The sequence below is a fragment of the Streptomyces sp. CG 926 genome (assembly GCF_003148825.1).
GTDB lineage: Bacteria > Actinomycetota > Actinomycetes > Streptomycetales > Streptomycetaceae > Streptomyces.
Genome location: NZ_QGGZ01000025.1, coordinates 1 through 55954, shown reverse-complemented (window position 1 = coordinate 55954; position 55954 = coordinate 1). Strand labels below are relative to the sequence as shown.

The window sequence follows — 55954 nt, the reverse complement described above, 5'->3', positions numbered from 1 at the left end:
GTCGGGTGAGCCCGGGTCGTCCGGTGCGGTGCATCGCAAGGCGGAGGGGCGCCCGTGTACTGGACGTACTCGGGTGCCCCGACAACGCGGCGAGGTGCCGTGCCGGGCGGGCCGGGCCCGACAAGATCCGGATGAGACGGCCTAGGCCTTGCCGGCGGCGGGTACGGGGGCGGCGCCCAGGTGGTCCAACCGGCGGAGGGCGGCCCGGCGTTGGACGAGGGACAGGCCCGCCACCCCGGCCCCGAGAGCCAGCCAGCCGACCGGGCCGGCCGCCATCACCGCGCCGGTCAGCAGCAGCGGGCCCGCGGACTTCTGGACGGACTGGGCCATCCCGGCCACCCCGAGGTAGGAGGCGCGCGCCTGCGGCGGGGCGAGGGAGACGGCGAGCTCCCAGGAGCTCACCGAGCGCATCAGTTCCGCCGCGGTGACCAGCACGGCCGCGGCGAGCAGGATCAGCGAGGCGGCCCAGGCCCCGCCCGCGGGGGCCGCGGCCAGGAAGACGCAGCAGGCGAGCGTCGTCAGGCCGTACAGGGCGACGGCGCCCGTGGCCTGGTGGGCGTCGCGCACCCGGGCCGACACCCGCAGTTGCAGGACGACGACGAGCACGGTGTTGATGACCAGGAAGGCCGGGATCAGGGCGTGCGGGGCCGCGGTGTGGCCGACCAGCCACAGCGGTATGCCGACACCGAGGATCGAGTCGTCCAGGCTCATCGGGATGTCCAGCAGGACGAACCGCAGGTAGCCGCGGTCCCGCCAGGGCCCGGTCCCGGCCGCCGGGACGCCTTCCTGCGCCCCGGGCCGTGCGACCACGAGCCCGGCGCCGCGCGGCTCCCTGGTGCGCCACACCAGGACCGCGGCCACCAGGAAGGACAGCGCGTTCGCCAGGATCAGCACCTGGTAGGCGCCACGGGTGCCGATCGCGAGGCCGATGGCGGAGAGGCCCGCGCCGAGGGCGTAGCCGGCGTTGGCCGAGCTGCGCGACAGCGCCTGGTAGGTGGAGCGCCGCTCGCCCGCGACCCGGGTGGCGAAGAGCATCTCCAGCGTCTTGGCCGCCCTGTCTCCCAGGTGGGTGACGGCGAACAGGAGCAGCAACAGGCCGAAGTCGGTGACCACCAGCAGCACGCAGAGCGCGCCGAGGCGGATCAGGTGGCAGCCGATCAGCAGGGTGCGGACCTGGAAGCGGTCGGCGAGGTGGCCGGCCAGCGGCGAGCCGGCGATGCCCGCCACCCCCGCCGCGCCCAGCAGCAGGCCCAGCCGCCCGGCGTCGAGGCCGACGACGAAGGTGAAGTAGAGGACGGAGGACGCGGCCCACACGCCGGTGCCCGCTCGGTCCAGCGCCTGGGTGAGCAGCATGATCCGCGCGTCACGGCCGCCGGGCGGCCGGCGCAGTTGCGCCAGCAGACCACCGTCCCCCTGCCGTGCCTTCCGGATCTCCCCGCCGCGCCGCATCCCAGTCCCCCGTATCGACCGCGCCCACCGTCCATGTATCTCGACATCGAGATACATGACGGAAGCCTGCACCACATCAATCTTGACGTCAAGAAACTTGATGACGACATATATGTACGTCTGCGGGCGCGTCCACCGCTTCCGGCTGCCGTTGTCAGACCCCTCCGGTAGGTTCCGAAGTAGCGGAACGACCAGGGGGACGGACGGACATGAGTGATCTCGCCACCACCGAGATGGACCTCGACACGGCCATGGAGCGGTACCGGGTCGAGCTCACCGGCTACTGCTACCGGATGCTCGGCTCGTCCTTCGACGCCGAGGACGCGGTGCAGGACACGTACGTCCGCGCCTGGCGCAGCTACGAGAAGTTCGAGGGCCGCTCCTCGCTTCGGTCGTGGCTGTACCGGATCGCGACCAACGTCTGCCTGGACCTGCTGAACGCGGGCAACAAGCGGGCCCGCCCGATGGACCTGAGCGCCCCGCAGCACCAGGCCTCCGCCGTGCTCAACGAGCGCCCCGAGGTGACCTGGCTGGAGCCCGTCCCGGACGGCCGGGTGCTGCCGCAGACCGCCGACCCGGCGGAGATGGCGCTGGCGAAGGAGTCCGTACGGCTGGCCTTCGTCGCGGCGCTCCAGCACCTGCCGGCGAAGCAGCGGGCGGTCCTCATCCTGCGCGAGGTGCTGGCCTGGAAGGCCGACGAGGTGGCCCAGCTCCTGGAGACCACGACGGCCTCGGTGAACAGCGCCCTGCAGCGGGCTCGGGCCACCCTCGCCGGGCAGTCGCTGCGCGACAGCGACCCGGCGGATCCGCTGGACGCCGACCAGGCGAAGCTGCTGGAGCAGTACCTCTCCGCCTTCGAGGCCTACGACATCTCGCGGCTCACCACCCTCCTCCACGAGGACGCGGTGCTCTCGATGCCGCCGTTCGACCTGTGGCTGCGCGGCCACGAGGACATCGCGGCCTGGCACCTGAACCAGGGCATCGGCTGCAAGGGCTCCCGGCTGATCCCGACGACGGCGAACGGCCTGCCCGCCTTCGGCCAGTACCGGCCGCGCGAGGACGGGAAGCCGGGACACACCCCGTGGGCCCTTCAGGTGCTGGAGATTTCAGACGGCAAGATCGTCGGGCTCAACGCCTTCCTGGACACCGCGCGATGGTTCCCGTTGTTCGGCCTCCCCGAGGAGCTCGACGAGTCCTACGAGGTCCAGCAGGGCGCGTAGGGCGGGCCCTGCGCCGGTCACCCGCAGCGGCCGCCCCCGGGCGGTCAGCCGCAGCCGGGCCAGCACCTGTACGTCGGCCAGCCCGGGCGCGGTGACCGCGGCGGCGTCGCAGACCACCGCGCCGGCCCCGCCGTCGTAGAGCCGGGCCAGCCGGGCGCACAGCAGCGCGGCGTCCTGCGGGGCGGCCGGTCCGGGCCCGGGCAGCACGAGTTCTCGGATCTCCACGAGAGGGTGACTCCCCCGCCCGCCGGAACTCATCGGCGCCGCGCACAATGGCGCGATGAAGCCTGCCTACTGGGACCCCGTGCCCTACGTCCGGCGGCTGGTCACGCCCTCGACCAGCCGTTTCCCGGTGTTCTCGGGGGTCTGGGCCGAGCGGAACCGGCGCAACGTCCCCGGCCCGTTCTACGGGGCGGACACCGACTGCATGGAGCTGGGCCGGGGGGAGGCTCCCCGTCACATCGCCTACGACGGCGACCACGAGTTCGTCTACCGGCAGCCGGTCAACGCCTCCGAGGCCGAAGCCCTGCTGAGCGCCGCCCAGGTGGAGCTGTACTCCGGCTACGGCTGGGACGGCGACGACCACTGGACCGTCGAGGCGGTTCGCGACTGGTGGCGAGGCCGCGGGAAGGTCCGTGAGTGGGCCGTGGCCGCCGCGGCCGAACGGGACACCGAGGATCCCCGGTTCCAGGTGCACCACCAGGACGCCGCCCGCGGCCTGCGCGACTTTGTCGCGTACATCGACGACGGCCTGGAGGCCTACCTGCGCGGCTACCTGTTCTGGCTGGAGCAGCGCCGCGAGCCGCGCCCGGGCGAGGCCCTGCCGCGGCTCTGAGGTCAGGGGCGGGGGAAGACGGAGGTGTCGAGGACGATGCCGAAGGGGGTAGGCAGGTGGAAAGTGTCGCCGAACCTGCCGGCACGCAGCACCCGGTACACGTCCTGATTCGGCTCCCCGTACAGCGTGACGGTGGGGCCGCCGGGGGCGTGGGCGTCGATGAGAAGATAGAGCGGGATGCCCGCCCGGGCATACGCGGCGGGCTTCTCGGTGCGGTCCTGGGCTGCCGTCGAACGGCACGTGATCTCGGCGACGAGGACGGCGCGCTCGGCCGGCACGTAGCACTGTGTGGCCGACTCGACGAGGACGGACGAATCCAGGACCAGGAGGTCCGGGGTGAGCATGGCCCCGCAGGACGGGACCGCCACGCTCTGCCTCTGGTAGACGCCCCACGTCTCGGGCAGTGCCGGGCAGAGCGCGCGTCGGACCACGGACGCGATGAGGGCATGGCGGTTGGCCACCCGGGGCGCGACCCTGACCGTCCCGCCGATGATCTCCACTTTGCAGCCCTCGGGCCGGTCCAGTTCCTCCCAGAGACGGACGAGGCCCTCCCAGCTGTCGTGATCGGGTACGTACGGGTCGGTGGGTGCGCTCATTTCCTGCTCCTCGTGAAGCGGTCGGCACCGATCCCAACATGCCGAACGGGACCGGTGGGGGTCCACCGGTCCCGTTCACACGAAAGGGAAGCCGCAGGTCAGGCGATGCGGTCCAGCACGATCGGCGTGGCGGAGAAGGCCGTGCCCGCCGGGGCGATGTCGTACGTGCCCGCCAGGGAGGCGAGGGCGTAGTCGAACTTCTCCGGGGTGTCCGTGTGCAGGGTCATCAGCGGCTGGCCGGCCGTGACGGTGTCGCCCGGCTTCGCGTGGAGCTCGACGCCCGCGCCCGCCTGCACCGGGTCCTCCTTGCGCGCGCGGCCGGCGCCCAGGCGCCAGGCGGCGACGCCGACCCCGTACGCGTCCAGGCGGGTCAGGACGCCCGACTCGGGGGCGGTGACCACGTGCTGCTCGCGGGCGACCGGGAGGGTCGCGTCCGGGTCGCCGCCCTGGGCCGCGATCATCCGGCGCCAGTGGTCCATCGCGGAGCCGTCGGCGAGGGCCTTCGCCGGGTCGGCGTCCTTGATGCCCGCCGCGTCCAGCATCTCCTTGGCCAGCGCGATGGTCAGCTCGACCACGTCGGCGGGGCCGCCACCGGCGAGGACCTCGACCGACTCGCGGACCTCCAGGGCGTTGCCGGCGGTCAGGCCGAGCGGCGTGGACATGTCGGTGAGGAGCGCGACGGTCTTGACGCCCGAGTCGGTGCCGAGGCCGACCATGGTGCGCGCCAGCTCGCGAGCGTCCTCGATGTTCTTCATGAACGCGCCGGAGCCGACCTTGACGTCGAGGACGAGCGAGCCGGTGCCCTCGGCGATCTTCTTCGACATGATCGAGGAGGCGATCAGCGGGATGGCCTCGACCGTGCCGGTGACGTCACGCAGGGCGTAGAGCTTCTTGTCCGCCGGGGCCAGGCCGTCGCCCGCCGCGCAGATGACGGCGCCGGTGGTGTCCAGGACGTGCAGCATCTCCTCGTTGGAGAGCAGCGCACGCCAGCCGGGGATGGACTCCAGCTTGTCGAGCGTGCCACCGGTGTGGCCGAGGCCGCGGCCGGACAGCTGGGGCACGGCCGCGCCGCACGCGGCGACGAGCGGGGCGAGCGGGAGGGTGATCTTGTCGCCGACACCGCCGGTGGAGTGCTTGTCGGCGGTCGGGCGGGACAGGGAGTCGAAGTTCATGCGCTCGCCGGAGGCGATCATCGCCGCGGTCCAGCGGGCGATCTCGGTCCGGTTCATGCCGTTGAGCAGGATGGCCATCGCCAGCGCCGACATCTGCTCGTCGGCCACGACACCGCGGGTGTACGCGTCGATGACCCAGTCGATCTGCTCGGGGCTCAGCTCACCGCGGTCCCGCTTGGTCCGGATGACGGAGATGACGTCCATGAGGTGCTTCCTTCTACGCGCATAGAGAGGGGGAGATGAGGGGTTCAGGAACGGAAGTACGACGGCCCTCCGCCCCGGCAGGGGCGAAGGGCCGTCGGCACGGCTATCTCAGGTGGTCGGGCCCGAAGGCCTGCGGCAGCATCGCCGCCAGCGGGAGGACCCCGTCCGGGGTCTCCACCAGCAGCTCGTCGCCGCCGAATTCGTACAGCAGCTGGCGGCAGCGGCCGCACGGGACGAGGATCTCGCCCTTTCCGTCCACGCACGTGAAGTGCGTGAGGCGGCCTCCGCCGGTGGCGTGGAGGGAGGAGACCAGTCCGCACTCGGCGCACAGGCCCAGCCCGTAGCTGGCGTTCTCGACGTTGCAGCCGGTCACGACGCGGCCGTCGTCCACCAGGGCGGCGACCCCGACCGGGAAGCCCGAGTACGGGGCGTACGCCCGGGTCATCGCTTCCCGGGCGGACGTCCGCAGGGCTTCCCAGTCCACCGTCCGGTCCGAGGTCACTTGCCCTGACCCTTGCGGTACGGCATGCCGTCCGCCTTGGGCATCCGCAGGCGCTGCGCCGACAGGGCGAGCACGAGCAGCGTGGTCAGGTACGGAGCGGCGTCCACGAACTGGCTCGGCACCGAGTCGGTCGTCGCGTACCAGAGGAACAGCAGCGCGGCGAAGGCGGCGGCGACGCCGGCCTGGATGTACTTCTTCTTGTACAGCTGCCAGACGCAGACCAGCACCAGCAGGATCGCGATCAGCAGCAGCATCGCGTGGACGTTCTCCGCGCCACCGCGCAGCTTGAGGCTGTCGATGAAGCCGAACAGGCCCGCGCCCATCGCCATGCCGCCCGGCATCCAGTTACCGAAGATCATCGCGGCGAGACCGATGTAGCCGCGGCCGCCGGTCTGGCCCTCCTGGTAGATGGGGCTGGCGACCTCGGACAGGTACACGCCGCCGAGGCCGGCGAGGGCGCCCGAGATGATCACGGCGATGTACTTGTACTTGTAGACGTTGACGCCCAGCGACTCGGCGGCGATCGGGTTCTCACCGCAGGAACGCAGGCGCAGACCGAAGGAGGTCCGCCACAGCACCCACCAGGTGGCGGGGATCAGCAGCAGGGCCACGATGGTCAGCAGCGAGATCTCGGTGACCAGACCGCCGATGACACCGGCGAGGTCCGAGACGAAGAACCAGTGCTTGCCCTGGAGGTCGCTCATCCAGTCGGAGAGCCCTGGGACAGTGATCTTGGTGATCGGTTCGACCTGGGGGGACTGCTTGGAGGAGCCACCCGGGGCCTCGGCGAACGTGAAGTTCGACAGGTACTGGGTGAAGCCCAGCGCCAGGATGTTCACGGCCACACCGGAGACGATGTGGTTGACGTTGAAGGTCACCGTGATGATCGCGTGCAGCAGGCCGCCGGCGGCGCCGCCGGCGATGCCGACGAGCACACCGGTCCAGGGGCCCCACTGGTAGCCGGCCCAGGCACCGAACCAGGTGCCGAGGATCATCATGCCTTCGAGGCCGATGTTGACCACACCGGCGCGCTCGGCCCACAGACCACCGAGGCCGGCGAGGCCGATCGGCACGGCGAGGGAGAGGGCGCCGGAGACCTGGCCGACGGAGGTGAGGTCGTTGGCCCCGGAGATCAGGCGGACCACGGAGACCAGCGCGAGGGCGCCCGCGATGATCAGCATGATCCACGGGAGGGTGAGCTTCTTGCGGCCGCCGGTGGCGGGTGCCGCCTTCTTCGTGGAAACGGTGCTGGCGCTCACGCCGCGACCTCCTTCTCGGTCTTCATGGCGTGGCCCGCGGCCAGCTCCTCGCCGACCTTCTGCTGCTGGCGGCGCAGGCCGTAGCGGCGGATCAGCTCGTACGAGACGACGACCGCGATCACGATCAGGCCCTTCATGATCGTGCCGATCTCCTTGGCGTAGCCGGCCGTGTCGAGACCGGCGGACGCCTTGTCGATGAAGGCCATCAGGAGCGCGGCGAAGAAGATGCCGACAGGGCTGTTACGGCCGAGCAGGGCGATCGTGATGCCGGTGAAGCCGACGCCCACGGGGAAGACGAGGGTGTACGTGTGGCTCTCGCCGAGCAGCACCGGCATGCCGGACAGGCCGGCGACGGCGCCGGAGATGAGCATCGCGGTGATGATCATCTTCTTGGAGTCGACACCGGAGGCCGCGGCGGCGGACTCGCTGGCGCCGCTGGCGCGAAGGTCGAAGCCGAAGCGGGTGCGGTTGAGCGTGAACCAGTAGACGATGCCGAGGGCGAAGGCCACGAAGGTGAAGCCGTAGATCTCGCCCGAGTCGCCGAGGGAGAGGGCCGGGAACCAGCCGGATTGGGCGATCTCGCCGGTGGTGAGGTCGTTGGAGCCCTCGACCTGGACACCGAGGTTCTTCGGCAGGAGCAGCCAGGCGATGAGGCTGGTCGCGATGGCGTTCAGCATGATCGTCGAGACGACCTCGCTGACTCCGCGCTTGGCCTTCAGGACACCCGCGATACCGGCCCAGGCGGCGCCCGTCAGCATCGCGACGAGCACGATCAGCAGGATGTGCAGCGGGCCGGGCAGCGCGATGGCGCCACCGACCACGGCGGAGATCATCGCGGCGAGGCGGTACTGGCCGTCGACGCCGATGTTGAAGAGGTTCATCCGGAAGCCGATGGCGACGGCCAGGGCTGCCAGGTAGTACGTGCCGGCCTGGTTGACGATGAGGACCTGGATGTCCTCGTAGCCACCGTTCTCGACCATGATGCGCAGCGGCTCGATCGGGTTGATCCCCGTCGCCGCCAGAACGAGCATGGTCAGCACGAAGGCGCTGAGCAGCGCCAGCAGGGGGCCGGCGATGGCGAGCATCAGCCGGTCCTTGTCGAATGTCTTCATCGGGCCTCGTCCTCCGTCGTGTCACCGTCGGCAGCGGCGGAGTGGTTGTCGGTTGCTTCCAGGTGCCCCGAAGCGGCACCCGTCATCGCGGTGCCGAGCTCCTCGGGGGTGACGGTCGCGGGGTCGGCGTCCGCGACCAGGCGGCCGCGGTAGATCACGCGCAGGGTGTCGGACAGGCCGATGAGCTCGTCCAGGTCGGCGGAGATCAGCAGCACGGCCAGACCCTCGCGGCGGGCCTCGCGGATCGCGTCCCAGATCTGCGCCTGCGCGCCGACGTCCACACCGCGGGTGGGGTGGGCGGCGATGAGGAACTTCGGGTTGTGGCTCATCTCGCGGCCGACGATCAGCTTCTGCTGGTTGCCGCCGGAGAGCGAGGCCGCGGTGACCTCGATGCCGGGCGTGCGGACGTCGTACTCGCGCACGATCCGCTCGGTGTCCTTGCGGGCCGCCTTCGGGTCGAGGATGCCCTTCTTGGAGTTGGGCGCCTCGGTGACGTGGCCGAGGATCCGGTTCTCCCAGAGCGGGGACTCCAGCAGCAGGCCGTGGCGGTGACGGTCCTCGGGGATGTAGCCGATGCCGCCCTCGCGGCGCTTGCGCACCGGCGTCCTGGTGATGTCCTTGCCGTCCAGGGAGATGGCACCCGAGTCGGCGGAGGCCATGCCCATGAGGGCTTCGATGAGCTCCGTCTGGCCGTTGCCCTCCACACCGGCGATTCCGAGGATCTCGCCCTTGTGGATGGTCAGGTTGATGTCGTCCAGCAGAAGACGGCCTGCACCGACGTGCTCCAGGGTGGCGGAGTCCGGGGCGCCCGCGGGGGCCATGGTCTCCGGCTCGGCGACGACGGCGTCGCTCGCGGCCAGGGTCAGGCCCGTCACCTGCAGCATCGGCGTGGTCGTCACCGTGGACTCGCGGGTCTCGGGCGACGGCAGCTCGGAGCCGACCATCAGCTCGGCGAGCTGCTTGGTGGTGGCGGTCTTCGGGTCGGCGGTACCGACCGTGGTGCCGCGCCGGATGACGGTGATGTCGTCGGCGACCTTCAGGACCTCGCCCAGCTTGTGCGAGATGAAGATGACGGTCAGGCCTTCGGCCTTGAGCTCGCGCAGGTTGTCGAAGAGTGCGTCCACCTCCTGCGGCACGAGCACGGCGGTCGGCTCGTCGAGGATGAGGATCTTCGCGCCGCGGTAGAGGACCTTGAGGATCTCCACGCGCTGCCGGTCGGCGACACCGAGGTCCTCGACCAGGACGTCGGGGCGTACGCCGAGGCCGTACGCGTCCGAGATCTCCATGATCTTCTTACGGGCCTTGGCGCCGATGCCGTACAGCTTCTCGCCGCCGAGAACCACGTTCTCCAGGACGGTGAGGTTGTCGGCGAGCATGAAGTGCTGGTGCACCATGCCGATGCCGCGGGCGATGGCGTCGCCGGGGGTGCTGAAGGAGACCTGCTCCCCGTCGATGGCGATGGTGCCCTCGTCCGGCTTCTGCATGCCGTAGAGGATCTTCATCAGAGTCGACTTGCCGGCGCCGTTCTCACCGATCAAGGCATGGACCGTGCCCTTGCGGACGGTGATCGCGATGTCCTTGTTGGCGACGACGCCGGGGAAGCGCTTTGTGATGCCGTGCAGTTCTACGGCGTGGGGCGGGCTGGACGCGTTGATGACGCACTCTCCTTGGCGCGGAAGGAGCGGAAGGCAGGGGGGACAGGGCGGGGAGAGAAAGTATCGCGTCCACGATGCTTCTACGCGCGTAGCACTGTCAGAAGTGAAAACTTGCGGCCGGGCGGCCACGTGGTCACAGACTAATGATCACAGAACGTGGCTCGGGGCCCGGGAGCGATGTCGACCGCTTCCCGGACCCCGGAGACCAGGACTACATGTCAGGAGCGACCTTACGGCTGGGTCTTGACGACGATCTTCTTGGCGATGATGTCGGCCTTGGCCTTCTCCACCGCGGCGACGACGTCAGCCATCTCCTTGTACTTCGGGTTGGAGTCGGCCAGGCCGACGCCGTCCTTGTCCAGGCCGTAGCGGATCTCACCGGTGGTCGGCTTGCCGTCCTCGACCGACTTGATCAGGTTGAAGACCGAGTCCTCGACGTCCTTGGTGACCGAGGTCAGGATCGAGTCCTTGTACTTCGCCAGACCGGCCTGGTTGTACTGGTCGGAGTCGACGCCGATGGCCCACTTGCCCTTGGAGGAAGCGGCCTCGATGGCACCCGAACCGGCGAGACCGGCAGCGGCGTACACCACGTCGGCGCCGCCCGCGTCGAGCTGGCCCAGCGCGGCGGCCTTGCCGAGGTCGGGCTTGGAGAAACCGTCGAAGTTCGGCGGCTGCGTCAGGTACGCGGAGAGCACCTTGGCGTTCGGGTTGGTGTCCTTGACGCCCTGGGTGAAGCCCGCCTCGAACTTCTTGATCAGCGGAACCTCGACACCGCCGATGAAGCCGACCGTGCCGGTCTTGGACGCCTTGGCGGCGGCGACGCCGGCCAGGTAGGAGCCCTGCTCCTCGTTGAAGACGAGGTTGGCGATGTTCGGGCCGGTCACCGAGGTGTCGTCGATGATGCCGAACGTGGTGTTCGGGAACTTCGGCGCGACCTTCTTGACGGCCGGGGCGTACGCGAAGCCGACGCCGATGACCGGGTTGTTGCCCTTGCGGGCCAGCTCGGTGAGACGCTGGACCTTGTCGGCCTCGCCCTCGCCGTCGGTGGGCTCCGCCTCGGCGGACTTGATCTTGAGATCGGTTTCGGCCTTCTTCAGGCCGGCGTAGGCAGCGTCGTTGAACGACTGGTCGCCGCGGCCACCGACGTCGTACGCGATGGCTGCGGACTTCTGACCCGACTCCGAGGGGGAGGACGAGGCGTCCGACGACTTCTTTCCGCCACAGGCGGTGGCCGAGAGGGCCAGCGCCGCGGACGCGATGCCCACGGTGGCGATCCTGGTGATCCGGCGCAAGGGGAGGCTCCTTCAAAACCTGACCGAAGCGCCACGACCGGCGCTGGTTTCGCGGCGATCGTAACGCGCGTAGATGTCAGTTAAAGGCCCGTTCATGAGTCGTTATCGGATCGTCGTGAACCGGACAGTGACCGATCGGTAACTCCTTCTGCGTCCAGCCCTTGTGTACCAAGGGCTGGACACGCCCGTCGGGAGTCCCGCCGATGTTGTAAGGAGTCTCGCCCGCCGGCTGCTTCTCGACGGTCCCGCGACTACCTCGTGGCCACCGCGCGCAGCCCGTCGATCATCGCGGCGGCGGTGAAGAACTCCACGCCGACGGCGATCGCGGACTCGTCCACGTCGAAGTCGCCCCGGTGCAGGTCACGCTTGGCGCTGTCGCCCGGCGTACGCACGCCGAGGCGAGCCATCGCGCCCGGCACGTGCTCCAGGTACCAGGAGAAGTCCTCCCCGCCCAGGCTCTGCTCGGTGTCCTCGACCGAATCCGCTCCGCAGCGGACCCCCATCGCCTCGCGCAGCAGCTCGGTGATCACCGGGTCGTTGACCACCGGGGGCACCCCGCGCACGTGGTTGATCTCGAACTTGGCCCCGTGCATGGTCGCGATCTCGTCGATCGCCGCGTGGATCATGTCCGGTGCCTCGTGCCAGGCGTTCAGGTCCAGGCAGCGCACGGTTCCGGACAGCTCGGCGTGCATCGGGATGACGTTGCAGGCGTGCCCGGCCTCGATCCGGCCCCAGGTGACGGACATGCCCGAGCGGGCGTCCATCCGGCGGGCCAGCAGCGCCGGGGCGTCGACGGCCACCCGGGCGGCGGCCGTCACCAGGTCGGTGGTCAGGTGCGGCCGCGCGGTGTGCCCGCCGGCGCCGGAGAGGGTGACCTCCAGCCGGTCGCAGGCGGAGGTGATGGGGCCGGCCCGCAGCCCGATGCGCCCCGCGTCGACCCGGGGGTCGCAGTGCACGGCGACGATCCGACCGACGCCGTCCAGGACCCCGGATCCGATGGCGTCGGTGGCCCCGCCCGGGAGCACCTCCTCGGCGGGCTGGAAGAGCAGCCGCACGGGGCGGGGCAGCAGCCCCTGTCGGTCGAGCTCGGCGAGGACCAGGCCGGCGCCGAGGACCACGGCGGTGTGCACGTCGTGGCCGCAGGCGTGGGCGCGGTCCGGGAAGGTCGAGCGGTACGGGACGTGCGTCTTGGCATCCGGGATGGGCAGGGCGTCGATGTCCGCGCGCAGGGCCAGCATCGGCCGGTCCCCGTCCCAGGTGCCGACGTCACAGATCAGGCCCGTGCCGGAGTTCAGCACCCGTGGTCGCAGGCCGGCTTTCTCCAACCGGGCCTTGATCGCCGCGGTGGTCCGGAATTCCTGGTGTCCGAGCTCCGGGTGCATGTGCAAGTCCCGGCGGAAGGCGATCAGTTCGGTACGCAGGTGGTCCGGAAGCTTGCCGGGCAGCTCGGGCCGGTCGGACGCGGCGGGCTGGGCGGTCTGGGACTCGCGGGACATCAACTGGTTCACCCGTTGAAGGGTAGGCCCACGGACGGGTCAACTGGCCGGGGATCACGAAAAGTTCATGCCGTTAGGGGAAAGAAACCCGACCTCTGGACGCATGACCGGATGCACCCGGGGGTAAACTCGCGCGCTCATCAGGCCGTGGGAGCCGCCTGGGCAGGCAGTCTGCGCACATCGCGGGCGGTGTCCGTGACCCCGGCGAGGAAGCTGCGGGCGCGCGGGGAGGCGGACCCGGTGAGCCACGCCGGATCCACATCGCATACGGCCACCGTGACACCGGTTCCGGTCAGGGCGTACGGCAGCGTGTGGACGACGGTGGAGGGAAAGCTGACGATCGTCCGGCCGACGGGACCGCGCCGGGCGATCAGCTCCAACGGCAGATCCGGGCGGACGATCTCCAGCCCGGTCGCCCGGCTCAGCGCGCGCAGCTTCTCCGGGGACTCGCGGCGGTGGGCGAAGTAGCGGGTGGCGCCGTGCTCCAGGGTCAGGGCGCGCACCGCGTCCAGATAGCGGTCCGGATCCACCACCCCGGTCTCCACGAGCGAGGTGCCGACCAGGTCGGTGCCCCTGGTCAGCCGGGGCGGTCCGAACCGGGCGCGGGTCCAGGCGAAGTCGTTGACCCGCAGCGTCATCCCGCCGTGTGCGGTGACGGGCATCGAGCTGAACACCTCGACGCGGTGGCCGAGGTGCGCGGCCGGGGTGAAGCGGCGCCGGGCGGTCGCGGAGACGGGTGCGTACGCCAGCTCGCGGATCCGGCCGGGCAGTCCGCCGCCGCCGATCCGGTGCCACCGTACGAGGCGTTCGCCGCGGGCGGTCTGCGCCATGAACTCCATGGTGGCGGTGCCGTCGTCGACCACCACGAGCTCCTCGGCCCGTACCAGGGTGAGCAGCAACTGGACGTAGCGCGAGAAGGGGTCGCCGACGACGACCGTGCGCGCGGCGCGCACGTCCCGCGCCAGCGCGGCCAGCGCCTTCAGCGGCGCGAACCGGCTGCCGCGCGCCTCCTGCCACCGGACCTCGTGCCCCTCGTCCCGCGCCAGTGCGGCCACCCGGCGCAGTTGGCCGCGGGACATCGGGTCGGTGGGCGGCAGGACGACGATCCGCAGGGGGGACGCGGCGCCCGCCGGCCGGGGGACCGGCTCGGGCAGCTCCGCGCCGCCGGACCGGCGCCCCCGCTGGCGCGGTACGCCGTCCAGCTGCGGCTGCGCTCCGGGGCGCGCGTACGCCCACTCCAGCACGTTCAGGAGCTGGACGGGACTCTCGACGAACGCGAGGGTGGAGGCGGCGGGTGCGGCGGGGGCGGAGGGGGTCACCACGTACTCCTTGTCGGGGGGCGGATCTCGTACGCGCCGGACCTCGGGTCAGACGGCGGCCAGCTCGCCCCGGACGCGGCGGAGCTTCTTCATGGGGCCGAGCTCGGACTCGTAGACGCGCTTGACGCCGTCGCCGAGGGCGGTCTCGATGGTGCGGATGTCGCGGACCAGGCGGGTGAGGCCGCCGGGCTCGACGGAGGCGGCCTGGTCGGAGCCCCACATGGCGCGGTCGAGGGTGATGTGGCGCTCGACGAAGGTGGCGCCGAGGGCGACGGCGGCGAGGGTGGTCTGCAGGCCCGTCTCGTGGCCGGAGTAGCCGATCGGGACGTTCGGGTACTCCTCGCGGAGGGTGTTGATCACCCGCAGGTTGAGCTCCTCGGCCTTCGCCGGGTAGGTCGAAGTCGCGTGGCAGAGAAGGGTGTTCGCACTGCCGAGCACCTCCACCGCGTGGCGGATCTGCTGCGGGGTGGACATGCCGGTGGACAGGACGACGGTGCGGCCGGTGGCGCGCAGGGCGCGCAGCAGCTCGTCGTCCGTGAGGGAGGCGGAGGCCACCTTGTGGGCGGGGACGTCGAACTTCTCCAGGAAGGCGACGGCCTCGGTGTCCCACGGGGAGGCGAACCAGTCGATGCCGCGCTTGGCGCAGTGGTCGTCGATGGCGCGGTACTCCTCCTCGCCGAACTCGACCTTGTGGCGGTAGTCGATGTAGGTCATCCGGCCCCAGGGGGTGTCGCGTTCGATGTCCCACTGGTCGCGGGGGGTGCAGATCTCGGGGGTGCGCTTCTGGAACTTCACGGCGTCGCAGCCGGCTTCGGCGGCGGCGTCGATGAGGGCGAAGGCGTTGCCGAGGTCGCCGTTGTGGTTGATGCCGATCTCGCCGACGACGTAGACGGGGCGGCCGGGGCCCGCGGTGCGGGAGCCGAAGGTACGCAGGCGGGGGTCGGGGGTGCTCGTCATGGCAGGGGGCGTCCTTCGGTGCGGGGATGTACGGGGGGCACTCGGGGTCAGGGGTGTGGGCTGCGGGTCGGGATGCGCGTCGGGGCCTGGGGCGGGCTCCGCGGGGTGTGCGGGGTGTGCGGAGGGTCCGGGCCGTGCTCCGGGGCGCGGGTCGAGCAGGGGTGCGAGCAGTCGGGCGCGGGTCAGGTCGTGCGGGTCGTCGATCTCCAGGACCCGAGCGGGATCGGTGGCGACGGGAAGGGTGCGGCCGAAGAACCGGTGCCGGGCGCCACGGAAGCCGGCGACGTCCATGGCGTAGGCGGCGCCCGTCTCCAGCAGGTCCTGCGGCCGGTCCTGGCGCCGAGGGCGGTACGCCGTGTCGTGGTTGACGCCGGCTCCGCAGCCGTCGGCCCCTTCCCGCCAGAGGAAGCCGTGGAACGGGGCCACGGTCAGAGCCGAGTCGGCCGCCCCGGAGGCGACGGCGACGGCGACCGACTCGACGTCGGAGGTGGTGAGGAAGGGGCTGGTGCACTGGACGAGGAGGACCACATCCACGGCGAGGGAGTGCAGTTCCTCGAACGCGGCGAGCGCGTGCAGGACGGCGGCCTCGCTGCTCGCGGTGTCGCCGGAGATCGCGGTGGGGCGGGCGATGACGTCGGCTCCGGCGGCGCGGGCGGCGGCGGCGATCGCCTCCGAGTCGGTGGAGACCACCACGTCGGTGACGGTCGGCGCGGCCCGGCAGGCCAGGACGGCGCGGGCGACGAGCGGAATGCCGGCGACCTCCGCGAGGTTCTTTCCCGGAACTCCCTTGGAGCCACCGCGGGCCGGGATGACGGCGAGGACCCTCACAGCTCCCCCAGCCTGCGGATGACCGGGGCCACGCGCTGCACGCCGTGCCGGTAGGCCCCGCGGGCGGCCTCGCGCAGGTGGCCGCGCAGCCGCCGGCGCAGCCGGGACTCCCCCGCGGCCGGGCGCACCGCGCCGGGCAGCGGGGTGCCGTCGGGCGCGAGGTGGTGGCGGGCGAGGATCCCGGGGAGGTATCCGGGGGCGGTGGTGCGCGTGTAGTAGGGGGCGGGTGAGGGCAGCCGGGTCGCGGCGAGCAGGCCGGCGACCTTGGCCCGGGCGACGGCGTAGGCGTCCGGACCGGCGGCCCCGTCCGGGGCGGCGACCGCGGCGCCGTCCCCGGCCCCGACCGCCCGGTCCGGGCCCGGTGCGGGCAGGACGCCCTGCGCCGCCAGCCAGAGCGGATCGCCGGTCGGCAGGAGCCCTGAGTCGAGCTGGTCCCAGGAGGCCAGGCAGCCGGATCCGAGGAAGTGGTGGTTGCCGAGCGCCTCGCGGATGCCGAGGTCGGTGAGGATCGCCGTCGGGATGGACCGGTGCAGGGATTCCAGGGCCGCGGTGGAGGAGACGGTGACCAGCAGGTCGGTGCCGTCCAGCACCTCGCCCATGTTCCCGTACACCAGGCGGCAGTTGGCGGGCAGTCCGCCGGGGATCCGCTCCGCGAGCCGCTGGTACGGCTGCTCCTCCAGGTGTGTGGTGTGCTCCCCGGGCTTGCTGCGCAGCTTGATCAGCACCTCCCGGTCGGGGTGCAGTCGGGCGTGCCCGGCCGCCCGTTCCAGCAGGTAGGCGCGGTCGGCGCGGCTGTCGGGCACGGAGGGCTGGACGGCGAAGACCACCGTGTGGGCCCGGCTCCCGGCCGGCTCGTACGGCGCTCCGCCCAGGAAGGGCAGCGCGGTCTCGGTGACGGCGGCGGCGTCCGCGCCGACCCCCTCGTACACGGCACGGAACCGCTGCGCGTCGTGGCGGGAGTTGGCGAGCACGAGGTCGGCGCCGTGCCGCAGCAGCAGCCCGTCGGCGAGCTTCTCGTAGACGACGCCCACGTAGCCGGTGACGAGTACGGGGCGCCTGGCCGGGGCGGGCCACAGGGCGCGGGCCCCGTGCAGGACGGCTTGGACGGCCCCGCCGACGAGCGCGAGGACGACCACGTCGTAGCGCTCGCGTTCGATCTCGGCGAGGAACTCGGCGCAGGTCACCTCGGACAGCCGCTCGGCCCGCACCCCCACCTCGCCGAGCTGGCGCGCGGTGGGCGTGGCGCGGCCGCGCAGCAGGAAACCGGTGAGCTGGTGGTCGGGCACGAGACGGCGGGCGGTGAGTGCGCCCCATTTCCATCGCGTATCGGAATCGGCGAGTACGGCGACGCGTTTGCGTTCTGGCACGCGGCAGAAGCTATTCCGCAATTTCGGTGATCGGCCCAACGACCGCACAACAGCGGGTTAACAACGCGTCTACGAAATGCGAAAGCGTACGGGTTAACTCGCCCGCCCCGCGCCGTTCACATGGAATCCGCATCCGGGCCACAGTGAATGACGGGCGGCGCCCTAATGTCTCGCGGGTGCCCAAGCTCTCTGTTGTCGTGCCGTTCTACAACGTGCAGACATACGCGCCGGACGCCCTGAAGAGTCTCGAACTCAACGCCCGGGAGGATTTCGAGTTCCTGCTCGTCGACGACTGCTCGACGGACGGGACGCCCGACCTGCTGGAACGGGCGGCGCGCGAGCTGCCGGGAGCGGTCCACCTCAGACACGAGCGCAACGGGGGCCTCGCCACCGCGCGCAACACCGGTCTGGACGCGGCCCGCGGCGAGTACCTGACGTTCCTGGACGGGGACGACTGGCTGGCGCCCGGACACCTGGCCCGGACCCTGGCCGCCATAGAGGCCCTGAGCTGCGACTTCGTCCGGACCGACCATGTGCGGTGCACGGGCAGGGCGCGCAGCGTCCAGCGCGTCCCCTACGGCCCCGAGGCGGTGGTCGCCGCGCCGCGCACCGCGATCCTGCCATCCGACCGGGCCACCTCGGTGGACTATCCGTACGCCTGGGCCGGGATGTACCACCGGCGCCTGCTGGACCGCGGGGTCCTGCACTTCACCGACGGGCTGCGCACCGCGGAGGACCGGCCGTGGATCTGGCGGCTGCACCGGGAGGCGGCGTCCTTCGCCGCGGTCGGGCTGCCCGGCGTCTTCTACCGGCGCGGAGTTTCCACCTCATTGACGCAAGTGGGGGACGAACGACAGCTCGATTTCATTCGTGCATTCGATCAGGTGCTCGCCGAAGTCATCGCCGACCGGGAATCAGATCGACTTCTCCCGAAAGCCGTCCGGACCTATTGTGCAATTATCGCCCACCATGTGGGGTCCATCGAAAGGTTCGAGCCGGACGTGGCCAAGAAACTCCGTACGATGAGCACCGCCGCGCTCGGCCGCATGCCGCAGGACGTACTGGACCAGGTCCTGGACTCGATGGACGTCGAGCGCTCCACCGTGCTGCGCCGCCTGCGCACCGGCCGCCGCCCCGTCACCCCCGCACGCAAGGCCGCCCCGTCGGGAGCGAGTGTCTGATGCCCACCCAGATCTTCCTGGCCTCCACCCTCTACGGTGTGGCCACGCTCGCGGCGGGCATCGACGCGGGCTCCTTCCCGTCCGCCGGTCGGCGCATCCTGCTGACCAGCAACCACGCCGTCACCGCCGAGGTCGCCCCGGGGGTCACGGACATGCCGGGCTTCGGCGCCCTGCGTTCGCGCTTCGACGAGGTCCTCGACTGGAACCGCGTCATCGAGCCGCAGCACCCCAGCACCTGGGCCCCGCGCGCGGAGGACGTCCCGATCTGGGAGCGGCAGCTGCGCTCCCTGTGGCGGCTGGGCGAGGACCGGATCGAGCTGATCGTGGAGTCCCTCCAGGTCCCGCCGGCCCAGAGCCTGTGCCGGCTCTTCCCCGGCGCGGCCGTCGATGTCTACGCCGACGGGCTGATGAGCTACGGCCCCACCCGCTTCCGCCTCGACCCGCAGCTCGGGATGCGGGTGCGCCGGGTGCTCCACCTGGATCTGGTGCCGGGGCTGGAACCCCTGCTGCTGACGGAGTTCGGGGTACGGGTGGAACTGGTCCCGACGGAGCCCTTCCTCAAGGTCCTCGCCGAGCTCGCCGACGCCACCGCGGACGCGGCACCCGAACCGGCCGCGCCCCCGGCCCTCCTGCTGGGCCAGTACCTCTCCGCCCTCGACCTGATGACCCTGGCCGAGGAGGAGGAGCTGCACGTGTCGATGGTCCGGGGCGCGCACGCCCTGGGCCACCGGGAGCTGGTCTTCAAACCGCACCCCGGGGCCCCGGCCGCGTACTGCCGCCGTGCCGAGGAGGAGGCCGAAAGACTCGGCGCCCGGCTGACGGTGATCGCCGCCCCGGTCCTGGCGGAGACCCTCTACCAGCGGCTGCGCCCCGCGCTGGTGGTCGGCTGTTTCTCCACCGGACTGCTGACCGCCGCCACGCTCTACGGGCTCCCGGTGGCCCGGACCGGCACCGACGCCGTGCTGGCCGCGCTCACCCCGTACCCGAACAGCAACCGCGTCCCGCTGGCCCTGGTGGACGCGCTGCTGCCGGACCTCGCCGACGCCGAGGCGGTCCGCACCTGGACGCCTCCGACCCCCGAGCAGGTCCGGGCGGAGCCGGCGGCGCTGCTGACGGCCGTCGGGTTCACCATGCAGCCGCAGATCCTGGCCTCCCGCCGGCCGGCGGTCGAGGCCTACCTGGCCAAGCGCCTGACCCCGCGCACCTGGCGGTACTTCACCCGCCGCCGGCTGACCACGCTCGGCCTGCCGGGCGGCATCCCGGCGCAGCTGTCGTTCCTGCCGCGCAGCCCGGCGGTGCGCCGGGTCGTACGGCGGATGGGGTGGCTGCGTCGGGCGCTCAGCTGACGGCGAGCTTGGCGGCGAAGCCGAGGAACAGCACGCCCGCCGCCGAGGTGGCTCCGGCCGACAGCCGCTTGCGACGCCGGAAGGCCGCCGAGAGGCGGGTGCCGCCGAAGATCAGCATCGTCAGGTACAGGAAGCTGCCGGTCTGCAGCAGGCCGCCCAGGAGCAGGAAGGACAGCGCCGGGTAGGCGTAGGACGGGTCCACGAACTGCACGAAGAAGGACATCAGGAACAGGATGGCCTTCGGGTTGAGAAGACTGATCAGCAGCGCCCGCCGGTAGGGCCGCTCGTTCTCGGCCGGGTCGGCGGGGGCGGCCGCCTCCGCCTCGGCCCGCTCCGCGCGCGTACGCCACAGCGCCCAGGCGCCCCGCATCATCCCCACGGCCAGCCACGCCAGATAGCCGGCGCCGAGGAACTTCACCACGGTGAACACCAGCGGGCTCGCCCGCAGCAGCGCCCCGGCGCCCACGGCGGTCAGCAGCATGAGCACGGCGTCGCCGGTGAACACCCCGGCGGCGGCCTTGTACCCGGTGCGCACCCCGCGGCGGGCGGCCACGGAGAGCACGTAGAGGGAGTTCGGGCCCGGCAGCAGAATGATCAGCACCAGGCCGGCGAGATAGGTCGGAAGATCTGTCACACCCAGCATGCGCAGGAGTGTCCCATACGGTTGCACCTGTCGCGCCAGTGTGTTTCACCAGGTGGAACCGGTGGGCTCGTACGTGCCCCAGACCTCGCGCAGCGCCCCGCACACCTCACCCACCGTGGCCCGGGCGCGCAGCGCCTCCTTCATCGGGTAGAGCACGTTCGCCGTCCCGGCCGCCGCCTCCTTCAGGGCCGCGAGCGCCGCCGTCACTGCCGCCTCGCCGCGCTCCGCCCGCAGCCGGGCCAGCGCCGCGCACTGGCGTGCCTCGATCGCCGGGTCCACGCGCAGCGGTTCGTAAGGTTCCTCGCGCTCCAGCGTGAAGCGGTTGACCCCGACCACCACCCGCTCCCCGCTCTCGGTCTCCTGCGCGATGCGATAGGCGTTCCGCTCGATCTCGGCCTTCTGGAAGCCGGCCTCGATCGCGGCCACCGCCCCGCCCTGGTCCTCGATCCGGCGCATCAGCGCGAGCGCCGCCGCCTCCAGCTCGTCGGTCATCCGCTCCACCGCGTACGAGCCGGCGAAGGGATCCACGGTGTGCGGCACGTCCGTCTCGTACGCGAGGACCTGCTGGGTGCGCAGGGCGAGGCGGGCGGACTTCTCGGTCGGGAGCGCGATCGCCTCGTCGAAGGAGTTGGTGTGCAACGACTGCGTGCCGCCGAGGACGGCGGCCAGGGCCTGCACGGCCACCCGTACCAGATTGAGTTCCGGCTGCTGCGCGGTGAGCTGGACCCCGGCGGTCTGGGTGTGGAAGCGCAGCATCAGCGACTTCGGGTCCCGGGCCCCGAACTCCTCCCGCATGACGCGGGCCCAGATGCGCCGGGCCGCGCGGAACTTCGCGACCTCCTCCAGCAGGGTGGTGCGGGCGACGAAGAAGAAGGAGAGCCGGGGCGCGAACTCGTCGACCGCCATCCCGGCGGCCAGGGCCGTGCGGACGTAGGCGATGCCGTCGGCGAGGGTGAAGGCCACCTCCTGCGCGGGCGAGGCGCCGGCTTCGGCCATGTGGTAGCCGGAGATGGAGATGGTGTTCCACCGGGGGATCTCGGTCCGGCAGTAGCGGAAGGTGTCGGCCGTCAACCGGAGCGAGGGGCCGGGCGGGAAGATGTACGTCCCGCGCGCGATGTACTCCTTCAGCACGTCGTTCTGGACCGTCCCCGTCAGTTGCGTGCCCGAGATGCCCTGTTCCTCCGCCACCAGCTGGTAGAGCAGCAGGAGCAGCGCGGCGGGCGCGTTGATCGTCATCGAGGTGGAGACCCGGTCGAGGGGAATCCCGTCGAACAGCGTCCGCATGTCGTCGAGCGAGTCGACGGCGACGCCGACCTTGCCCACCTCGCCCTGCGCGAGGGGGGCGTCGGAGTCGTGTCCCATCTGGGTCGGCAGGTCGAAGGCGACGGACAGTCCGGTACCGCCGCTCTCGATGAGCTGCCGATAGCGCGCGTTGGACTCGGCGGCCGTGCCGAAGCCGGCGTACTGCCGCATCGTCCAGGGGCGACCGGTGTACATATTCGGATAAATCCCCCGCGTGTAGGGGAAGTCACCCGGTTGACCCAGTTCGACCGTGGGGTCCCATCCCGTCAGGTCACCCGGCCCGTAGACGGGTTCGAGGGGAATTCCGCTCTCGGTCTGTGCCATGTGACGTAGTCCTCCGTGTAGCAAGGGGGCCCGGAACTGGTAGAACCTCCCCCGAGCCGGCGCCGGGGTTCCCCGGTGGCGTATCGGTTCGTAAGGCTGCGGACGACTGCCGGTCACAATGGCGCAACATCCCGGAGCCGAGTGCAACTGTCCACGCACGCGGAGCATCACCTAGATACACGACACAGAAACCGGGGGGACTGCAATGCAGCGCCAGAGAGTCATAATCCGCACGATCGGGGTGGCAACCGCCGTCGCATTCGCCGCGACCGCCTGCGGACCGCAGAAGACGGAGCCCGTCGCCTCCGCCTCCTCGGCTTCGTCCTCGCCCACGGCGGGCACCTCCCCCGAAGCCTCTCCCTCCACCGACAACAAGCCCGGCGAGGCCTCGGCGTCGCCGTCCACCTCCGCCTCCCCGTCGGCCTCCGCCTCGACCTCCCCTTCGCCCTCGGTGAAGGCGATCATGGCGAACGGCGACGAGAACGACCAGGTGCGCGATCTCCAGGCCCGGCTGCGCCAGCTCAAGCTGATGTCGGTCGCGCCGACCGGCTTCTACGGCTCGAAGACGACCGCCGCGGTCAAGACCTTCCAGTCGAAGAACGCTCTGACCGCCTCCGGTTCGGTCGACGACGCCACCTGGAAGAAGATCCAGGCCGCCAGCAAGAAGCCCACCGCCGACGAACTGCGCCCCTCGACCGTCAACGAGGTCGACGCCCCGGACCCGCGCTGCATGCAGGGCCGTGTCATGTGCATCAGCAAGGAGAGCCGCACCCTCGCCTGGATGATCGACGGCAAGGTCGTCTCCACGATGGACGTGCGCTTCGGCTCCGAGAACACCCCGACCCGTGAGGGCGTGTTCGACGTGGGCTGGAAGGCCAAGGAGTGGACGTCGACGATCTACCACACGCCGATGCCGTACGCGATGTTCTTCAGCGGCGGCCAGGCGGTCCACTACTCCGCCGACTTCGCGGCCCGCGGCTACAACGGGGCCTCGCACGGCTGCGTGAACGTCCGGGACAAGGCCAAGCTGTCGGCCCTGTTCGACCAGGTGAAGGTCGGCGACAAGGTCGTCGTCTACTGGTGATACCGCCGGCGCCGGAGGCGGGGCCGCAATCCGGTCCCGCGAGCCCGTGCCCACGGCCCGCGAACAAGAAGCACCGAGCAAGCAGCACGAAGCAAGAGGCACGAAGCAAGAAGCCCGAGGCGGTCGCCTCGGGCTTTTTCCGGTCCGAACGTAATGGGCGCGGGCAGGGCCGGGGGAACGTGCCCCGCCCGCGCCGGTTGCGCAGAGCCCAGGGGTACGGGGGGAACCCCGGCTCATGCGCGGCCGATGACCAGTCGGCTCGATATGTACTGCGCCGCCGGTTCGAAAAGTGTTACAGGCAGGTCAGCACATGTGTCAGCGGCCGGTGCGCAGGTCGACCGAACCCCGCGGAAGCGTCGGCGTGAGGGTCGGCGCCCGGAGCGTCCCGCCCCCCAGTTGGGTGTCGCTGCGCTTGCCGCCGGCGTCCCCGGCGTCGAGCACCGACTTGCAGTAGTCCGGGATCCGGGTGAGTCCGTTGGCCAGGCGCGAGAGCCGCTCGCGGCGCACCTCGTCCAGCCGGCCCGCCTTGAACTCCGTGCAGAGGTCAGCGACCTTCAGACGGGTCTCGCCGTCGCGGTCGCGGTCCTTGCCGCCCGTGGTGCCGCCACCGAAGGTGTCCCGGTCGGGGTCCTTGCCACCGATGCCGCCCGCGGCGGCGGCGCCGCCCTGGAGGTCCTTGCCCGTGCCGGCCGTCGCCGAGGTACCCGCGGAGGTGTCCGCGCCCGCGCCGGTCCCGGGCGTCGCGGTACGCCCGTCCGTCCAGGGGGGCTGCGTCGTGCCCGTGGCGGGCGTCGGATTCGAGCCATTGGGCTGCGGGGTGGGCGTCGGCTTCGGACCGGCGCTCGGCGCCCCGCTGCCGATACCCGGGGCCGGGTCCTCGCCGGCGCTCACGGACATCGCCGGACCGGGTCCCGCGCTGTCGTGCCGGGACCGCTCCAGCAGCCCGGCGCCCGCCGCGGCGGCCAGACCGCCCACGGCGACACTGGCCAGCGCCGCCGCCAGACCGAAGCTCACGGCGCGGCGGCGTCGGGGAGCGGGCACGGGAACGATGCGGCCGAGGTCGACCAGGGGTTCGTCGGACGGGGCCGTCACGGCAGGCGCCGCGGCGGACACCGGCACAGGGCGCGCGCCGCCGCGAGCCGTACGGAAGGCGGCCACCGCCGCGGCCTCACCGGGCAGTTCCGCGCCCGCGGGCAGCGGCGCGTTCACGCCACCCAGGACGTCCAGGGCAGCACGGAGCCGCGCCGCCTCCTCCCGGGCACGCTGATCGGCGGCCGGCCCCACAGGTTCCACCGGTTCGCCGCGCAGCAGTTTTTCCGCCGCGGCTTCGTCCAGCCACCTGTTGCGCTCGTCGGCCATCACATGTCCTTCTGCGTCCGCCAACGTGAATCCGTCACACCGGTTTGTTCTACGAAGCCCCCGCCCCTGCCACGCTGCGCGGGTACGGCGTCGAGATCCCTCCCGCCCCCGCCGCCCCACGCCTGGCCACGGGCATTATGGCCGACCGCCGGGCCCGGGCCCGAGCCGGTGTCCGGGTCCGGCTCGAAGCCGCCCTCCGGGCCGAGCAGCTCGGCCAACTTCTTCAGGCCCCGGTGGGCCGCGGTCCGTACGGCGCCGGGCCGCTTGCCCAGGGTCTCGGCGGCGCTCTTGGCGTCCAGGCCGACCACGACCCGTAGGACGACGGCCTCGGCCTGGTCCTGCGGAAGCTGCGCGATGAGCGCCATGGTGCGGCCGGTGGAGAGGGACTCCATGGCCGCGCCCGCGGTGTCGCTCTCGGCGGCCCAGCTCGTCAGCTCGGTGTCGTCGCCCCCGATGGCGGGGCGCCGGCCGCGCATGCGGATGTGGTCGAGGGCGCGGTTGCGTGCGATGCGGGCCGCCCAGCCGCGGAAGCGGTCGGCGTCGCCGGTGAAGGAGTCGAGGTCGCGGGCGATCTGCAGCCAGGCCTCGGAGGTCACGTCCTCCGCGTCGCCGTCCCCGACGAGCGTGCGTACGTACCCGAGCAGCCGTGGGTGCACGGCGCGGTACACAGCACGGAACGCGTTCTCGTCGCCGTCCTGTGCCGCGAGCACCGCGGCGGTCAGCTCCGCGTCGTCCCCCAGCAAAGTCCCCAACCCGTTCACTGTCCTGTACGTGTGGCGCAAATCAGCACGTTACGGCTTTCAAGTACCTCTCGTCCACGAGTGATACAACGTGCAACCAATCCTGTGCGGAGCGAGGTGTGACACAAAACGCACCCGAGGCGCTGACAGGGGTACGGGCTTGTCGCACGAGCCCGTGACGGATGGCGACCGGGGCCTCTCCTGTGGGGGGTGGCGGCCTCGGTCGCCCTCCCCTTCCCGAGCTTCTCACCATGCCTGCCCGTGACGCCCACGTCATCCTTTCGGCTCACTTCCGGGTGAAATCCCCGAATCGGTACGACACACCCTGCCCTGCGTCGATAGCGTGGCGGTACACCCCCGCCGCGCCCCGAGGAGCCCCCTGCTGTCCAGCCACCTTCCGGCACAGGCCCCAGGGCGCACCTCCCGGACCGGATCCGGGGGAAGTTCCGATCCTTCTCACGGCTTCGGGCTGGCTCGGTTCAACGCCCTGTCCCCCGAAGCCGCCCAGGCCGTCCTGCTGCAGTGCTGCGGAAGCAGGCGCTGGGCGCACCGGGTGGCGACGCACCGCCCCTACCCGGATCCCGGGGCCCTGCTCGCCGCCGCCGACGAAGCCTCGTACGACCTCTCGCAGCGCGACCTGACCGAGGCGCTGGCCGCGGAGTGCTCGGCGGAACTGGACCACGGGGCGCCGTACGCCGCCCTGCTGGCCCTCGACGCGGCCCATGCGGAGTACGAACGGAAATTCGGCCACGCCTTCGTGATCTGCCTCGACGGGCACCCGCCGGACGAGCAGGCCGACCAGCTGCTGGGCGCGATCCGGCGGCGGATGGGCCACGAGGTCGACGAGGAGCGCTCGATCTCCGCGGACGAGCTGCGACGGGTCGCGCAGGCCCGCCTCCGGGATCTGACACGCCGGCTGACCTCGCCGGATGGGCTGACTGCCACGGAAATCGGGCTATTCGCCCCTGTGGGATAGCCCGTACGTGCCTGTTTGATCACACCGATGGCCCCCGCGCAAGGGAACCGACAAAGCGTCGCTACGATGTCCGGGGCCGGAGGACCGTACCCGGCCGGGCCCGACCGACAAAGAAGCCGGCTGGCCCCCGCCCCGCTTCCGGAGGGTTTTCCGTGCCGGCTGGAACGTTGTACCGCGGCCGGGAAGGAATGTGGTCCTGGGTGGCTCATCGAGTCACCGGCGTCCTCATTTTCTTCTTCCTGTTCGTACACGTCCTCGACACCGCTCTCGTCCGCGTCTCCCCCGAGGCGTACGACGATGTCGTGGCTACCTACAAGACTCCGATCGTCGCGCTGCTGGAATACGGCCTCGTCGCCGCCATCCTGTTCCACGCGCTCAACGGTCTCCGTGTCATCGCCGTGGACTTCTGGTCCAAGGGCCCGCGCTACCAGAAGCAGATGCTCTGGTCCGTCGTGGGCATCTGGATCGTGCTGATGGTCGGGGCCCTCTACCCCGTCCTGGGCCACGCCTACCTTGAACTGTTCGGGAAGTGACACGCATGTCTTCTGACACTTCTTTCGAAAAGGGCGTCGGTGACGTGGAGGGCGTGTCCCTCTACGACGTCGAGAACCCGGCGCCTTACATCGAGGCCCCGCGCAAGCGCACCGGCAAGACCCCGCGCTCGACCCGCGGGAACTTCGAGATGGTCGCGTGGCTCTTCATGCGCCTCTCGGGCATCGTGCTCGTCGTCCTGGTCATCGGCCACCTGCTGATCCAGCTGGTGCTCGACGGCGGCGTCTCCAAGATCGGCTTCGCCTTCGTGGCCGGCCGCTGGGCCTCCCCGTTCTGGCAGGTCTGGGACCTGCTGATGCTGTGGCTGGCCATGCTGCACGGCGCCAACGGTCTGCGTACCGTCATCAACGACTACGCGGAGCGTGCCAACACGCGGCTGTGGCTGAAGGGCCTGCTCTACACCGCCACGGTGTTCACCATCCTTCTGGGCACGCTGGTGATCTTCACCTTCGACCCGAACATCCGCTAGGCAACGGGGCTGAGGCGAAACCAATGAAGATCCACAAGTACGACACCGTCATCGTCGGCGCGGGTGGCGCGGGCATGCGCGCCGCCATCGAGTCGACGAAGCGCAGCCGCACCGCGGTGCTGACGAAGCTCTACCCCACCCGCTCCCACACGGGCGCCGCGCAGGGCGGCATGGCCGCCGCGCTGGCCAACGTGGAAGAGGACAACTGGGAGTGGCACACCTTCGACACGGTCAAGGGTGGTGACTACCTGGTCGACCAGGACGCCGCCGAGATCCTGGCGAAGGAGGCCATCGACGCGGTCCTCGACCTGGAGAAGATGGGCCTGCCGTTCAACCGCACCCCGGACGGCACCATCGACCAGCGCCGCTTCGGCGGCCACTCGCGCAACCACGGTGAGGCGCCGGTCCGCCGGTCCTGCTACGCCGCGGACCGCACCGGTCACATGATCCTCCAGACGCTGTACCAGAACTGCGTCAAGGAGGGCGTGGAGTTCTTCAACGAGTTCTACGTCCTGGACCAGCTCCTGGTCGAGGAGGACGGCGTCAAGAAATCGGCCGGTGTGGTCGCGTACGAGCTCGCCACCGGCGAGATCCACGTGTTCCAGGCCAAGGCCGTCATCTACGCCTCCGGCGGCACCGGCAAGTTCTTCAAGGTGACCTCCAACGCGCACACCCTCACGGGTGACGGCCAGGCGGCCTGCTACCGCCGCGGCCTGCCGCTGGAGGACATGGAGTTCTTCCAGTTCCACCCGACGGGCATCTGGCGCATGGGCATCCTGCTGACGGAGGGCGCCCGTGGTGAGGGCGGCATCCTCCGCAACAAGGACGGCGAGCGCTTCATGGAGAAGTACGCGCCGGTCATGAAGGACCTCGCGTCCCGTGACGTCGTCTCGCGCTCCATCTACACCGAGATCCGTGAGGGCCGCGGCTGCGGTCCCGCCGGTGACCACGTGTACCTGGACCTGACGCACCTGCCGCCGGAGCAGCTCGACGCGAAGCTCCCGGACATCACCGAGTTCGCGCGCACCTACCTGGGCATCGAGCCGTACACGGACCCGATCCCGATCCAGCCCACCGCGCACTACGCCATGGGCGGCATCCCGACCAACGTCGAGGGTGAGGTCCTGTCGGACAACACCACCGTCGTCCCGGGCCTGTACGCGGCCGGCGAGGTCGCGTGCGTGTCGGTGCACGGCGCGAACCGCCTGGGCACCAACTCGCTGCTGGACATCAACGTCTTCGGCAAGCGCTCCGGCATCGCCGCCGCCCGGTACTCGCAGGAGAACGACTACGTCGAGCTCCCGGAGAACCCGGCGCAGCAGGTCGTCGACCTCGTCGAGCACCTGCGCAACTCCACGGGCAACGAGCGGGTCGCCGACCTGCGTCTGGAGCTCCAGGAGACGATGGACGCGTGCGTGATGGTGTTCCGTACGGAGCAGACCATCAAGACCGCGGTCGAGAAGATCGCGGAGCTGCGCGAGCGCTACAAGAACGTGTCCGTCCAGGACAAGGGCAAGCGCTTCAACACGGACCTGCTGGAGGCCATCGAGCTGGGCAACCTGCTCGACCTGGCCGAGGTCATGGCCGTGTCCGCGCTGGCGCGCAAGGAGTCCCGCGGCGGTCACTACCGCGAGGACTACCCGAACCGCGACGACGTCAACTTCATGCGCCACACCATGGCGTACCGCGAGGTCGGCGACGACGGCAAGGATTCCGTCCGGCTGGACTACAAGCCCGTCGTCGTCACCCGCTACCAGCCGATGGAGCGTAAGTACTGATGGCCACCCCCACCCTGGACAAGATGGAGGCCGCGGCCGCGGCCTCGCCGTTCATCACGGTCACCTTCCGGATCCGCCGCTTCAACCCGGAGATCTCGGAAGAGTCGGTCTGGCAGGACTTCCAGGTCGAGATCGACCCGAAGGAGCGCGTGCTCGACGGTCTCCACAAGATCAAGTGGGACCTCGACGGCACGCTGACGTTCCGTCGCTCGTGCGCGCACGGCATCTGCGGCTCCGACGCGATGCGGATCAACGGCAAGAACAGGCTCGCCTGCAAGACGCTGATCAAGGACATCAACCCGGAGAAGCCGATCACCGTCGAGGCCATCAAGGGCCTCACCGTGATGAAGGACCTTGTCGTCGACATGGAGCCCTTCTTCCAGGCGTACCGCGACGTGATGCCGTTCCTGGTCACCAAGGGCAACGAGCCGACGCGCGAGCGCCTGCAGTCCGCCGAGGACCGCGAGCGCTTCGACGACACCACCAAGTGCATCCTGTGCGCCGCGTGCACGTCCTCGTGCCCGGTGTTCTGGAACGACGGCCAGTACTTCGGCCCGGCGGCGATCGTCAACGCGCACCGCTTCATCTTCGACTCGCGTGACGAGGCCGGCGAGCAGCGGCTGGAGATCCTGAACGACAAGGACGGCGTGTGGCGCTGCCGCACGACCTTCAACTGCACCGACGCGTGCCCGCGTGGCATCGAGGTCACCAAGGCGATCCAGGAAGTCAAGCGCGCGCTGATCACGCGCCGCTTCTAGCCTTCTTGACGCACCTCTCGCACCGCTCGGCCCTGGCGGGCCTCCCCGGCTTCGAGAGGCTGCGCCGGACTCCGTCCGCCGGTCTCGGCTGAGACCGGTGGCCGTCAAGGGCCCGCACCCCCTTCAGCAAGTTCCAGGGGTGCGGGCCTTCGGCATGTCCGGGACTCGTCAGGCGGCTTCGGTCGCGGACGTTCGTGTAGCCGAGGGTGGTCAGCCGGTCGGCAACCTGGCCGCTGTTCGGGCAGGCCGGGTTGGAGCAGTAGGTGACGATCGTGGCGTCGAGGTCGGGAAGCAGGTCCGGGGCCCGGTCGCCCACATCCGCTCGCACGAGCTCGACCGCAGGAGGCGATCGGGCCGACGGGGGCCTCAGCCGGGGCTACTGGCCGAGAGGCGTCGCGCGATGTCGCCCCTGTCGAAGTCAGGTCAACCTGATCTCGATGGCCAGGGCACCCAGCGCCTCTCTCTCGGCCCCGTAGATGGCCCGGATGTTGGTGAGCTGCTGTTCTCGGCTGGAGGTGGGGTTGACCTGCTCCGGGCCCTCACCGTCCATCAGGGCCTCGAATCCGTCGTACTCGGTGACTCTCAGGACCTCGACGTGACACACCTCGTCGGTGCCCTTGATCCGAAATTCGATCCGGTCACCTGCCGCGAGGTCTGCGAGATGCGGGTACTTCACCCTGACCTCGATCGTCTTCTGTCCGGCAGCGACCAGTTCGAAATAGCGACGGTAGAGGTTCAGGTGGTGGATCCGGGGGTGGGGCTTGGTGCTCATGCTGAGGTACTGCTCCCTGCTGTCGCCATCACGCGGCCCATTTCAGCCGCCGAGTACGAGCGGAAGAAGTGGCGAGGGTCCGAGAAGAGGACTTCAGACAGCGCCAGTAGCCGCTCGGCGTACTCGGCCAACGAGCCAGACCATAACCGGGTGTCCAGCATCCATGGTTCCGTACCGTCAGGCAGCGATGAACGTCCTTCACGGATCGAAGACTTGGACAGCTTGGCGCCCGTGTCGGTGACAATCTGCGGGCAGAACAGGCGGACGGGGAGCTGCCCCTGGGTGAGCCCCGCGGCCTGGAAGGCGCCATCGACGAGGTGGGAGCCGAACACCCAGTCACCACCCTTGACCATGACGTGCAGAGTGCTGGAGTCTGTGGACAGGGCGAGTTCTTTGACCAGGTTTCGGTACAGCGTGGCGAGGTCAAGGTAGGCGCCGCGGCCGGGACCGATGATCTCGCTATAGGGACCGTGGTGGAGGCAGTGGGCGTACACCTGGGCGCCGTCCCTGCCCTCCATGACGACCCGGGTCCGCTCAGCGTGTTTTTCCGCCCAACCGCAGTCGGGTTCGAGGCAGGGCACCCGCACGTGCGGGACCCCGGTCGACGGGGCGAGCCACCACCGGCAGGCGTCGATTCGCGGCAGCAGCCGCAGCCAAGTGCGGCGGTAATCCTCGCTTCGCTGCTGGTCCGAATACGTCTCGACGCGGTACGTCACACCGGTCGCCGCCGACAGGGCTTCGAAGAGGGGCCGGTACAGCTCGTCGACTTGGGCGCTGATCCCCTGCTCGCCGATGGCCTGGGCGTAGGCACGCTGATAGCGGTGTCCTGTCGATGGGTCAATGGCGATCTCGTACGGCGCGTTGTCCAGGGCCCCGAATCCGACGGCGACGGGGAGCCCATAACGGTCACGTGTCCGAGCGGCAGCCGCGAAGGTGAGAGCCTGAACCAGGCTCGTGCCGATGTGGGGCGCACCATTGATCTGCGTGCCGACGCCGAAGGTGATGCGGTCCGGCTTGGCCGCGTGGATGCGTGGCGCGAGGACGTCCTCAACGCTGGTCAAGGCGTTGGCCAGCACGGTGTTCGGTGAAGCGGGGTGAGCGGTCATGTGTCGCTCCATGGGATGGTTAAAAACGGGCAGATGTCAGAAGGTGCCGGTGAGGATCGCGGCGAGTACGACGACCACGAGCACGAACTGGAGGATCTGGCGGCGCAGCTCGCTCATGCCGACTCGATGTTGTCGACGGCGGTCGTGATCTCACGGCCGGACGGGATCCGGATGTAGGCCAGCTCCACCCAGTGTTCGCCGATCGCCGAGCTCGACACGTTCTCGTTGATGACAGCCATCAACTCGCCCTCGACGCCGGACGCGATGTCGCGCACCCGCTTGCGCAGCAGGCGGTGCGGTACGTACTCGTACACCTCAGACATCCGGCTGCTCCTCGTCGGCGCCGGTGAAGCGCTCCCAGCCGGCCATGGCGCGGTCGAGGAGTTCGGCGCTGGGCTCGCCTACGGTGCGCATGTCCAGGCGTGTTTCGTCGGGGTTATCGATGCTGAGCACGCCATGGGCGCAGCGCTGCGAGATGCGGCTGGTCACGGGTCACTCCCTACCGTCGTCAGCGTGTGGTGACACCACAGTGAGGGCAGGGCAAACGAAGAAGGGGCCCGGTTTGGGCCCCTTTGCTACGCGGCCAACAGGCCGATGTCGACGGCCAGCTGACTGGCCCTCTGGCGCCGGTCCGGTAGCCGTGACGTCGTCTCCTCCAGCACGATCGAGCGAGCGTACCCGTTGTAGCGGATCGTCTCCGGCGCTGTCGCGTGCGCCTGCTCCAGAGTCGTCAGCGCAGCCTCCTGCTGCCCATCGAGGAAGTAGGCGCGCGCCTGCTCAATCCGGTGACGGGCACGCCGCGGCCGGGACGGAATCGCGTCGGCCTCAGCCCGGTTGGCCTGCCGTACGGACTCGCCGCCGGCCCGCAACTCGACAGCCACGGTGACGCTGTGCGCGCCCATCACGGCCCGGCCGAAGCTGGTGACCCGGTGGAAGTAGCTGGGCGGAAGCTGCCGGGAAATGCCGTCTGCGCGGTCCCACCACCCCCACGCGGTGCCCGTATCGCGGCGCTTCGCAGCGGTCAGCCCCGCCTCGACGCGGAGCGCGCCCGTGATGGCCTGCACGTCGAGGGTGGCTTCGGCCAGGCCGGACTCCAGCAGGCGCAGGGCCTGCATCACCACGTCGTCTGCGCCGTCGTAGTATCCGGGCCCGGAATCGCGGTGCGCCTGCGCCGACAGCCAGGCCGCGACACCGATGGCGTGCGGGTCCTCGGACTCCTGCGCGGCCGCCATACCGCGCTCGGCCACCCGCCACAGCAGCGACGGGTCCGGCTGGTAGGCGACGAAGAACTGGGCAAGGAAGTACACCTCGGCCTGGAGCGCCAGGGCCACGCGCCGATCGGCCGCAGTGTCGGCCTGCCGTACGGCGAGCTGCGCATCCCGGATCAGCCCGGGCAGCAGCCCGCCGATGACCTCGCGGTGGTTCGCCGCTCCGTGGCGGGCCGTCCACGCAGCGTCCAGGGCCGCGCGCAGAAACTCCCGGGACGGCGCCTCTCGGGTGCCGGGAGCCGGGTAGGTGGAGAGGGCCGCTTGGACCGCTGGAAGCCGGTCGTGACCGGGTCCCTGAAACAGGTCGGTGTGCGGCTCGGCGCCGATGTCCCCTACGAGGTCGTTCAGGCGGCGTACGCGCAGGACTTCAGCGATGCGGAGGATCTCTGGCAGTCGCGGCATTCTCATGGTGCCCGTCTCGACTTTCTTGACCCACGAGGCGTGGTGGCCGAGGAGCCCGGCCAGCTATTCGCGAGTCATGCCTCGACGGTTGCGGTAGATCTGGACACGTTGCCCGAACGCGACGGGGTTGTCATACGGGTCGGGGGTAGCAACAGATGACACGGCCTTGCCCCTTCTCTGTGCAGCTCGACATTGAACAGCCTAGGGCGCAGGGCCGACTCCGTGTGATCCAGAACGCACGAAAGCGCCCCGCAGGCTGAGAGGGGGCGTTGTGCTGTTCGCGCCGAGATCGATGGCACGGTCGTCTGGGGCAAGACCGGCTCCATGGGCCGTTCCACGAGCGGCGTGTTCGCCACCGAGGGCGGGCGGCGTACGGTCGTCTACTCCCTCCTTCCTGCGAGCAGGGACCGCGAGTTGACGCGCCTGCACCTCACGGCCCTGGTGGGCGCGGCGCTCTGACCTGGTTGCGGATCCGGGGGTACAGGGCGGAAGTCCCTGTGGAAGGATCGGCGGCATGAGCGAGCAGCAGCCGAATCCGTACACGAGCGACCCCGCCGGCCAGGGCGGTCAGCCCGGCACGCCCGCCACCCCCGGCCAGGGCGACTACAAATGGGGTCCCAGCGAGGCCAGTTACGGCTACCCGCAGCCCTACCCGGCACCCCCGGCCCCTCCGGCCTACCAGCCGACCATCGGCGGCGCCGGTATCCCGGCCCCCGCGTACAACGCCCCGGGCCCGGTCGGCGGAGCGGGTCTGTCCCTCGGTGACATCACCGTGGCCGGGGACCAGATCATCACCCCCTCCGGCAACATGCCGCTCCGGGGCGCGATGTGGAACGCGACCGACTTCTCGCGCACCGAGGAGAAGATCCCGCCGCACGCGATCGTGCTGGCGATCGTCTTCTTCCTCTTCTGCCTGCTCGGCCTGCTCTTCCTGCTGATGAAGGAGAAGACCACCACCGGCTACATCCAGGTCACGGTCACCAGCGGTGGCCGCCACCACTCCACGATGATCCCGGCGGTGGACGCGTACACCTACCAGTGGGTGATGTCGCAGCTCAACTACGCGCGGTCGCTCAGCATGTGAGGCGCGGGCTCCGCCGGTCGGGCCCTGAGCCGGCCCAGCGTGTAGCCGCCCGCCGCCGGGTCCAGGGCCCGGGTGGCCTCTTTGAAGAGGTACTCGGCCCGCTCGTAGGAGAGGCGGCGTCGGCCCGTCTGCGGGCACAGGTCGGCCGGTGCGGGTGGCCGGCCCGGTCCGGGCCGCCGGTCGGAGAGGAACACCGGTCCGCGGGTCCGACCGGCCAACAGCGCGGGCAGCAGGCGTGCGGTGCCCGAGCGCCAGCTCACCCAGGTGCGGCCGACCGGGGCCCGGCGGTCCTCCAGGTCCAGGTCCTCGACGTCCAGTGAGAGGACGGCCTTCACCCCGGCCCCCGACTCGTGCAGCAGCCGCCACAGCGTGCGTTCGCGCAGCGGCAGGTCCGGGTCGTGCCAGAGCGCGTCGAGCCGGACGGGGTCCGGTGCCGGCGCCGGGGAGCGGGTCTCCGGGCGCCGCTCCAGTTGTGCCGCGAGGTCGTCCAGGCCGGCCCAGGAGCCGAAGGACCGCACGGCCGAGCGGTGCCGGTTCCAGGTCCTGGCCGCCGCCCGGCCCCAGGCCGTCGCGAAGACGCCCGCCACCTGGTCGGCCGTCAGGGAGGCGAGTGGGCGGCGGTCGCCGAGGGTCAGGCGCAGCCGCCGGAGGGTCTGTCCGTAGGAGCGGACCGTCGCCGCCGCCGGCTCGTCGCGGGCGAGGAAATCGCGGGTGGCCTCCCCGAGCGTGGGACCGGCCGGGAGCGTGTCGGTGATCGCGTCCGCCCGCCGCTCCAGGAAGGCGCGCTCGGCGGCGTTGCGGGTGAGCGCGGCCGCCCGGTGGAACTCCAGCCGCGCTTCGTGGTGCCGCTCCAGGCGCGCCAGCAGGTCACCCCTGACGCTCGGCAGGAGGTGGTAGTCGCGCAGCGCGGGATCGGCGAGCAGGGAGTCGACCAGGTCCAGGCCCGCCTGGGGCCCGTGGGCCATCCCGAGCGACACGGCCCGGTTGAGCTGGACGACCGGGGTCGGCAGCAGCCGCGCCAGGGCCTCGTACAGGCCCGCGATCCGGGGCCAGTCGGTGTCCTCGGCGGTAGCGGCCTGCGCATGGCAGACGGCTATCGCGGCCTGCAGGAGGTACGGGCCGGGCGACGTCCCGCCGACCTGCCGGGCGCGCAGCATCGCGGTGAACCCGCGGCGGATGAGCAGCTGGTCCCAGCGCCCGCGGTTCTGCTCGTGCAGCTGTACGGGTTCACCCGACGGGCCGGTGCGCGCGGCCGAGCGGGAGGCCTGGATCTCCATCAGGGCCACGAGTGCGTGCACCTCGGCCTCCTGCGGCGCGAGCTCCGCCAGCAGTCGGCCCAGCCGCAGGGCTTCGAGGCAGAGCCCGGGCCGCATCAGATCGTCGCCCGAGGTCGCCGAGTAGCCCTCGTTGAAGATCAGGTAGATGACCTCCAGGACGGACGAGAGGCGTTCGGTCAGCTCGCCCTCGTCCGGCAGGTCGAAGGGCACCCGCCGCTCGGCCAGGGTCCGCTTGGCGGCGGCGATGCGTCGGGCGATCGCGGCTCCGGTGACGAGGAAGGCGCGGGCGATCTCCTCGGCCGTCAGGCCGCCGAGCAACCGGAGCGTCAGCGCGGCCCTGGCCTCGGTCGGCAGGACGGGGTGGCAGGAGATGAGCATCAGTCGCAGGACGTCGTCCTGTTCGGGTTCCCGGTGCTGTTCCCACTCGTGGGCGAGTTGCTCCTGCTTGTGCGTCAGCCGTCGGTCGCGCCGGATGTGGTCGACCGCCCGCCGTTTGGCGGTGGTCGTCAGCCAGGCGCCGGGGTTGTCGGGGATTCCGGAGACGGGCCACTGTTCGAGTGCGGCGACGAGTGCGTCCTGGGCCAGTTCCTCGGCGAGGCCGACGTCGTGGACCATCCGCGTGAGCCCGGCGATGATCTTCGCGGACTCCAGCTTCCAGACGGCGTCGATCGTGCGATGGGTGTCCGGCACAGGCACGATCACAGCACCGGCCCCGGCTCGTACGCAAGCCGGGGCCGGCCGTCCGCCGGGGGCGCGGCGGCGCCCGCGGGGTCAGGGGCCGAAGACCTGCTGGACCACGCTCTCGCCGTCACCGACGATCCTGCGGAAGCGGCGGGCCAGTTCGATCGCCTCCTCCTGGGAGCGGACCTCGATCAGCGCGAAGCCGGCCACGGCTTCCTTGGCCTCGGTGAACGGGCCGTCCGTCACGGTGATCTCGTCGCCGAGCGAGGTCACCAGGACACCGCCCGGCTCCAGGCCGCCGGTCGCCAGCAGGACGCCGGCCGCGGACAGCTCCTCGATGAACCGGCCCATCTCGGCGTACAGGTTCGCGTCGGGGGCGGTGTCGGTGGGCCGGGTCGTCATCAGGTAGCGCATGGGGTCCCTTTCGTCGGTCGTGCGGTGCTTGCGACAACACGTCGAACGAGGAGATGTGACAGGGAACGGTTGCCGTTCCCTGTCACATCCGCCGATCGACGTGTCAGCGAGAACCGGAGAGACCGACCCGAGAGGCATCCACCATGACCACCACCTCCTCCCCCACGACCCGCTCCCGCACCGGGGCCGCCACCCGCCGGCTGCTCACCTGCGTGGTCGCGGCGACCCCGCTGTGGGCGGCCGTCGCCCTGTCCCAGGCCGCCCTGCGCGAGGGCTTCGACATCACCCGCCACCCGTTGAGCGCTCTGAGCAACGGATCCCTGGGGTGGCTCCAGATCACCAACTTCCTGGTCGTCGGAACCCTGCTCGCCGTGGGGGCGACCGGCCTACGCCGGGCCCTGCTCGGTGCACCCGGAGGTACCTGGGTACCGCGGCTGGTACGCGTCGCCGGGATCGGCATGATCGCCGCCGGGGTCTTCGTCATGGACCCGGCCGACGGCTTCCCCGTCGGCACCCCCTACGGGCAGCCCGCCGCCCTCACCTGGCACAGCTACGCCCACTTCGCCGCCGGGTCGATCACCTTCCTCTCACTGATCGCCGCCTGCCTCCTCCTGGGTCGCCGCCTCGGCCGCGCCGGCGACCGCCGGTACGCCCTGCTCGCCCGCGCCGGTGGCGTCGCCCTCCTGCTCGGCAACGGCTGGGCCATGGGCGGTGGCCCGGCCGGCACGCTCACGCTGGCCGTCGGCGTCATCACCGCGATGCTCGCGCTCTCCCTGATCGCGATGCGGCTGCGCAGCCACTCGCCGAACATCGCTTGAACTTGTTCAAAAAGAGGCCTACAGTCATCCCTGTCAGCAAGTTTGAACACGTTCAAAGGGGCTGGGGACAATGGACCTCACCGTCGTCACGTACGTCATCTACCTGCTCATCAGCATCGCCCTCACCGTCTGGGTGGCGCGCACTCTCAGCCGTAACGGCCGCGTCTTCATCGGTGACGTCCTGCACGGGAACGAGAAGCTCGCGGACGCGGTCAACCAACTCCTGGTGGTCGGCTTCTACCTCGTGAACATCGGCTTCGTGACCCTCTACCTCCGGTCGGACGAGGAGATCCTGACCCCCCGGGCCCTCTTCGAGGCGCTCTCGGTCAAGCTCGGCGTCGTCCTGCTGGTCCTCGGCGTCATGCACCTCGGCAACGTGTGGGTGCTGAACAAGATGCGCCGCCGGGGAATCATGGAGCGCCAGCAGACCCCGCCCGTGCCGCCGCAGGCGTGGACCGCGCCGGTCGGGGCCTGAGCCGTGCCGACCGCCACCGCCGCCGTCCGGCGCCTGACCGTCCTCTACGACGCCGACTGCCCGCTCTGCGTCCACATCCGACACTGGCTGCTCGCGCAGCGGTGGCTGGTCCCGCTCGCCCTGGTGCCCGCCGGATCCTGGGAGGCGCACCGGCGCTTCCCGGGGCTCGACCACCCCTCGACGCTCCGGGAGATCACCGTCATCGGGGACTCGGGGCAGGTCTGGACCGGGACGGACGCCTTCATCGTGTGCCTGTGGGCGCTGGTCGAGCACCGACCGAAGGCGAACTGGCTGGCCACCCCGGCCGGCCGGCCCTTCGCCCGGGCGGCCATGCACACGGCCTCCGCCTGGCGGCAGGCCGTGCGTACCGAGGGGCACCCCGAGGGCGCCGAGGGACCGGCCTGTGACGACCAGTGCTCCGTCCCCCGATAGGCTCATACACCGTGACTGATCAGAAGGCTCCCAAGAGCGAGCAGACCCGCACGCTCATCCTCGAAACCGCGCTCCGCCTCTTCCAGGAGCGCGGCTTCGACAAGACGACGATGCGGGGTATCGCGAAGGAGGCCGGCGTCTCGGTCGGCAACGCCTACTACTACTTCGAGTCGAAGGAACACCTGGTCCAGGGGTTCTACGACCGGATCGGCGCGGCCCACCAGGCGGCGGTCCGGCCGATCCTGGACAACGAGACCGATCTGCAGAAGCGGTACGCGGGCGTGCTGACGGCCTGGCTCGACATCGCCGCCCCGTACCACGAGTTCGCCTCGCAGTTCTTCAAGAACGCCGCCGACCCGGAGAGTCCGCTCAGCCCGTTCTCGCCGGAATCGGAAACGGCGCGCAAGGCCGCGATCGCCATACACCGCGAGGTGCTGGCGGGCGCGAAGACGAAGGTCCCGGCCGAACTGGCCGACGTACTGCCGGAGCTCATGTGGCTCGCGCAGATGGGCCTGGTCCTGTACTGGGTCTTCGACCGCTCCCCGAACAGCGAGAAGACGCGGCGGCTCGCCGAGCGCGGCGCGCAGCTGACGACGCGGGGCATCATCCTGGCCCGGTTCCGGGTGCTGCGGCCGCTGGTGCGGGAAGTGCACGAGCTGTTCGCGGACTTCCTGCCGGGCATGGCCCAGACGGCCACGGCCGGGGCCCGGCGCAGGGCCTCGGACCCGTACCCCGACGCGGATCCGAAGACGGACCGGGCGTAGCCTCCGGGACCTCGACGGCTACAGCCAGTCGAGTTCCCACAGCCGCCAGACGCCGGTGCCGTCGGACAGGTACTGGGCTCCGGTGACGTCCTCGCGGGACATCACGTAGTCCTTCTTCTGCCAGATCGGCACCATCGGGGCCTGCTGGGCGACCAGCTTCTGGAGGTCGCGGAACTCGGTGGCCGCCTCGCTCCGCTCCGAGTGGGACTGGGTGCGGGTGATCAGCTCGTCCACGCGCTTGTCGGAGAAGCCGTTGTTCATGGAGGAGTCGGCGCCGACGAGCGGGGCGAGGAAGTTGTCCGCGTCCGGGAAGTCCGCGATCCAACCGATGGTGTAGGCGTCGAACTCCCCCGCCGCGTAGCCCTTCTGGAAGTCGCTCCACTGCTCGACCGGCTTGATCGTCACCTCGAAGAGGCCGGTGGACTCCAGCTGGCGCTTGAGCTCATCGGCCTCGGGCATGTTCGCGCCGCGTACGTTCACGCCGAGGTTGAGGTGGACGGCCGAATTGATCCCGGCGTCCTTGAAGAGCTTCTTGGCGGTGGCCACGTTCGGCGTCGGGTAGGCGTCGAAGAACGGCGTGCTGTGGCCGGCGATACCGGCCGGGACCAGGGAGTACAGCGGCGTGACCGTCCCCTTGTGGACCTCCACGGCCACCTTGGAGCGGTCGAGCACGGCGGCGACGGCCTGGCGGACGGCGAGCGGGGCCGCGGTGGAGCCGGGGCGGACGTTGAAGACGATGGAGCGGGTCTCGCTGCCGCCGGAGGCCTGGTAGCGGGTGTCCTTCAGGCCCGGGTTGAGACCGGCCAGCACGGTGGGCGGCATGTCCCGGTGGGCGACGTCGATCTGGTGGCCCTTCCAGGCCTGGTCGAGTTGCTCGGAGTCCTTGAAGTACTTGACGGTGACGGACGTGTGGGCGGGCTTGCCCTGGCCCTTGTACGAGTCGTTGGGCCTCAGCTCGGCGCTCGTACCGGCCTTGTACTCGCCCAGCGCGTACGGTCCGGAGCCGTCGACCTTGCCGTCCTCGCGCAGGGACTTCGCCGGGTACTTGTCCTTGTCGACGATCGCGGCGGCACCTGTCGCGATCTTGAAGGGGAAGGTGGCGTCGCCGGCGGAGAGGTTGAAGGTGACCGTCCGACCCTCGGCCTCGACCGACTCCAGGGTGTTGAAGAGCGGGGCCGGGCCCTGGTCGGAGTTGATCGCCTTGATGCGGTCGAAGGAGTACTTGACGTCCTCGGCGGTGATCGTGCGGCCGCCCGTGAACTTCACGTCGGTGCGGAGCTCGCACCGGTAGACCGTGAGCTTCTGGCCCACGAAACCGCAGGAGGCGGCGGCGTCCGGCACGGGGGCGTCGGACCCGGGCTTGATGGTCAACAGCGACTGGTAGATGTTGCTGAACAGGGCCCAGGAACCGGCGTCGTACGCCCCCGCGGGGTCGAGGGAGGAGACGACGTCACTCGTCCCGACCCGGACGGCACCGCGGCCGTTTCCGTCCCCGGGCAGCAACTGCCAGGCACCCACGCCGGCCACGCCGAGGACGAGCCCGGCCGCGATCATCTTCGAGCGGACAGACCGCATCCCCTGAACCCCACCCCATGTCCCGATGACAGCGATGCGCTGTCCGATTAACGGTCATCCCATCACGGAATATCAGCCACCGGAAGGCGAGTTGAGGAGGATCGCTTCGACGTTCGGTCCCGATCAGGCCTGAAATGAGGCGAGTTCGACGACAGTGACGTCGGACGGCGCCCCCACCCTGACCGGCGGTCCCCAGGCTCCGGCCCCGCGGGACACGTAGAGCTGGGTGTCGCCGTAGCGCTCCAGACCGGCGACGGTGGGGTTGGCGAGCTCCGCGAGGTAGTTGCCGGGCCAGAGCTGGCCGCCGTGGGTGTGGCCGGAGAGCTGGAGGTCGACGCCGTGGCGGACGGCGTCGTGGATGACGACGGGCTGGTGCGCCAACAGCACGGCGGCCCGCGTCCGGTCCCGGTCGCCGAGGGCCGCGCCGAAGTCGGGACCCTTGCCCTCCTGCTCGCCCTGGATGTCGTTGACCCCGGCGAGGTCGAAGTGGGGCAGCTCCTTCCGGGCGTTCTCCAGCGGGTTCAGCCCCAGCTCGCGGACGTGGTCGATCCACTGCTGGGCGCCGGAGAAGTACTCGTGGTTCCCGGTGACGAAGAACGCGCCGTGGCGGGCTTCGAGCAGGCGCAGCGGCTCCGCCGCGTGCCCGAGGTCGGGGACGCTGCCGTCGACGAGGTCGCCGACGACGGCGATGAGGTCGGGCCGGGTGCGGTTGACCGTGTCGACGATGCGCTGGGTGTGGGCGCGACCGAGCACCGGGCCGAGGTGGACGTCGCTGACGACCGCGATCCGGAAGCCGTGCGCCGCGCGCGGAAGTTTGGCGAGGGGGACCGTCACCCGCTTCACGCTCGGCCCGCGCAGGACCCCGTAGGTCCCCGCCCCGACCGTGCCGAGGGCGACGGCGGCGGCCGTCCCGCCGACCGTACGGGCGACGAACCGGCGCCGGCTCAGCCCGTCGGCCACGGCGGGGCGCTCGGTGGCGACCGGGGCGGGCGGGGCGGCCGCGGGCGCCGCCGCGGCGGGCACCTCCACGGGCTCGGGCCGCTCGACCACCGGTCCGGTGGAATCACGGTGGGCCGAACGGCGCAGCCACAACGCGCGGATCGGCTCCGCGACCAGCATCGTCAGGGTCAGGTAGAGGAGTGCCGCGAGCCAGAGGTACCCGGGCCAGGCCACCGTCTGCTGGAGCCGGAAGGGGGCGCCCGCGCGTCCCGTGGTGAGCGCGGCCACAGAGAGGAGGGGCAGGGCGATGGCCAAGGCCGTGCCGACGCGCCGGGTCCGGCCGCCGGGGGTGGTGGTGTCGCGGACCAGGCGGATCCAGAGCCACCGGTGGACCAGGACCAGCAGGGCGCAGACCGCCAGGGCGACGAGGGCGAAGATCAGGATCGTCATGCCGAGGTGTCCGGATCCGGACGCTCCGCGCGTGACGCACGCCGCAGGACGAGGACGCTACGCAACCCGAGCACGCCGACCGCCGTCCCCAGGAGAAAGGACGTCACCGCGAGCGTCAGGTGCACCCAGAAGTAGGAAGTGGGATCGCCCGCCGCATCGAAGGCAAGGCCACTGCCGTTCTTCCACAGGTTCCGGACGAAAGACACCCAGATGAACCAGCTCCACACTCCGAAGGCGAGCAGGAACCAGGAGGCGGTACGGCTGAGTCTCATGCCTTCAGTATCCGATTCGTCCCCAGGACGGACGCGCCGGGGTGGGCTGTCCCGGGGGTGGTTTCCTCGATTGGGCCGGTCCGCTGCGCCCTCCAGCTCATCGGGATGTACTTTCACCTGCGTGTCTGCCAAGACGACCGCGCTGACGGTCCTTTTCGCCGCGTTGCTGGTCCCCACCGTGTTCATGGCCCCCGCGCACGCCGCGCCGAGCCCGCCGGCCGATGCGAAGGGCCAATCGGGTAAGGCTCCGGCCCCCGCGCCGCCCGTCTCGATGTCCACGGTCGGCGGATCCCTGCTCGGCCAGCCGGGCACCCAGGTGAACCTGCTGCCGGGCGCGCCCGCGCTGCCGGCGAACCTGACCGGGCGCTCCTGGATCGTGGCGGACGCCGAGTCCGGCGAGGTGCTGGCCGCGCACAACGCGCACTGGCAGCTGCCCCCGGCCTCGACCATGAAGATGCTCTTCGCGGACACCGTGCTGCCGACCCTGCCCAAGGACCAGGTCCACCAGGTCACCGACAAGGACATGGAGGGCGTGGGCCCGGGCAGCAGCATGGTCGGGGTCAAGGAGCACCTCGAATACTCGGTCCACGACCTGTGGCTCGGCGTGTTCCTCAAGTCCGGCAACGACGCCGTGCACGTCCTCTCCGCCATGAACGGCGGCATCGACAAGACCGTCAAGGACATGCAGGCGCACGCCGAGGAGCTCCAGGCGCTGGACACCCATGTGGTGTCCCCGGACGGGTACGACGCCCCGGGGCAGGTGTCGAGCGCGTACGACCTCACGCTGTTCGCCCGCTCCGGCCTGCAGAAGCAGGACTTCAGGGAGTACTGCGGCACGGTGAGCGCGAAGTTCCCCGGGCTGCAGGAACCCGGGAAGCCGCGCGAGTACTTCGAGATCGCGAACACCAACCGACTGCTGACCGGCGCGTCCGGGATCACCCCGTACAAGGGGATGGCCGGGGTGAAGAACGGCAACACCTCGATGGCCGGAGCCACCTTCACGGGCGTCGCCCAGCAGGGTTCCCGCAAGCTGCTGGTCACGGTGATGAATCCGGACGGAGGCGGGGCGAACCTGGTGTACGAGCAGACCGCCGCGCTCCTCGACTGGGGTTTCGCGGCGGCCGGGAAGGTCAAGCCGGTGGGTGAGCTGGTGTCGCCGAAGAGCGCGGACGCCTCCTCGCACGGCTCCCCGGCCCAGTCGCACGAGAACGACCCGTCGGCGGCCGGCAAGGACGCGGGCGGCGGCGCGGGCACCGCGTTGGGCGTCGCGGGCGGTGTGCTGGCCGTACTGGCGGGCGGCGCCTTCGTGATCAACCGCCGCCTGCCCCGGGGTCGCCGCGGCCGGGGCGAGGAGCTGATCTGAGACCGGCCGAAAGGTCCGAGCGGGCCTCCTAGCTCGGTTCCGGGGCCCGCACCACCTATCAACTCACAGGTTCACCACAGGACTTCGGCAGGGTTTGCTCGCTCCCGTCGGCATGAAGCCAGCGGGAAGGGGGTCCTGTCATGCACAGGAGATGGTCGGCCGTCGTCACGGTGGCCTGTGGCGCGCTGCTCGCCGGGGCGGCCTGGACCGCGCTCCCGGCCGACGGCGCCGGGCAGCGGGCCCCGGCGCGCGCCCCGGAGACGGCCGAGCTGGATCTGCTCCACACCGCGGGGGAACTGCTCGTACAGGACTGCATGCGGGCGCAGGGCTTCTCGTACTGGCCGGTCCCGCGCGTGCCGCACCCTGACCTGCGGGACTTCCCGTACGGCGTCGACGACGTGGACTGGGCCCGCGCCCACGGCTTCGGGCGCCGGATCGAACAACAGCTGGACCAGGAGGCGGCGGCCGGCCCGCGCGCCCGGTATCAGAGCGGGCTGTCCGCGGAGCGGCTGGAGGCTCTGGGGGTGGCGCTCATGGGCCCCGACTCGAAGGGGCTGGCCGTCGAGAACCCGGGCGGCGGCACGCTGAGCCACAGCGACCGGGGCTGCATCACCACCTCGTGGCGGGAGCTCTACGGGGACGTACGCCTCTGGTTCGGCGCGAGCGAGACCGTGAAGCAGCTCGGCGCGGTACGCACCGGCCGGGTCGGCGAGGACCCCGCGTTCCGCACGGCGCTGGCCGGCTGGAGCGAGTGCGTCGGCCGGCGCGGTTTCCCGGCCGCGCACCCGGTCCGCCAGCGCGACGAGCAACTGGCCCGGACCGGCCCGGCCGCCGAGGCCCAGGACGTACCGATGGCCACCGCCCAGGCCGAGTGCGCCCGCTCGACCGGCCTCGCCGACACCGCACAGGACCTGCACCGGCGCTTTTCGGACATGATCCGCGCCGAGCACCGGGCCGCCTTCGACGCCATGCGGCGGATGCAGGTGGCGGCCCTGCCCACAGCTCGCGATGTGGTCGCCCGGCATTCCGGGAGCTGACATCGCGTACCGCCGACCGGCGGTGAACCACGCACGGCACTACTGGGAGGGACCCCACATGAACAAGCTCAGGACGCTCTTCGCGGGGCTCGCGATCGCCGGCGCGGCGGTCGTGGCCGTTCCGACGGCGGCGCAGGCCGACGGTGGCTGCGGTTACACGAACTTCTGCGCCTACTCGGACGACTACAACTACCTGTACCAGAACGCCGGCAACTCCAACGACTGGCCGTACCAGGTCAAGAACAAGGTCGACTGGGTGCGCAACAGCGGCAGCGCCGGCGGCCGCGACCACGTGAACATCTACTACAACGAGAACAACACCGGCGCCTACGCCTGCATCGGGTACGGCACCGAGTGGAACCTGCGGGGCAACGCGCAGACGTTCAACTGGACGCGCAACAACGACGCCAGTGGTCAGGGGAAGGCGGTCCACGACAACGCCGCCTCGCACCGGTGGGTGTACGGCTGCGGCAACGGCACCTGGTAGCGCGTCCCGCCGGTGGTACTCCGGTGGCGCATCGGGCCCCACACCGGTGCGCCACCGGTACGCCGGCGGTGTGTTCAGGCCGGGCGTGCGGCGGCCGGGGGGCCAGGGGGTTCCGGGACGTCCGGGGGAGGGTCCTGCGCGCCGTCGCCGTCCGCGTCGTCGCGGGTGGCCGTCCAGGAGGCGACGAACAGAAGCAGCTTGGCCGTGAAGTTGATCCAGAGCAGCAGGGCGATCGGCACACCGAAGGCCCCGTACATGCTCTTCGCGGCGACCCCGCGCATATAGCCGCTGAGCAGCAGTTTCAGCAGTTCGAAGCCGGCCGCGCCGATGAGGGCCGCCTGGATCAGGCGGCCGCGCGGCGGTTCGACGCCCGGGAGCAGGGTCAGGACGTAGAGCAGCAGCAGGAAGGCGGCCACGACACCGACGAGGAAGGCGAGGGTGCGCAGCAGCGCCCCGCCCGCGCCCTCGCGCGGGATGCCCAGCCAGTCGGCGGACTTCCCGACGGCACTGGATCCCAGGATGGAGGCGGCGGCCGAGGCCAGGCCCACGCCGCCGAGGCCGAGGAGGACGAGCGTGTCCTTGCCCTTGCGGGCGAAGGGGTTCCCGTCGTCCTCGTCGTCCTTCTCCCAGACCGCGCGCAGGCAGTCCCGCATGGAGCCCACCCAGCCGATACCGGTCAGCAGCAGGATCGCGCCGGCGACGAGACCGACGGTGCCGGCGTTGTCGACGAGACCCTCGATGTTCAGCTGGTCGGAGATGCCCGGAACCTGCTCGGAGAGGTTCTTCTCCAGCCGGTCCAGCTGCTCGGGGCTGAGCAGCGCCGCGCCGATCGCGGCCGCCACGGTGATCAGCGGGAACAGGGCGAGGAAGCTGATGAAGGTGATGGCGGCGGCCAGGCGGGTCCAGTGGACACGGTCGAGGCGCTGGTACGAACGCCACGCGTGCGTGCGCATCAGACGGGACACGAGCGGCCCGATCACCGGGAGTTTCGTCAGCCAGTCCATGGGGTCACCGTAATTCAGCCGCCGGAAATAGCCGGGATTGTCGGTTCTGGCGGCTACGGTCGTCGATTGTGACTTTTCCCGAAACGCGCCCTACGGGTCGCCCGTTCCACACCCTGGTCCTGCGAAGGCTGAGATTCCGTGCCCGGCGCATCGCCCGGCTCCCCTTGGCCCTGCGGCCCCTGGCCCCGCGCCCGCTCCGTCAGGACGGCGGTACGGTCGCGCCGGCGCCCCCGGCCGCGTGGTCGGCGGGTGAGCCCGCCTGCGCCGGGACGCAGTTCGGCCCGCTCCCGAAGGGGTACTCGCGCAGCTTGCGCCAGACCCCGTCCGAGCCCTGCTCGTAGAGCGCGAACCCCGTGCAGACCCACTCGGCGGCGTAGTCGGCGAGGGTCGTGAACGCCAGGTCCATCGCCTCCTCGGAGATCCCGTGGGCCACCGTGACGTGCGGGTGGTACGGGAAGGCCAGCTCGCGGTCGAGCGGCCCGTGCGGGTCGCGGACCTCGCTCTGGAGGCGGGTGCAGCCCGCGGCCCCTTCGGCGATCTTGACGAAGACGACCGGCGAGAGGGGGCGGAAGGTTCCCGTGCCGGCCAGCCGCATCCGAAAGGCTTGGGAGGCGGCCGCGACCTCGACCAGGTGGGCCCTGATCGCGGGGAGCCGGTCCGCCTCCACCTCGGTGGGCGGGACGAGGGTGACATGCGTGGGGATGCCGTGCGCGGCGGCGTCCCCGAAGCCGGCGCGCAGCTCCTGGAGCTTGCTGCCGTACGGCTCCGGGACCGCGATCGAAACGCCGAGCGTTACGGTCCCCACGTATCTCTCCTCCGCTTGTCGCTGTGGACTGCTGCCGCCCCAGTGTGGCGGCAGCACCCCCGTTCGTGCCAGGGCTGTCTTTCCGTAGGTGCGTTCGTCAGTGCTTGGCGGGCAGCAGACCGAGACGGTCGTAGGCCTGCGCGAGGGTCTCGGCCGCGACGGCACGGGCCTTCTCCGCGCCCTTGGCCAGGATCGAGTCCAGCGTCTCCGGGTCGTCCAGGTATTCCTGGGTCCGCTTCTTGAAGGGTGTGACGAAATCGACCATCACGCCGGCCAGGTCGGTCTTCAGCGCGCCGTAGCCCTTGCCCTCGTAGCGGGCCTCCAGCTCGGAGACCGTCTCGCCCGTGAGGGTGGAGTAGATCGTGAGCAGATTGCTGACGCCGGGCTTCTTCTCGGAGTCGAAGCGGATCTCGGCCTCGGTGTCGGTGACCGCGCTCTTGATCTTCTTCTCGGTGACCTTGGGCTCGTCGAGGAGGTTGATCAGGCCCTTGGGGGACGACGCGGACTTCGACATCTTGATCGCCGGGTCCTGGAGGTCGTAGATCTTCGCGACCTCCTTGACGATGTGCGCGGCGGGGAGGGTGAAGGTCCGGCCGTACCGGCTGTTGAAGCGCTCGGCGAGGTCGCGGGTCAGCTCGATGTGCTGGCGCTGGTCCTCACCCACCGGGACCGCGTTCGCCTGGTACAGCAGGATGTCGGCGACCTGGAGGATCGGGTACGTGAAGAGGCCGACGCTGGCGCTGTTGACGCCGCCCTTGGCGGACTTGTCCTTGAACTGGGTCATCCGGCTGGCCTCGCCGAAGCCGGTGATGCAGTTCATGACCCAACCGAGCTGCGCGTGCTCGGGCACGTGGCTCTGGACGAAGAGCGTGCAGCGCTCGGGATCCAGGCCGGCGGCCAGCAGCTGCGCCGCGGAGAGCCGGGTGTTCGCGCGCAGGTCCTTCGGATCCTGCGGCATGGTGATCGCGTGCAGGTCGACCACCATGTAGAAGGCGTCGTGCGTCTCCTGCAGGGCGACGTACTGGCGGATGGCTCCGAGGTAGTTCCCGAGGTGGAACGAACCGGAGGTGGGCTGGATGCCGGAGAGCGCGCGAGGACGATCAGAAGCCATGGCTTCATTCTCTCAGGTGCGGGGGCGGGCCTGTGCCCGCCGGCGGCCGGATCCTTCCGCCGCCCGCGGGCCCCGCGGGCGCTGCCGGCACCCGCGCCTCGAACGTCGGCGTTCGAGGCGCGGGTCCGGGGCGCGGGGTCCGGGGCGGACCCCGGCAGCGGCGGCGCGGGCTACGACAGCGGGAGCCCCGGGGCCGGGAAGGCCGCCATGAGGTCGGTCACCTCGGCCCGGATCACGGCGAGGGCCTGCTCGTCCCCCTTCGCGGCGGCGTCGACCGCCCGCGAGATCCAGTCCGCCACCACCGGCATGTGCTCCGTGGACAGCCCGCGCGACGTCAGCGACGGCGTACCGATCCGCACGCCCGAGGGATCGAACGGCTTGCGCGGGTCGAACGGCACCGTGTTGTAGTTCACGACGATGCCCGCCCGGTCCAAGGCCTTGGCCGCGATCTTGCCCGGCACGTCCTTGCCCGTCAGGTCGATCAGGATCAGGTGGTTGTCCGTACCGCCCGAGACCAGGTCGAAGCCCTTCTGCAGCAGCGCCGCGGCCAGCGCCTTGGCGCTGGCGACGACCTGGTGCGCGTACGCCGTGAAGGACGGCTGGGCGGCCTCGTGCAGGGCCACCGCGATACCGGCCGTCGTCTGGTTGTGCGGGCCGCCCTGCAGGCCCGGGAAGACCGCCTTGTCGATGGCCTTCGCGTGCTCCTCGCGGCACATCAGCATCGCGCCGCGCGGACCGCGCAGGGTCTTGTGCGTGGTCGTGGAGATCACGTCCACGTGGTCCGCCGGGGACGGGTGCGCGCCGCCCGCGATCAGGCCCGCGATGTGGGCGACGTCGGCGACCAGGATCGAGCCGGCCTCCTTCGCGATCTCCGCGAAGGCGGCGAAGTCGATGGTCCTCGGCAGCGCGGTGCCGCCGCAGAAGATCAGCTTGGGCCGCTCGGCGAGGGCCTGCTCGCGCACCGCGTCGTAGTCGATGAGCCCGGTGTCGGCCCGGACTCCGTACTGCACGCCCCGGAACCAGGAGCCGGTCGCCGAGACGCCCCAGCCGTGGGTGAGGTGCCCGCCCATCGGCAGGGCCATGCCCATCACCGTGTCGCCCGGCTTCGCGAAGGCCAGGTACACGGCGAGGTTGGCGGGCGAGCCGGAGTACGGCTGCACGTTGGCGTGGTCCACGCCGAACAGGCCCTTGGCCCGCTCGATCGCCAGCGCCTCGACGCGGTCGATGTTCTGCTGGCCCTCGTAGTAGCGGCGGCCGGGGTAGCCCTCGCTGTACTTGTTCTGCAGCACGGTGCCGGAGGCTTCGAGGACGGCCGCCGACACGTAGTTCTCGCTGGGGATCAGGCGCAGGGTCTGCGCCTGCAGTACTTCCTCCGCCGCGACGAAGGACGCCAGCTCGGGGTCGGTGGAGAGAAGGGCGGGATGGCGGCTCGCGGACATGGCGGGCTCCTCCGGGGTCGATGTGATCGGTACCCCGCGAGGCCCAGGCGAGCGGCCCTGTATGCGGTCGAGCGCGCACGACTCCCCCGGAGTTGGTTCCCCGTACGCCAGTCGCCGTGCGTATCGGACACCTTAGCGGGCGCGCCGGGAGAGAGGTTTCTGCGTCCGCGATACGAGCGACGATAAGAAGGTGACGCCACCCTCGTCACCGCTGCACCGGCGCTCGACCGCGCCGGACGGACGATCGGAGACCCCGTGTCGACAACCGCTGATGCCATCCGCGCCGCGGACGCCCACAGTGCGCACAATTACCATCCGCTGCCCCTGGTCGTCGCGTCCGCGGAAGGCGCCTGGATGACCGATGTCGAGGGCCGTAGATACCTCGACATGCTCGCCGGGTACTCGGCCCTCAACTTCGGGCACGGCAACCGGCGTCTGATCGACGCCGCCCGCGCCCAGCTGGAACGGGTCACGCTCACCTCGCGCGCCTTCCACCACGACCGCTTCGCCGACTTCTGTACCGAGCTCGCCGCCCTGTGCGGCAAGGAGATGGTGCTCCCCATGAACACGGGGGCGGAAGCGGTGGAGACGGCGGTCAAGACCGCCCGCAAGTGGGGCTACGAGGTCAAGGGCGTCCCGGACGGGCACGCCAAGATCGTGGTCGCCGCCGACAACTTCCACGGCCGGACCACGACCATCGTCTCCTTCTCCACGGACCACGAGGCCCGTGACCACTTCGGCCCGTACACGCCGGGCTTCGAGATCGTCCCGTACGGGGACCTGACCGCGCTGGCCCACGCCGTCACCGAGAACACGGTGGCCGTGCTGCTGGAGCCGATCCAGGGCGAGGCGGGGGTGCTGGTGCCGCCCGCCGGGTACCTGAGCGGCGTACGGGAGCTGACCCGCGAGCGGAACGTCCTCTTCATGGCGGACGAGATCCAGTCGGGGCTGGGGCGCACGGGCCGGACCTTCGCGTGCGAGCACGAGGGGGTCGTCCCGGACGTCTACATCCTCGGCAAGGCCCTCGGCGGCGGCGTGGTGCCGGTCTCCGCCGTGGTGGCCGACCGGGACGTGCTCGGGGTGTTCCGGCCCGGGGAGCACGGGTCCACCTTCGGCGGGAACCCGCTGGCGTGCGCCGTCGCCCTGGAGGTGATCGCGATGCTGCGGACCGGCGAGTTCCAGGGCCGCGCCACCGAGCTGGGCGAACACCTGCACCGGGAGCTGAACCTGCTGGTCGGCGGTGGGGCGGTGACCGCCGTGCGCGGTCGCGGGCTGTGGGCGGGCGTCGACATCGACCCCTCGCGCGGCACCGGCCGGGAGATCTCCGAGAAGCTGATGGAACTCGGGGTGCTGGTGAAGGACACCCACGGGTCGACGATCCGGATCGCCCCGCCGCTGGTCATCAGCAAGGAGGATCTGGACTGGGGCCTCGCCCAGCTCCGCTCGGTGCTGGGCGCGTAGGCCTCGTAGCTCTCGTAGCTCTCGTCCGGATCGGTCAGAGGATGACGTGGGGCAGGAAGCGGGCGTACTCGTCCGTGACCGGCCCCGCCGATTCGCGGATGCCGAGCCCCGCCGCCTCGTCCTCGACGATCCACGCGCCGAGCACCACCCGGTTGCCGTCGAAGTCGGGCAGCGGGGCCAGGCCCTGGAAGCAGTACCGCTCCCCCTCCTCCCCTACGAACGGCTCCGCGTCCTCGCCCGCCTCGTGCAGGGTGACCCCCGCGCCCTCCCGGCCGAGGAGGGGCTTGGACACGTAGCCGGCGGACCCGGGTTCGGCGAGCTCGCGCGGGCCGTCGAGATAGGCGGGCAGCAGGTTGGGGTGCTCCGGGAAGAGCTCCCACAAGATCGCCAGCAGCGCCTTGTTGGACAGCAGCATCTTCCACAGCGGCTCGATCCAGCAGGTGGAGCCGGAGCCGCCGCCGTGGTCGTACGTGCCGAGGACCTGCGGGCCGAACTCGTCCGTGGCCAGCCACTCCCACGGGTAGAGCTTGAAGCAGGAGCGGATGAAGCGGAGCTTCTCGTCCACGAACCGGCCGGACAGGCTGTCCCAGCCGATCTGCTCGACGGAGAGCGCCTGGGTGTCCAGGCCGGCCTGCTCCGCGGTCTCCTGGAGGTAGGCGACCGTCATCAGGTCCTCGCCGAGCTCGTCGGTCTCGGAGTGCGCGAAGTGCAGCGGGCCGGGCGGGAGCAGCTCGGCCTGGCGCCGCCAGGCGTCGACGAGGCGCTCGTGGAGGGAGTTCCACTGGTCGGCGCCGGGGAAGCGGTCCTCCATCCAGAACCACTGCGGACCGGCCGCCTCCACCAGGGAGGTGGGGGTGTCGGCGTTGTACTCCAGCATCTTGGCCGGGCTGCCGGTGCCGTCGTAGCGCAGGTCGAAACGGCCGTAGAGGGAGGGCTGTTCGGCGCGGCGCCGCCAGGACTCGGCGATCAGCGCGGCCAGCTCCGGGTCGGTGATGCCGAGGTCGGCGAAGCGGTCGTGCTCGACGATGTGCGCGGCCGCGGCCAGGCACATGGCGTGCAGCTCCTCGACGACGTTCTCCAAGGCCTCGACCTCGGGGAGCGAGAAGGAGTAGTACGCGCTCTCGTCCCAGTAGGGGCGCAGGGAGTCGTCCGGGTAGCGGGTCAGGGGGTAGATCAGCCCCTGCTCCTCGACGGTCTTCTGCCAGTCGGGACGGGGCTCGATGGTGTGCCGCTGCATCGTCTCGGTCAGCCGCCGCTGGAGCCGGAGCTCTTGTGGCCGCCGATGCCGCCGCGCGTGACGGCGGACTTGTCGAAGCTGCCGCCGGAGACCTTGCCGGCGGCGACGCGCCCGCCGTAGTAGTACGCGCCGGTGCCGCCGCTCTTGCACTCCTTGTTGTTCAGGTGCTGCAACGTGGAGCGGGAGGCACAGCGCTTGTCCGGTTCGTCGCTGCTGCCGCAGGCCACGAGCGTGGCGGCGAGCAGGCCCATGCCTCCGAGGGCCACGGCTCCGGAGCGCATCCGGCGCTGATTGGTACTGCTGCTGTCCATGTCTGCTGTCCCCCTGGGGCCTCGCGTACTGCCGACAGACTAGAGCGGGGTCACCTGCCGATGGAATCCGGCCGCCGTGAGATCCGTGACCTAGAGTCGCTTCGTGCTCATTGGGATGATTTGCGCGCTGGGTGCGGCGGTCTGCTTCGGTACGGCGTCGGTTCTGCAGGCGGTCGCGGCGCGGGCGGCGGAGCCGGGCACCGGGTCCGGGGTGGACACGGCGCTGTTCCTGCGGGCCGTACGGCAGTGGCGGTATCTGGCGGGTCTGGGCCTGGACGGAGCCGGCTTCGTGCTCCAGATCATCGCCCTGCGACACGTCCCGATCTACGCGGTGGGGGCGGCGCTGGCGGCCAGCCTGGCGGTGACGGCGGTGGTCGCGGCGCGGCTGCTGCGGGTGCGGCTGTCCCGGACCGAGTGGGGTGCGGTGGCGGTGGTGTGCGCGGGGCTGCTGATGCTCGGGCTCTCCGCCGGGGAGGAGGGCACGGGGACCGGCTCGCTCGCGTTGGAGCTGGGGATGCTGGCGGTGGCGGGGCTGGTGCTGCTGGTCGGCGTGGTCGCCGGACGGCTCCCGGACGGGCCGCGTGCGCTGGTCCTCGGCTTCGCGGCGGGCACGGGCTTCGGGGTGGTGGAGGTCTCGGTCCGGCTCCTCGACTCCCCCTGGGACCTGCGCAACCCCGCCCTGTACGCCCTCCTGCTGGGCGGCGGCGCGGCCTTCCTGCTCCTCACCTCGGCCCTGGCGCGCGGCTCGGTGACGGTGGCGACGGCGGGCATGGTCCTCGGCGAGACGATCGGCCCGGCGGTGGTGGGCGTGGTCTGGCTCGGCGACAGCACCCGCGAGGGCCTGACCTGGCTGGCGGTGACGGGCTTCGCGGTGGCGGTGGCCGGCTCCCTGACCCTGGCCCGCTTCGGCGAACCCCCCACCCCCACCGACGATTGACCCACCCACCCGACCCCGCCATCCCCCAGCCCCGCCGGCGCTTGAGGCGCTCTTCCAGCCCCGCCGGCGCTTGAGGCGCCCTCCCAGCCCCGCCATCTCCCAGCCCCGCCGGCGCCTGAGGCGCTCTCCCAGCCCCGCCGGCGTTTGAGGCGCGGGGGCTCGGGGGCAGCCCCCCCGCAACGGCGCCGCAGGTCACAGCAGCGCCCCCGCAACGGCGCCGCAGGTCACGGCAGCGCCGCCGCCAAGGCCGCCAGCGTCGGCGACCACGCGCTGTCCGACGGCGTCCCGTAGCCCACGACCACCGCATCCCGCGCGGGCAGCGCCCCCGCCTCCGGGTGCCGGAAGCGCCCCAGCCCGTGCAGGGCCAGGTCCTGCCAGGCCGCGGACTGCAGGACGGACCGCTCCAGCCCCTCCGGGAGGTCCAGCACCGCGTGCAGCCCCGCCGCGATCCCCGACACGCCCACCCGGTCCCCCACCGTCGCCACCAGCTCGTCCCGGCGCCGCCGGTACCGCAGCCGCATGCCGCGCACGTGCCGGTCGTAGGCCCCCGAGGTGATGAACTCCGCCAGGATCAGCTGATCCAGCGCACCACATGCCCAGTCCGTGGACCGCTTGGCGGCCAGTACCTCCTCCAGCAGCCCCGGCGGGACCACCATCCACCCCATCCGCAGCCCCGGCGCCAGGGACTTGGCGGCCGTCCCGAGGTACACCACCCGGTCCGGGTCCAGGCCCTGCAGCGCGCCGACCGGCTGACGGTCGTAGCGGAACTCCCCGTCGTAGTCGTCCTCCAGGATCAGCCCGCCCGTGGTCCGGGCCCAGTCGACCGCGGCCGCCCGCCGCGCCGGGGTCAGGGCCACGCCCGTGGGGAACTGGTGCGCCGGGGTCAGCAGCACCGCGCCGGCCGTAGGGGTCAGTTCCCCCGTCCGGGCGCCCTCCGCGTCCACGCCGAGCGGGCGCGTCCGCAGCCCCGCCCGCACCAGCACGTCCCGGTGGAAGTCGAGCCCGTACCCCTCCACCGCCACCTCCCGCACCCGCCGCGCCCGCAGAAGGCCCGCCAGCAGCGTGAGCCCGTGCAGGAAGCCCGCGCACAGCACGATCCGTTCGGGGTCCGCGTACACCCCGCGCGCCCGCGCCAGGTAGCCGGCCAGCGCCTGCCGCAGCTCGACGCGGCCGCGCGGGTCGACCGCGTACCCGAAGGCCTCGTTCGGCGCGTCGGTCAGCGCCCGCCGGGCCGCCGACAGCCAGGCCGCGCGCGGGAAGCCGCCCAGGTCCGGGGAGCCGGGGATCAGGCTGTACGCGGGCCCCTTGCGCGCGGGGCGCCGTACGGGGGCGGCGGCCGCGGGCCGGCGCGGGCGGGCCCGTTCGGCGACGCGGGTGCCGGAGCCCTGGCGGGCCGTCAGCCAACCCTCGGCGACGAGCTCGGCGTAGGCCTCGGCGACGGTGTTGCGGGCGACGCCCAGGTCGGCGGCGAGGGTGCGGGACGACGGCAGCCGGGTCCCGGCCGCGAGCCGGCCGCCGCGCGCGGCCTCGCGCAGGGCCTCGGTGAGTCCGGCCCGCAGGCCGCGGCCGGCGGTGAGGTCCAGCTGCAGGTGCAGGTCGGCGCCGAAAGTGGCCCACGATTCTGTCATGGATATGGACCATACAGATGGGCCGCCTGACTCCTAGGGTCGATCACATGACGACCACACACGAACACGCCCCCGAGCACACCCCGCGCATGCAGATGGCGAAGCTCGCCCCCGAGGTCTACAAGGCGGTCCTGGCGCTGGAGATCGCTTCCAAGAAGGGCCTGGACCCTTCCCTGGTCGAGCTCGTCAAGATCCGTGCCTCGCAGATCAACCACTGCGCCTTCTGTCTCGACATGCACACCAAGGACGCGATCGCCGCAGGTGAGAGCGTGGAGCGCATCGTCCAGCTGGGCGCCTGGGAGGAGTCGCGGCACTTCTACACGGAGAAGGAACTCGCCGCGATCGAGCTCACCGAGGCCGTGACCGTCCTGACGGACGGCTTCGTGCCCGACGAGGTCTACGAGAAGGCGGCCAAGCAGTTCGAGGAGCGCGAGCTCGCCCAGCTGATCGCCGTCATCGCGACGATCAACGTGTGGAACCGCATCGGCGTCACCACCCGACTGGTGCCGGGCCACTACACCCCGGGCATGTACAACTAGGGCTTGTTTTAGAAGTTGCTGGCGTGCCGTCGTCCGGGGAAGTCGCGGGCGGCCATCCAGATGGTGAGGTCGCGGGCGATCTGGTCGATGC

General features: G+C 71.0%; 55 protein-coding genes, 2 pseudogenes and 1 riboswitch. Of the genes and pseudogenes, 22 read left to right on the top strand and 35 right to left on the bottom strand.

The window, feature by feature from the left end; genetic code table 11:
• Positions 1–141: 141 nt before the first annotated feature.
• Positions 142–1449: an MFS transporter gene (locus BCL76_RS37895; RefSeq protein ID WP_109784045.1), complete on the bottom strand. Its 1308-nt coding sequence runs from the start codon at positions 1447–1449 to the stop codon at positions 142–144.
• A gap of 209 nt (positions 1450–1658) precedes the next feature.
• Between BCL76_RS37895 and BCL76_RS37890 the strand changes: the two genes are divergently transcribed.
• On the top strand, positions 1659–2669 hold the full coding sequence (locus tag BCL76_RS37890) for a sigma-70 family RNA polymerase sigma factor (RefSeq protein WP_109784044.1): 1011 nt from the start codon (positions 1659–1661) through the stop codon (positions 2667–2669).
• Here the strand turns inward: BCL76_RS37890 and BCL76_RS37885 are convergent.
• A complete protein-coding gene (locus tag BCL76_RS37885) occupies positions 2556–2894 on the bottom strand; it encodes an STAS domain-containing protein (RefSeq protein ID WP_258310149.1) in 339 nt (112 codons plus the stop codon). The two genes, BCL76_RS37890 and BCL76_RS37885, sit on opposite strands and share 114 nt — an antisense overlap.
• 55 nt (positions 2895–2949) lie before the next feature.
• On the opposite strand from BCL76_RS37885, the gene BCL76_RS37880 reads away from it, so the two are divergent.
• On the top strand, positions 2950–3504 hold the full coding sequence (locus tag BCL76_RS37880; protein WP_219934022.1) for a ferredoxin: 555 nt from the start codon (positions 2950–2952) through the stop codon (positions 3502–3504).
• 2 nt (positions 3505–3506) lie between these two features.
• Here BCL76_RS37880 and BCL76_RS37875 read toward each other — a convergent pair whose 3' ends face one another.
• From BCL76_RS37875 to BCL76_RS37825, 12 genes and pseudogenes are all read right to left on the bottom strand, one after another.
• Positions 3507–4100 (bottom strand): Uma2 family endonuclease, encoded by a 594-nt coding sequence (locus tag BCL76_RS37875; protein WP_109784042.1) that lies wholly within the window; start codon positions 4098–4100, stop codon positions 3507–3509.
• Positions 4101–4198: 98 nt separating this feature from the next.
• Entirely contained in the window at positions 4199–5476 is a 1278-nt protein-coding gene (locus tag BCL76_RS37870; protein WP_109784041.1) for a thymidine phosphorylase, read from the bottom strand.
• Positions 5477–5579: 103 nt separating this feature from the next.
• Positions 5580–5978, bottom strand: coding sequence for a cytidine deaminase (locus BCL76_RS37865; protein WP_030712516.1), 399 nt, complete (start codon positions 5976–5978; stop codon positions 5580–5582).
• Positions 5975–7237, bottom strand: a complete 1263-nt coding sequence (locus BCL76_RS37860; RefSeq protein WP_258310148.1) for an ABC transporter permease — start codon at positions 7235–7237, stop codon at positions 5975–5977. Before BCL76_RS37860 ends, BCL76_RS37865 begins: the two co-directional genes overlap by 4 nt.
• Positions 7234–8349, bottom strand: coding sequence for an ABC transporter permease (locus tag BCL76_RS37855; protein WP_109784040.1), 1116 nt, complete (start codon positions 8347–8349; stop codon positions 7234–7236). The genes BCL76_RS37860 and BCL76_RS37855 overlap by 4 nt, the downstream gene beginning before the upstream one ends.
• Positions 8346–10004 (bottom strand): ABC transporter ATP-binding protein, encoded by a 1659-nt coding sequence (locus BCL76_RS37850; protein WP_109784058.1) that lies wholly within the window; start codon positions 10002–10004, stop codon positions 8346–8348. Before BCL76_RS37850 ends, BCL76_RS37855 begins: the two co-directional genes overlap by 4 nt.
• 230 nt (positions 10005–10234) lie before the next feature.
• Positions 10235–11296 (bottom strand): BMP family lipoprotein, encoded by a 1062-nt coding sequence (locus BCL76_RS37845; RefSeq protein ID WP_109784039.1) that lies wholly within the window; start codon positions 11294–11296, stop codon positions 10235–10237.
• A 251-nt stretch (positions 11297–11547) separates the two neighbouring features.
• Positions 11548–12792, bottom strand: coding sequence for an amidohydrolase (locus tag BCL76_RS37840; protein WP_109784038.1), 1245 nt, complete (start codon positions 12790–12792; stop codon positions 11548–11550).
• A 140-nt stretch (positions 12793–12932) separates the two neighbouring features.
• Complete coding sequence (locus BCL76_RS37835; RefSeq protein ID WP_109784037.1) at positions 12933–14111, bottom strand: hypothetical protein; 1179 nt, start codon at positions 14109–14111, stop codon at positions 12933–12935.
• Positions 14112–14159: 48 nt separating this feature from the next.
• On the bottom strand, positions 14160–15068 hold the full coding sequence (locus BCL76_RS40235; protein WP_258310152.1) for an N-acetylneuraminate synthase family protein: 909 nt from the start codon (positions 15066–15068) through the stop codon (positions 14160–14162).
• A 462-nt stretch (positions 15069–15530) separates the two neighbouring features.
• Positions 15531–15896: pseudogene (locus tag BCL76_RS40230) on the bottom strand (acylneuraminate cytidylyltransferase family protein); the annotation flags it as partial.
• Entirely contained in the window at positions 15893–17263 is a 1371-nt protein-coding gene (locus BCL76_RS37825) for a DUF6716 putative glycosyltransferase (RefSeq protein WP_109784035.1), read from the bottom strand. The pseudogene BCL76_RS40230 and the gene BCL76_RS37825, both read right to left, overlap by 4 nt.
• A gap of 176 nt (positions 17264–17439) precedes the next feature.
• Here BCL76_RS37825 and BCL76_RS37820 point away from each other — a divergent pair, with 176 nt between their 5' ends.
• The gene (locus BCL76_RS37820; RefSeq protein WP_109784034.1) at positions 17440–18444 is read left to right on the top strand and encodes a glycosyltransferase family 2 protein; all 1005 of its coding nucleotides are present in this window, start codon (positions 17440–17442) and stop codon (positions 18442–18444) included.
• Positions 18444–19790: a polysialyltransferase family glycosyltransferase gene (locus BCL76_RS37815; protein ID WP_109784033.1), complete on the top strand. Its 1347-nt coding sequence runs from the start codon at positions 18444–18446 to the stop codon at positions 19788–19790. The genes BCL76_RS37820 and BCL76_RS37815 overlap by 1 nt, the downstream gene beginning before the upstream one ends.
• Here BCL76_RS37815 and leuE read toward each other — a convergent pair.
• Both leuE and BCL76_RS37805 read right to left on the bottom strand, forming a co-directional pair.
• Positions 19783–20433, bottom strand: a complete 651-nt coding sequence (gene leuE / locus BCL76_RS37810) for a leucine efflux protein LeuE (protein WP_030712550.1) — start codon at positions 20431–20433, stop codon at positions 19783–19785. The two genes, BCL76_RS37815 and leuE, sit on opposite strands and share 8 nt — an antisense overlap.
• Positions 20434–20478: 45 nt before the next feature.
• On the bottom strand, positions 20479–22059 hold the full coding sequence (locus BCL76_RS37805; RefSeq protein ID WP_109784032.1) for an acyl-CoA mutase large subunit family protein: 1581 nt from the start codon (positions 22057–22059) through the stop codon (positions 20479–20481).
• Positions 22060–22264: 205 nt separating this feature from the next.
• On the opposite strand from BCL76_RS37805, the gene BCL76_RS37800 reads away from it, so the two are divergent.
• Positions 22265–23143, top strand: a complete 879-nt coding sequence (locus tag BCL76_RS37800; RefSeq protein ID WP_109784031.1) for a L,D-transpeptidase family protein — start codon at positions 22265–22267, stop codon at positions 23141–23143.
• A 315-nt stretch (positions 23144–23458) separates the two neighbouring features.
• Here BCL76_RS37800 and BCL76_RS37795 read toward each other — a convergent pair whose 3' ends face one another.
• Positions 23459–24502, bottom strand: a complete 1044-nt coding sequence (locus BCL76_RS37795) for a hypothetical protein (protein ID WP_109784030.1) — start codon at positions 24500–24502, stop codon at positions 23459–23461.
• Positions 24502–25245 (bottom strand): RNA polymerase sigma factor, encoded by a 744-nt coding sequence (locus tag BCL76_RS37790; RefSeq protein ID WP_109784029.1) that lies wholly within the window; start codon positions 25243–25245, stop codon positions 24502–24504. Before BCL76_RS37790 ends, BCL76_RS37795 begins: the two co-directional genes overlap by 1 nt.
• 340 nt (positions 25246–25585) lie before the next feature.
• Here BCL76_RS37790 and BCL76_RS37785 point away from each other — a divergent pair, with 340 nt between their 5' ends.
• From BCL76_RS37785 to BCL76_RS37765, 5 genes are all read left to right on the top strand, one after another.
• Positions 25586–26218: a 2-oxo-4-hydroxy-4-carboxy-5-ureidoimidazoline decarboxylase gene (locus BCL76_RS37785; RefSeq protein ID WP_109784028.1), complete on the top strand. Its 633-nt coding sequence runs from the start codon at positions 25586–25588 to the stop codon at positions 26216–26218.
• A gap of 152 nt (positions 26219–26370) precedes the next feature.
• The gene (gene sdhC / locus BCL76_RS37780; protein ID WP_109784027.1) at positions 26371–26751 is read left to right on the top strand and encodes a succinate dehydrogenase, cytochrome b556 subunit; all 381 of its coding nucleotides are present in this window, start codon (positions 26371–26373) and stop codon (positions 26749–26751) included.
• A 5-nt stretch (positions 26752–26756) separates the two neighbouring features.
• Entirely contained in the window at positions 26757–27239 is a 483-nt protein-coding gene (locus tag BCL76_RS37775) for a succinate dehydrogenase hydrophobic membrane anchor subunit (RefSeq protein ID WP_109784026.1), read from the top strand.
• A gap of 23 nt (positions 27240–27262) precedes the next feature.
• Positions 27263–29017: a succinate dehydrogenase flavoprotein subunit gene (sdhA, locus tag BCL76_RS37770; RefSeq protein WP_109784025.1), complete on the top strand. Its 1755-nt coding sequence runs from the start codon at positions 27263–27265 to the stop codon at positions 29015–29017.
• A complete protein-coding gene (locus tag BCL76_RS37765; protein WP_030763246.1) occupies positions 29017–29775 on the top strand; it encodes a succinate dehydrogenase iron-sulfur subunit in 759 nt (252 codons plus the stop codon). The genes sdhA and BCL76_RS37765 overlap by 1 nt, the downstream gene beginning before the upstream one ends.
• Positions 29776–30193: 418 nt before the next feature.
• On the opposite strand, the gene BCL76_RS37755 is transcribed toward BCL76_RS37765, so the two are convergent.
• The 5 genes and pseudogenes from BCL76_RS37755 to BCL76_RS37740 all read right to left on the bottom strand — a co-directional run bounded on the left by BCL76_RS37755 (position 30194) and on the right by BCL76_RS37740 (position 33386).
• Positions 30194–30547, bottom strand: a complete 354-nt coding sequence (locus tag BCL76_RS37755; RefSeq protein WP_109784024.1) for an ASCH domain-containing protein — start codon at positions 30545–30547, stop codon at positions 30194–30196.
• Positions 30544–31653 carry a hypothetical protein gene (locus BCL76_RS37750; protein ID WP_109784023.1) on the bottom strand — a complete coding sequence of 370 codons (1110 nt, stop codon included), beginning with the start codon at positions 31651–31653 and terminating at the stop codon, positions 30544–30546. Before BCL76_RS37750 ends, BCL76_RS37755 begins: the two co-directional genes overlap by 4 nt.
• Before the next feature lie 19 nt (positions 31654–31672).
• Positions 31673–31976, bottom strand: a pseudogene (locus BCL76_RS37745) (hypothetical protein).
• Entirely contained in the window at positions 31969–32142 is a 174-nt protein-coding gene (locus BCL76_RS39360) for a hypothetical protein (protein WP_181382897.1), read from the bottom strand. The pseudogene BCL76_RS37745 and the gene BCL76_RS39360 overlap by 8 nt, the downstream one beginning before the upstream one ends.
• An 86-nt stretch (positions 32143–32228) precedes the next feature.
• A complete protein-coding gene (locus tag BCL76_RS37740) occupies positions 32229–33386 on the bottom strand; it encodes an XRE family transcriptional regulator (RefSeq protein ID WP_258310151.1) in 1158 nt (385 codons plus the stop codon).
• A 261-nt stretch (positions 33387–33647) separates the two neighbouring features.
• On the opposite strand from BCL76_RS37740, the gene BCL76_RS40225 reads away from it, so the two are divergent.
• Together BCL76_RS40225 and BCL76_RS37735 are read left to right on the top strand one after the other, a co-directional pair.
• Positions 33648–33782 (top strand): hypothetical protein, encoded by a 135-nt coding sequence (locus BCL76_RS40225; RefSeq protein ID WP_258310146.1) that lies wholly within the window; start codon positions 33648–33650, stop codon positions 33780–33782.
• A gap of 55 nt (positions 33783–33837) precedes the next feature.
• The gene (locus tag BCL76_RS37735) at positions 33838–34407 is read left to right on the top strand and encodes a hypothetical protein (RefSeq protein WP_109784021.1); all 570 of its coding nucleotides are present in this window, start codon (positions 33838–33840) and stop codon (positions 34405–34407) included.
• Here the strand turns inward: BCL76_RS37735 and BCL76_RS37730 are convergent.
• Together BCL76_RS37730 and BCL76_RS37725 are read right to left on the bottom strand one after the other, a co-directional pair.
• Entirely contained in the window at positions 34383–36374 is a 1992-nt protein-coding gene (locus BCL76_RS37730) for a DUF6596 domain-containing protein (protein ID WP_109784057.1), read from the bottom strand. The two genes, BCL76_RS37735 and BCL76_RS37730, sit on opposite strands and share 25 nt — an antisense overlap.
• Before the next feature lie 81 nt (positions 36375–36455).
• Positions 36456–36779, bottom strand: coding sequence for a YciI family protein (locus tag BCL76_RS37725; protein ID WP_109784020.1), 324 nt, complete (start codon positions 36777–36779; stop codon positions 36456–36458).
• A 143-nt stretch (positions 36780–36922) separates the two neighbouring features.
• Here BCL76_RS37725 and BCL76_RS37720 point away from each other — a divergent pair, with 143 nt between their 5' ends.
• The 4 genes from BCL76_RS37720 to BCL76_RS37705 all read left to right on the top strand — a co-directional run bounded on the left by BCL76_RS37720 (position 36923) and on the right by BCL76_RS37705 (position 39268).
• Positions 36923–37597 (top strand): DUF998 domain-containing protein, encoded by a 675-nt coding sequence (locus tag BCL76_RS37720; RefSeq protein ID WP_109784019.1) that lies wholly within the window; start codon positions 36923–36925, stop codon positions 37595–37597.
• 70 nt (positions 37598–37667) lie between these two features.
• Positions 37668–38072 carry a hypothetical protein gene (locus BCL76_RS37715; RefSeq protein ID WP_109784018.1) on the top strand — a complete coding sequence of 135 codons (405 nt, stop codon included), beginning with the start codon at positions 37668–37670 and terminating at the stop codon, positions 38070–38072.
• A gap of 3 nt (positions 38073–38075) precedes the next feature.
• Complete coding sequence (locus tag BCL76_RS37710) at positions 38076–38504, top strand: thiol-disulfide oxidoreductase DCC family protein (RefSeq protein WP_109784017.1); 429 nt, start codon at positions 38076–38078, stop codon at positions 38502–38504.
• 11 nt (positions 38505–38515) lie between these two features.
• Positions 38516–39268 carry a TetR/AcrR family transcriptional regulator gene (locus tag BCL76_RS37705; protein ID WP_109784016.1) on the top strand — a complete coding sequence of 251 codons (753 nt, stop codon included), beginning with the start codon at positions 38516–38518 and terminating at the stop codon, positions 39266–39268.
• 18 nt (positions 39269–39286) lie between these two features.
• On the opposite strand, the gene BCL76_RS37700 is transcribed toward BCL76_RS37705, so the two are convergent.
• The 3 genes from BCL76_RS37700 to BCL76_RS37690 form a co-directional block, all read right to left on the bottom strand.
• On the bottom strand, positions 39287–40843 hold the full coding sequence (locus BCL76_RS37700; RefSeq protein WP_109784015.1) for an ABC transporter substrate-binding protein: 1557 nt from the start codon (positions 40841–40843) through the stop codon (positions 39287–39289).
• Positions 40844–40966: 123 nt separating this feature from the next.
• Positions 40967–42232 carry a metallophosphoesterase gene (locus BCL76_RS37695; protein WP_109784014.1) on the bottom strand — a complete coding sequence of 422 codons (1266 nt, stop codon included), beginning with the start codon at positions 42230–42232 and terminating at the stop codon, positions 40967–40969.
• On the bottom strand, positions 42229–42504 hold the full coding sequence (locus BCL76_RS37690; protein ID WP_109784013.1) for an SCO4848 family membrane protein: 276 nt from the start codon (positions 42502–42504) through the stop codon (positions 42229–42231). Before BCL76_RS37690 ends, BCL76_RS37695 begins: the two co-directional genes overlap by 4 nt.
• Here BCL76_RS37690 and BCL76_RS37685 point away from each other — a divergent pair.
• The 3 genes from BCL76_RS37685 (at position 42443) to BCL76_RS37675 (ending at position 45391) form a co-directional block, all read left to right on the top strand.
• Positions 42443–43867, top strand: a complete 1425-nt coding sequence (locus BCL76_RS37685) for a D-alanyl-D-alanine carboxypeptidase (RefSeq protein ID WP_109784012.1) — start codon at positions 42443–42445, stop codon at positions 43865–43867. The two genes, BCL76_RS37690 and BCL76_RS37685, sit on opposite strands and share 62 nt — an antisense overlap.
• A gap of 140 nt (positions 43868–44007) precedes the next feature.
• Complete coding sequence (locus BCL76_RS37680) at positions 44008–44904, top strand: hypothetical protein (protein ID WP_146228517.1); 897 nt, start codon at positions 44008–44010, stop codon at positions 44902–44904.
• 58 nt (positions 44905–44962) lie between these two features.
• Positions 44963–45391, top strand: a complete 429-nt coding sequence (locus BCL76_RS37675) for a hypothetical protein (protein WP_109784010.1) — start codon at positions 44963–44965, stop codon at positions 45389–45391.
• Positions 45392–45465: 74 nt separating this feature from the next.
• Here the strand turns inward: BCL76_RS37675 and BCL76_RS37670 are convergent, their stop codons facing one another.
• From BCL76_RS37670 to glyA, 4 genes are all read right to left on the bottom strand, one after another.
• Entirely contained in the window at positions 45466–46395 is a 930-nt protein-coding gene (locus BCL76_RS37670) for a YihY/virulence factor BrkB family protein (RefSeq protein WP_109784009.1), read from the bottom strand.
• A 199-nt stretch (positions 46396–46594) separates the two neighbouring features.
• Positions 46595–47200, bottom strand: a complete 606-nt coding sequence (locus BCL76_RS37660; RefSeq protein WP_109784008.1) for a 2'-5' RNA ligase family protein — start codon at positions 47198–47200, stop codon at positions 46595–46597.
• A 97-nt stretch (positions 47201–47297) separates the two neighbouring features.
• Complete coding sequence (trpS, locus tag BCL76_RS37655) at positions 47298–48311, bottom strand: tryptophan--tRNA ligase (RefSeq protein WP_109784007.1); 1014 nt, start codon at positions 48309–48311, stop codon at positions 47298–47300.
• Between the two features lie 170 nt (positions 48312–48481).
• Positions 48482–49750, bottom strand: coding sequence for a serine hydroxymethyltransferase (gene glyA / locus BCL76_RS37650; RefSeq protein WP_109784006.1), 1269 nt, complete (start codon positions 49748–49750; stop codon positions 48482–48484).
• Between the two features lie 34 nt (positions 49751–49784).
• Positions 49785–49875, bottom strand: a riboswitch (ZMP/ZTP riboswitch).
• A gap of 130 nt (positions 49876–50005) precedes the next feature.
• On the opposite strand from glyA, the gene rocD reads away from it, so the two are divergent.
• Positions 50006–51211 carry an ornithine--oxo-acid transaminase gene (gene rocD, locus BCL76_RS37645; protein WP_030712657.1) on the top strand — a complete coding sequence of 402 codons (1206 nt, stop codon included), beginning with the start codon at positions 50006–50008 and terminating at the stop codon, positions 51209–51211.
• 34 nt (positions 51212–51245) lie between these two features.
• On the opposite strand, the gene BCL76_RS37640 is transcribed toward rocD, so the two are convergent.
• Both BCL76_RS37640 and BCL76_RS37635 read right to left on the bottom strand, forming a co-directional pair.
• The gene (locus tag BCL76_RS37640; RefSeq protein WP_109784005.1) at positions 51246–52448 is read right to left on the bottom strand and encodes a glutathionylspermidine synthase family protein; all 1203 of its coding nucleotides are present in this window, start codon (positions 52446–52448) and stop codon (positions 51246–51248) included.
• Positions 52449–52456: 8 nt separating this feature from the next.
• Positions 52457–52759 carry a hypothetical protein gene (locus tag BCL76_RS37635; protein ID WP_109784004.1) on the bottom strand — a complete coding sequence of 101 codons (303 nt, stop codon included), beginning with the start codon at positions 52757–52759 and terminating at the stop codon, positions 52457–52459.
• A 115-nt stretch (positions 52760–52874) separates the two neighbouring features.
• Here BCL76_RS37635 and BCL76_RS37630 point away from each other — a divergent pair, with 115 nt between their 5' ends.
• Positions 52875–53696, top strand: coding sequence for a hypothetical protein (locus BCL76_RS37630; protein WP_109784003.1), 822 nt, complete (start codon positions 52875–52877; stop codon positions 53694–53696).
• 224 nt (positions 53697–53920) lie between these two features.
• Here the strand turns inward: BCL76_RS37630 and pdxR are convergent, their stop codons facing one another.
• The gene (pdxR, locus tag BCL76_RS37625; protein ID WP_109784002.1) at positions 53921–55324 is read right to left on the bottom strand and encodes a MocR-like pyridoxine biosynthesis transcription factor PdxR; all 1404 of its coding nucleotides are present in this window, start codon (positions 55322–55324) and stop codon (positions 53921–53923) included.
• 47 nt (positions 55325–55371) lie between these two features.
• Between pdxR and BCL76_RS37620 the strand changes: the two genes are divergently transcribed.
• A complete protein-coding gene (locus tag BCL76_RS37620) occupies positions 55372–55863 on the top strand; it encodes a carboxymuconolactone decarboxylase family protein (RefSeq protein WP_109784001.1) in 492 nt (163 codons plus the stop codon).
• Positions 55864–55954: the final 91 nt, after the last annotated feature.

Bases quoted from the DNA above. Each gene is read 5' to 3' on its own strand.
- BCL76_RS37855 (WP_109784040.1), bottom strand. From the start codon at position 8,349: ATGAAGACATTCGACAAGGACCGGCTGATGCTCGCCATCGCCGGCCCC.
- BCL76_RS37695 (WP_109784014.1), bottom strand. From the start codon at position 42,232: ATGACGATCCTGATCTTCGCCCTCGTCGCCCTGGCGGTCTGCGCCCTG.
- BCL76_RS37805 (WP_109784032.1), bottom strand. From the start codon at position 22,059: ATGGCACAGACCGAGAGCGGAATTCCCCTCGAACCCGTCTACGGGCCG.
- BCL76_RS37765 (WP_030763246.1), top strand. From the start codon at position 29,017: ATGGCCACCCCCACCCTGGACAAGATGGAGGCCGCGGCCGCGGCCTCG.
- BCL76_RS37635 (WP_109784004.1), bottom strand. From the start codon at position 52,759: ATGGACAGCAGCAGTACCAATCAGCGCCGGATGCGCTCCGGAGCCGTG.
- BCL76_RS37775 (WP_109784026.1), top strand. From the start codon at position 26,757: ATGTCTTCTGACACTTCTTTCGAAAAGGGCGTCGGTGACGTGGAGGGC.
- BCL76_RS37880 (WP_219934022.1), top strand. From the start codon at position 2,950: ATGAAGCCTGCCTACTGGGACCCCGTGCCCTACGTCCGGCGGCTGGTC.
- BCL76_RS37875 (WP_109784042.1), bottom strand. From the start codon at position 4,100: ATGAGCGCACCCACCGACCCGTACGTACCCGATCACGACAGCTGGGAG.
- BCL76_RS37630 (WP_109784003.1), top strand. From the start codon at position 52,875: ATGATTTGCGCGCTGGGTGCGGCGGTCTGCTTCGGTACGGCGTCGGTT.
- BCL76_RS40235 (WP_258310152.1), bottom strand. From the start codon at position 15,068: ATGACGAGCACCCCCGACCCCCGCCTGCGTACCTTCGGCTCCCGCACC.
- BCL76_RS37800 (WP_109784031.1), top strand. From the start codon at position 22,265: ATGCAGCGCCAGAGAGTCATAATCCGCACGATCGGGGTGGCAACCGCC.
- BCL76_RS37815 (WP_109784033.1), top strand. From the start codon at position 18,444: ATGCCCACCCAGATCTTCCTGGCCTCCACCCTCTACGGTGTGGCCACG.
- BCL76_RS37715 (WP_109784018.1), top strand. From the start codon at position 37,668: ATGGACCTCACCGTCGTCACGTACGTCATCTACCTGCTCATCAGCATC.
- glyA (WP_109784006.1), bottom strand. From the start codon at position 49,750: ATGTCCGCGAGCCGCCATCCCGCCCTTCTCTCCACCGACCCCGAGCTG.
- BCL76_RS37685 (WP_109784012.1), top strand. From the start codon at position 42,443: ATGAACCAGCTCCACACTCCGAAGGCGAGCAGGAACCAGGAGGCGGTA.
- BCL76_RS37870 (WP_109784041.1), bottom strand. From the start codon at position 5,476: ATGGACGTCATCTCCGTCATCCGGACCAAGCGGGACCGCGGTGAGCTG.
- BCL76_RS40225 (WP_258310146.1), top strand. From the start codon at position 33,648: ATGGGCCGTTCCACGAGCGGCGTGTTCGCCACCGAGGGCGGGCGGCGT.
- BCL76_RS37680 (WP_146228517.1), top strand. From the start codon at position 44,008: ATGCACAGGAGATGGTCGGCCGTCGTCACGGTGGCCTGTGGCGCGCTG.
- BCL76_RS37750 (WP_109784023.1), bottom strand. From the start codon at position 31,653: ATGACCGCTCACCCCGCTTCACCGAACACCGTGCTGGCCAACGCCTTG.
- BCL76_RS37840 (WP_109784038.1), bottom strand. From the start codon at position 12,792: ATGTCCCGCGAGTCCCAGACCGCCCAGCCCGCCGCGTCCGACCGGCCC.
- BCL76_RS37670 (WP_109784009.1), bottom strand. From the start codon at position 46,395: ATGGACTGGCTGACGAAACTCCCGGTGATCGGGCCGCTCGTGTCCCGT.
- BCL76_RS37620 (WP_109784001.1), top strand. From the start codon at position 55,372: ATGACGACCACACACGAACACGCCCCCGAGCACACCCCGCGCATGCAG.
- BCL76_RS37795 (WP_109784030.1), bottom strand. From the start codon at position 24,502: ATGGCCGACGAGCGCAACAGGTGGCTGGACGAAGCCGCGGCGGAAAAA.
- BCL76_RS37735 (WP_109784021.1), top strand. From the start codon at position 33,838: ATGAGCGAGCAGCAGCCGAATCCGTACACGAGCGACCCCGCCGGCCAG.
- BCL76_RS37700 (WP_109784015.1), bottom strand. From the start codon at position 40,843: ATGCGGTCTGTCCGCTCGAAGATGATCGCGGCCGGGCTCGTCCTCGGC.
- pdxR (WP_109784002.1), bottom strand. From the start codon at position 55,324: ATGACAGAATCGTGGGCCACTTTCGGCGCCGACCTGCACCTGCAGCTG.
- BCL76_RS37755 (WP_109784024.1), bottom strand. From the start codon at position 30,547: ATGAGCACCAAGCCCCACCCCCGGATCCACCACCTGAACCTCTACCGT.
- BCL76_RS37640 (WP_109784005.1), bottom strand. From the start codon at position 52,448: ATGCAGCGGCACACCATCGAGCCCCGTCCCGACTGGCAGAAGACCGTC.
- BCL76_RS37725 (WP_109784020.1), bottom strand. From the start codon at position 36,779: ATGCGCTACCTGATGACGACCCGGCCCACCGACACCGCCCCCGACGCG.
- trpS (WP_109784007.1), bottom strand. From the start codon at position 48,311: ATGGCTTCTGATCGTCCTCGCGCGCTCTCCGGCATCCAGCCCACCTCC.
- BCL76_RS37895 (WP_109784045.1), bottom strand. From the start codon at position 1,449: ATGCGGCGCGGCGGGGAGATCCGGAAGGCACGGCAGGGGGACGGTGGT.
- BCL76_RS37890 (WP_109784044.1), top strand. From the start codon at position 1,659: ATGAGTGATCTCGCCACCACCGAGATGGACCTCGACACGGCCATGGAG.
- BCL76_RS37690 (WP_109784013.1), bottom strand. From the start codon at position 42,504: ATGAGACTCAGCCGTACCGCCTCCTGGTTCCTGCTCGCCTTCGGAGTG.
- sdhA (WP_109784025.1), top strand. From the start codon at position 27,263: ATGAAGATCCACAAGTACGACACCGTCATCGTCGGCGCGGGTGGCGCG.
- BCL76_RS37720 (WP_109784019.1), top strand. From the start codon at position 36,923: ATGACCACCACCTCCTCCCCCACGACCCGCTCCCGCACCGGGGCCGCC.
- leuE (WP_030712550.1), bottom strand. From the start codon at position 20,433: ATGCTGGGTGTGACAGATCTTCCGACCTATCTCGCCGGCCTGGTGCTG.
- BCL76_RS37675 (WP_109784010.1), top strand. From the start codon at position 44,963: ATGAACAAGCTCAGGACGCTCTTCGCGGGGCTCGCGATCGCCGGCGCG.